Annotated in this window: 53 protein-coding genes and 1 riboswitch; of the genes, 14 read left to right on the top strand and 39 right to left on the bottom strand. The window is 69.7% G+C overall.

Annotation, left to right across the window (positions count from 1 at the left end; translation table 11 throughout):
• Window positions 1-321: 321 nt before the first annotated feature.
• The 10 genes from thiL to exbB form a co-directional block, all read right to left on the bottom strand.
• Window positions 322-1,314 carry a thiamine-phosphate kinase gene (gene thiL / locus YU1_RS0105435; RefSeq protein WP_029003198.1) on the bottom strand — a complete coding sequence of 331 codons (993 nt, stop codon included), beginning with the start codon at window positions 1,312-1,314 and terminating at the stop codon, window positions 322-324.
• Window positions 1,315-1,399: 85 nt separating this feature from the next.
• Window positions 1,400-1,879, bottom strand: coding sequence for a transcription antitermination factor NusB (gene nusB / locus YU1_RS0105430; RefSeq protein WP_029003197.1), 480 nt, complete (start codon window positions 1,877-1,879; stop codon window positions 1,400-1,402).
• Window positions 1,876-2,364, bottom strand: coding sequence for a 6,7-dimethyl-8-ribityllumazine synthase (ribH, locus tag YU1_RS0105425; protein ID WP_029003196.1), 489 nt, complete (start codon window positions 2,362-2,364; stop codon window positions 1,876-1,878). The genes nusB and ribH overlap by 4 nt, the downstream gene beginning before the upstream one ends.
• Window positions 2,365-2,396: 32 nt before the next feature.
• Complete coding sequence (locus YU1_RS0105420) at window positions 2,397-3,008, bottom strand: riboflavin synthase (RefSeq protein WP_029003195.1); 612 nt, start codon at window positions 3,006-3,008, stop codon at window positions 2,397-2,399.
• A 139-nt stretch (window positions 3,009-3,147) separates the two neighbouring features.
• Window positions 3,148-4,293, bottom strand: a complete 1,146-nt coding sequence (gene ribD, locus YU1_RS0105415; protein WP_029003194.1) for a bifunctional diaminohydroxyphosphoribosylaminopyrimidine deaminase/5-amino-6-(5-phosphoribosylamino)uracil reductase RibD — start codon at window positions 4,291-4,293, stop codon at window positions 3,148-3,150.
• Window positions 4,294-4,299: 6 nt separating this feature from the next.
• Window positions 4,300-4,812 carry a transcriptional regulator NrdR gene (nrdR, locus tag YU1_RS0105410; protein WP_029003193.1) on the bottom strand — a complete coding sequence of 171 codons (513 nt, stop codon included), beginning with the start codon at window positions 4,810-4,812 and terminating at the stop codon, window positions 4,300-4,302.
• Window positions 4,813-4,839: 27 nt separating this feature from the next.
• Complete coding sequence (gene glyA / locus YU1_RS0105405; protein ID WP_029003192.1) at window positions 4,840-6,153, bottom strand: serine hydroxymethyltransferase; 1,314 nt, start codon at window positions 6,151-6,153, stop codon at window positions 4,840-4,842.
• A gap of 227 nt (window positions 6,154-6,380) precedes the next feature.
• On the bottom strand, window positions 6,381-7,241 hold the full coding sequence (locus YU1_RS28115; RefSeq protein WP_051356526.1) for an energy transducer TonB family protein: 861 nt from the start codon (window positions 7,239-7,241) through the stop codon (window positions 6,381-6,383).
• Window positions 7,238-7,786, bottom strand: a complete 549-nt coding sequence (gene exbD / locus YU1_RS0105395) for a TonB system transport protein ExbD (RefSeq protein ID WP_029003191.1) — start codon at window positions 7,784-7,786, stop codon at window positions 7,238-7,240. Before exbD ends, YU1_RS28115 begins: the two co-directional genes overlap by 4 nt.
• Before the next feature lie 4 nt (window positions 7,787-7,790).
• Entirely contained in the window at window positions 7,791-8,501 is a 711-nt protein-coding gene (gene exbB / locus YU1_RS34820; protein ID WP_342446984.1) for a tonB-system energizer ExbB, read from the bottom strand.
• Between the two features lie 831 nt (window positions 8,502-9,332).
• Here exbB and YU1_RS28105 point away from each other — a divergent pair.
• Both YU1_RS28105 and YU1_RS28100 read left to right on the top strand, forming a co-directional pair.
• Window positions 9,333-9,698, top strand: coding sequence for a DUF2946 family protein (locus tag YU1_RS28105; RefSeq protein ID WP_051356524.1), 366 nt, complete (start codon window positions 9,333-9,335; stop codon window positions 9,696-9,698).
• Between the two features lie 244 nt (window positions 9,699-9,942).
• Window positions 9,943-12,012 (top strand): TonB-dependent receptor family protein, encoded by a 2,070-nt coding sequence (locus YU1_RS28100; RefSeq protein ID WP_051356523.1) that lies wholly within the window; start codon window positions 9,943-9,945, stop codon window positions 12,010-12,012.
• A gap of 56 nt (window positions 12,013-12,068) precedes the next feature.
• Here YU1_RS28100 and YU1_RS28095 read toward each other — a convergent pair whose 3' ends face one another.
• Window positions 12,069-13,604 carry a sugar porter family MFS transporter gene (locus tag YU1_RS28095; RefSeq protein ID WP_084539680.1) on the bottom strand — a complete coding sequence of 512 codons (1,536 nt, stop codon included), beginning with the start codon at window positions 13,602-13,604 and terminating at the stop codon, window positions 12,069-12,071.
• 53 nt (window positions 13,605-13,657) lie between these two features.
• Here YU1_RS28095 and rimO point away from each other — a divergent pair, with 53 nt between their 5' ends.
• Window positions 13,658-15,016 carry a 30S ribosomal protein S12 methylthiotransferase RimO gene (rimO, locus tag YU1_RS0105370; protein WP_029003190.1) on the top strand — a complete coding sequence of 453 codons (1,359 nt, stop codon included), beginning with the start codon at window positions 13,658-13,660 and terminating at the stop codon, window positions 15,014-15,016.
• Between the two features lie 275 nt (window positions 15,017-15,291).
• On the opposite strand, the gene rpoZ is transcribed toward rimO, so the two are convergent.
• Window positions 15,292-15,681: a DNA-directed RNA polymerase subunit omega gene (gene rpoZ / locus YU1_RS0105365; protein ID WP_029003189.1), complete on the bottom strand. Its 390-nt coding sequence runs from the start codon at window positions 15,679-15,681 to the stop codon at window positions 15,292-15,294.
• Between the two features lie 200 nt (window positions 15,682-15,881).
• Between rpoZ and YU1_RS0105360 the strand changes: the two genes are divergently transcribed.
• The 3 genes from YU1_RS0105360 to YU1_RS0105350 all read left to right on the top strand — a co-directional run bounded on the left by YU1_RS0105360 (window position 15,882) and on the right by YU1_RS0105350 (window position 17,751).
• Entirely contained in the window at window positions 15,882-16,487 is a 606-nt protein-coding gene (locus YU1_RS0105360; protein ID WP_029003188.1) for a LabA-like NYN domain-containing protein, read from the top strand.
• Between the two features lie 58 nt (window positions 16,488-16,545).
• Window positions 16,546-17,187 (top strand): uracil-DNA glycosylase, encoded by a 642-nt coding sequence (locus YU1_RS0105355; RefSeq protein WP_035714078.1) that lies wholly within the window; start codon window positions 16,546-16,548, stop codon window positions 17,185-17,187.
• Window positions 17,188-17,262: 75 nt separating this feature from the next.
• A complete protein-coding gene (locus YU1_RS0105350) occupies window positions 17,263-17,751 on the top strand; it encodes a c-type cytochrome (RefSeq protein WP_084539679.1) in 489 nt (162 codons plus the stop codon).
• Window positions 17,752-17,798: 47 nt separating this feature from the next.
• On the opposite strand, the gene YU1_RS0105345 is transcribed toward YU1_RS0105350, so the two are convergent.
• The 3 genes from YU1_RS0105345 to YU1_RS0105335 all read right to left on the bottom strand — a co-directional run bounded on the left by YU1_RS0105345 (window position 17,799) and on the right by YU1_RS0105335 (window position 19,766).
• Window positions 17,799-18,218, bottom strand: coding sequence for a DUF5615 family PIN-like protein (locus YU1_RS0105345; protein ID WP_029003185.1), 420 nt, complete (start codon window positions 18,216-18,218; stop codon window positions 17,799-17,801).
• Complete coding sequence (locus YU1_RS0105340; protein WP_029003184.1) at window positions 18,215-18,874, bottom strand: DUF433 domain-containing protein; 660 nt, start codon at window positions 18,872-18,874, stop codon at window positions 18,215-18,217. The genes YU1_RS0105345 and YU1_RS0105340 overlap by 4 nt, the downstream gene beginning before the upstream one ends.
• A gap of 97 nt (window positions 18,875-18,971) precedes the next feature.
• Window positions 18,972-19,766 (bottom strand): NAD(P)H-dependent oxidoreductase, encoded by a 795-nt coding sequence (locus tag YU1_RS0105335; RefSeq protein WP_029003183.1) that lies wholly within the window; start codon window positions 19,764-19,766, stop codon window positions 18,972-18,974.
• A 93-nt stretch (window positions 19,767-19,859) separates the two neighbouring features.
• Here YU1_RS0105335 and YU1_RS0105330 point away from each other — a divergent pair, with 93 nt between their 5' ends.
• Window positions 19,860-20,798, top strand: coding sequence for a LysR family transcriptional regulator (locus tag YU1_RS0105330; RefSeq protein WP_029003182.1), 939 nt, complete (start codon window positions 19,860-19,862; stop codon window positions 20,796-20,798).
• Between the two features lie 72 nt (window positions 20,799-20,870).
• Here the strand turns inward: YU1_RS0105330 and YU1_RS0105325 are convergent, their stop codons facing one another.
• Entirely contained in the window at window positions 20,871-21,458 is a 588-nt protein-coding gene (locus YU1_RS0105325) for a peroxiredoxin (RefSeq protein ID WP_051356521.1), read from the bottom strand.
• A 478-nt stretch (window positions 21,459-21,936) separates the two neighbouring features.
• Here YU1_RS0105325 and YU1_RS0105320 point away from each other — a divergent pair, with 478 nt between their 5' ends.
• Window positions 21,937-22,731, top strand: coding sequence for a DUF1217 domain-containing protein (locus YU1_RS0105320; protein WP_029003180.1), 795 nt, complete (start codon window positions 21,937-21,939; stop codon window positions 22,729-22,731).
• A gap of 97 nt (window positions 22,732-22,828) precedes the next feature.
• On the opposite strand, the gene smpB is transcribed toward YU1_RS0105320, so the two are convergent.
• A complete protein-coding gene (gene smpB, locus YU1_RS0105315) occupies window positions 22,829-23,305 on the bottom strand; it encodes an SsrA-binding protein SmpB (RefSeq protein ID WP_029003179.1) in 477 nt (158 codons plus the stop codon).
• Window positions 23,306-23,415: 110 nt separating this feature from the next.
• A complete protein-coding gene (gene dapA / locus YU1_RS0105310) occupies window positions 23,416-24,327 on the bottom strand; it encodes a 4-hydroxy-tetrahydrodipicolinate synthase (protein ID WP_029003178.1) in 912 nt (303 codons plus the stop codon).
• Window positions 24,328-24,669: 342 nt separating this feature from the next.
• Between dapA and YU1_RS28090 the strand changes: the two genes are divergently transcribed.
• Window positions 24,670-26,877, top strand: coding sequence for a lytic transglycosylase domain-containing protein (locus YU1_RS28090; RefSeq protein ID WP_051356520.1), 2,208 nt, complete (start codon window positions 24,670-24,672; stop codon window positions 26,875-26,877).
• A gap of 94 nt (window positions 26,878-26,971) precedes the next feature.
• On the opposite strand, the gene recO is transcribed toward YU1_RS28090, so the two are convergent.
• Window positions 26,972-27,715, bottom strand: a complete 744-nt coding sequence (gene recO / locus YU1_RS0105300) for a DNA repair protein RecO (protein ID WP_029003177.1) — start codon at window positions 27,713-27,715, stop codon at window positions 26,972-26,974.
• Between the two features lie 49 nt (window positions 27,716-27,764).
• Here recO and YU1_RS0105295 point away from each other — a divergent pair, with 49 nt between their 5' ends.
• Entirely contained in the window at window positions 27,765-28,226 is a 462-nt protein-coding gene (locus tag YU1_RS0105295) for a hypothetical protein (RefSeq protein WP_029003176.1), read from the top strand.
• Window positions 28,227-28,230: 4 nt separating this feature from the next.
• Here YU1_RS0105295 and era read toward each other — a convergent pair whose 3' ends face one another.
• From era to YU1_RS28085, 8 genes are all read right to left on the bottom strand, one after another.
• A complete protein-coding gene (era, locus tag YU1_RS0105290) occupies window positions 28,231-29,166 on the bottom strand; it encodes a GTPase Era (protein WP_035714000.1) in 936 nt (311 codons plus the stop codon).
• The gene (gene rnc, locus YU1_RS0105285; protein ID WP_029003174.1) at window positions 29,163-29,873 is read right to left on the bottom strand and encodes a ribonuclease III; all 711 of its coding nucleotides are present in this window, start codon (window positions 29,871-29,873) and stop codon (window positions 29,163-29,165) included. Before rnc ends, era begins: the two co-directional genes overlap by 4 nt.
• Window positions 29,870-30,622: a signal peptidase I gene (lepB, locus tag YU1_RS0105280; RefSeq protein WP_029003173.1), complete on the bottom strand. Its 753-nt coding sequence runs from the start codon at window positions 30,620-30,622 to the stop codon at window positions 29,870-29,872. Before lepB ends, rnc begins: the two co-directional genes overlap by 4 nt.
• Before the next feature lie 226 nt (window positions 30,623-30,848).
• On the bottom strand, window positions 30,849-31,259 hold the full coding sequence (gene acpS, locus YU1_RS0105275) for a holo-ACP synthase (RefSeq protein ID WP_029003172.1): 411 nt from the start codon (window positions 31,257-31,259) through the stop codon (window positions 30,849-30,851).
• Complete coding sequence (locus YU1_RS0105270) at window positions 31,256-32,023, bottom strand: pyridoxine 5'-phosphate synthase (RefSeq protein WP_029003171.1); 768 nt, start codon at window positions 32,021-32,023, stop codon at window positions 31,256-31,258. Before YU1_RS0105270 ends, acpS begins: the two co-directional genes overlap by 4 nt.
• Before the next feature lie 28 nt (window positions 32,024-32,051).
• Window positions 32,052-34,268, bottom strand: a complete 2,217-nt coding sequence (locus YU1_RS0105265; RefSeq protein ID WP_029003170.1) for a RelA/SpoT family protein — start codon at window positions 34,266-34,268, stop codon at window positions 32,052-32,054.
• A gap of 154 nt (window positions 34,269-34,422) precedes the next feature.
• Window positions 34,423-35,397, bottom strand: a complete 975-nt coding sequence (locus YU1_RS0105260) for a quinone oxidoreductase family protein (protein WP_029003169.1) — start codon at window positions 35,395-35,397, stop codon at window positions 34,423-34,425.
• Between the two features lie 141 nt (window positions 35,398-35,538).
• Window positions 35,539-35,946: a hypothetical protein gene (locus YU1_RS28085; RefSeq protein WP_198018843.1), complete on the bottom strand. Its 408-nt coding sequence runs from the start codon at window positions 35,944-35,946 to the stop codon at window positions 35,539-35,541.
• A gap of 254 nt (window positions 35,947-36,200) precedes the next feature.
• Here YU1_RS28085 and YU1_RS0105250 point away from each other — a divergent pair, with 254 nt between their 5' ends.
• On the top strand, window positions 36,201-37,370 hold the full coding sequence (locus tag YU1_RS0105250) for a UbiH/UbiF family hydroxylase (protein ID WP_029003168.1): 1,170 nt from the start codon (window positions 36,201-36,203) through the stop codon (window positions 37,368-37,370).
• 16 nt (window positions 37,371-37,386) lie between these two features.
• On the opposite strand, the gene YU1_RS0105245 is transcribed toward YU1_RS0105250, so the two are convergent.
• The 10 genes from YU1_RS0105245 to YU1_RS0105195 all read right to left on the bottom strand — a co-directional run bounded on the left by YU1_RS0105245 (window position 37,387) and on the right by YU1_RS0105195 (window position 50,023).
• The gene (locus YU1_RS0105245; protein WP_029003167.1) at window positions 37,387-38,307 is read right to left on the bottom strand and encodes a homoserine O-succinyltransferase; all 921 of its coding nucleotides are present in this window, start codon (window positions 38,305-38,307) and stop codon (window positions 37,387-37,389) included.
• A 44-nt stretch (window positions 38,308-38,351) separates the two neighbouring features.
• Window positions 38,352-38,460: riboswitch (SAM-I-IV-variant riboswitch) on the bottom strand.
• 110 nt (window positions 38,461-38,570) lie between these two features.
• Window positions 38,571-39,287, bottom strand: a complete 717-nt coding sequence (locus YU1_RS34885) for a hypothetical protein (RefSeq protein WP_198018841.1) — start codon at window positions 39,285-39,287, stop codon at window positions 38,571-38,573.
• Between the two features lie 163 nt (window positions 39,288-39,450).
• Window positions 39,451-41,619, bottom strand: coding sequence for a BON domain-containing protein (locus YU1_RS28075; protein ID WP_084539677.1), 2,169 nt, complete (start codon window positions 41,617-41,619; stop codon window positions 39,451-39,453).
• Window positions 41,620-41,749: 130 nt separating this feature from the next.
• Entirely contained in the window at window positions 41,750-43,426 is a 1,677-nt protein-coding gene (locus YU1_RS0105225; protein WP_210163753.1) for a methyl-accepting chemotaxis protein, read from the bottom strand.
• Between the two features lie 573 nt (window positions 43,427-43,999).
• Complete coding sequence (locus YU1_RS28070) at window positions 44,000-45,310, bottom strand: porin (RefSeq protein WP_245263230.1); 1,311 nt, start codon at window positions 45,308-45,310, stop codon at window positions 44,000-44,002.
• Between the two features lie 301 nt (window positions 45,311-45,611).
• Entirely contained in the window at window positions 45,612-47,081 is a 1,470-nt protein-coding gene (locus tag YU1_RS28065; protein ID WP_051356517.1) for a porin, read from the bottom strand.
• Window positions 47,082-47,575: 494 nt separating this feature from the next.
• Window positions 47,576-48,064, bottom strand: a complete 489-nt coding sequence (locus YU1_RS0105210; protein ID WP_156921972.1) for a DoxX family protein — start codon at window positions 48,062-48,064, stop codon at window positions 47,576-47,578.
• Window positions 48,051-48,809 (bottom strand): HvfC/BufC N-terminal domain-containing protein, encoded by a 759-nt coding sequence (locus tag YU1_RS28060; protein ID WP_051356516.1) that lies wholly within the window; start codon window positions 48,807-48,809, stop codon window positions 48,051-48,053. Before YU1_RS28060 ends, YU1_RS0105210 begins: the two co-directional genes overlap by 14 nt.
• Before the next feature lie 3 nt (window positions 48,810-48,812).
• Window positions 48,813-49,664, bottom strand: a complete 852-nt coding sequence (gene bufB / locus YU1_RS0105200) for an MNIO family bufferin maturase (protein ID WP_029003163.1) — start codon at window positions 49,662-49,664, stop codon at window positions 48,813-48,815.
• 74 nt (window positions 49,665-49,738) lie between these two features.
• A complete protein-coding gene (locus tag YU1_RS0105195) occupies window positions 49,739-50,023 on the bottom strand; it encodes a BufA1 family periplasmic bufferin-type metallophore (RefSeq protein WP_029003162.1) in 285 nt (94 codons plus the stop codon).
• A 201-nt stretch (window positions 50,024-50,224) separates the two neighbouring features.
• Between YU1_RS0105195 and YU1_RS0105190 the strand changes: the two genes are divergently transcribed.
• Window positions 50,225-50,773: a sigma-70 family RNA polymerase sigma factor gene (locus YU1_RS0105190; protein WP_029003161.1), complete on the top strand. Its 549-nt coding sequence runs from the start codon at window positions 50,225-50,227 to the stop codon at window positions 50,771-50,773.
• Window positions 50,774-50,788: 15 nt separating this feature from the next.
• Window positions 50,789-51,424: an NrsF family protein gene (locus tag YU1_RS0105185; RefSeq protein WP_029003160.1), complete on the top strand. Its 636-nt coding sequence runs from the start codon at window positions 50,789-50,791 to the stop codon at window positions 51,422-51,424.
• A gap of 10 nt (window positions 51,425-51,434) precedes the next feature.
• Here YU1_RS0105185 and YU1_RS28055 read toward each other — a convergent pair whose 3' ends face one another.
• Window positions 51,435-53,486, bottom strand: coding sequence for a methyl-accepting chemotaxis protein (locus YU1_RS28055; protein WP_198018839.1), 2,052 nt, complete (start codon window positions 53,484-53,486; stop codon window positions 51,435-51,437).
• A gap of 727 nt (window positions 53,487-54,213) precedes the next feature.
• Window positions 54,214-54,960 carry a hypothetical protein gene (locus YU1_RS33370; RefSeq protein WP_156921971.1) on the bottom strand — a complete coding sequence of 249 codons (747 nt, stop codon included), beginning with the start codon at window positions 54,958-54,960 and terminating at the stop codon, window positions 54,214-54,216.
• Between YU1_RS33370 and YU1_RS0105165 the strand changes: the two genes are divergently transcribed.
• Window positions 54,959-55,189, top strand: a 231-nt coding sequence (locus YU1_RS0105165; protein ID WP_051356556.1) for a helix-turn-helix domain-containing protein, incomplete at its 3' end; no start/stop codon positions are given. The two genes, YU1_RS33370 and YU1_RS0105165, sit on opposite strands and share 2 nt — an antisense overlap.

Raw genomic sequence — 55,189 nt, 5'->3', positions numbered from 1 at the left:
GACTACTGTGTTTGGGAAAGCGGCAGGACGATACCGAGCCTATGGCTCGAACCGTCTCCGCTGCTTAGGAGGCTGACGCTAAAGCGAGTCTGGCGTCGCCGTCAAACACAGATTTGGGGGCTCCAGGGCCGGTTCGCCTACTAAATATAGTGCGCACGACCCTGTTAATAAACCCCTAACAGCCCTTCAGCCGCCGCCCTTTGCGGCGGTTTCGGGGCTGTGGACAGCCGGCTCCGGAAGCCGGCTGGGAGCCCGTCCTTATGCACATCATCCACAAGCGCATGTGGGTTTCATGACAGATGCGGCCGCCGGCGGACACGCTCAGAAGTGGCTGAAACTGCCGCGCGACAATTGGAGCGGCTGGCCATCCAGACCCACTAGATCTAGCCCCTGCCCCCCGTGTGTCTCACCAATGACGCACATGGGCACGCCGAGGGCCGCAGCCTCGGCCCGGAACACCGGCACCGCATCGAGCGGCACCGTGGCGGCGATCTCGTAATCGTCGCCACCGCCGAGCACCGTGGCCAGAAGGGCCGGCTCGGCGGTGATCGCGGCGCGGGCGGCGTCCGACAGCGGCACCTGTCCCGCCCGCAGCAGACCGCCGCAGCCGGATGCCGCCAGCATCTTGGTGACGTCGCCCACGAGACCGTCGGAAATGTCCATGGCGCAGGCGGCATGGGCGCGCAGCGCCTCCGCCAGCGCCAGCCGCGGCTGGGGGTGCAGATAGCGGTCGGCCAGATGCTCCCGTTCGCCCCCGGACAGGCCGGCGAATCCGGCGCGCGCGGGATCGAGCCGCGCCTGGAGGCCGAGCGCCGCGTCGCCGATGGTGCCGGAGACCAGGATGGCATGGCCGGGCGCAGCGCCCGTGCGCGGCACGAAGGTGCCGGACGGCACCGCCCCGAGGGCGGTGATGGACAAGGTCACCGGGCCGGGCGTGCCCACGGTGTCGCCACCGAGAATCGGACAGCCGAACCGCTCCGCGTCAGCGCCCAGGCCGGCAGCGAACGCTTCCAGCCAGCTTTCATCCAGCGGCCGGGGCAGCGCCAGCGCCAGCAGCGCGCCCAATGGCCGCGCGCCCTTGGCGGCGAGATCGGAGAGGTTCACCCGCAGCGCCTTGCGCGCGACGCTGTCCGGCGGATCGTCCGGGAAGAAATGGACGCCGGCCACCAGCGCATCCTTGGTCAGCACGAGGTCGCAGCCGGGCGGCGGTGTGAGCAAGGCGGCATCATCGAACAGGCCGCGCGCGGCCGGGTTCGTGGCGATGGGCCGGAAGAAACGGGCGATGATGTCGTCTTCGCCGCTTCCGGCCGTCATGTCGCGTCCTTCCTTGCGAGAAGCGTCGAGACCGCGCGGCATCCGGGCGAAGCCCTCCGCGTGGTCCCGGAGCGGGCCGGAGGTCTCAGACCGCGCCCTTGGCGAACTCCTCGGCACGCAGCTTGCGGGCGAGGGAATCCAGCACGGCATTGACCATGCCCGTCTCGTCGCGGTCGAGGAATGCCGCCGCCACGTTCACATATTCGGCGATCACCACCCGGGCGGGCACCTCGGGCTTGCCGATCAGTTCGAACGCGCCCGCGCGCAGCACGGCGCGCAGCACCAGTTCCACCCGGCGCAGCGGCCAGCCGGCGGTCAGCGCCTCGTCCACCATGGGGTCGATGGTGCGCTGCTCGGCCAGCACGCCCTGCACCACGGTGCGGAACAGGCTGCGGTCGGCCTCCGGATATTGCGTGCCCTCCACCTCCTGGCCGAGCCAGTGGCTCTCGAACTGGGCCAGGATCTCGTTCACCGGCGTGGCGGCGACGTCCATCTGGTAGAGCGCCTGCACGGCGCCGAGACGCGCCGCGCTCTTGCGCATGGGTTTGGAGGCCTGGTCGCTCATGCCGCGCCCCGGCGCTTGAGGCGCAGCAGGGTCAGGGCCGCCTCGGCGGCGCCGCCGCCCTTGTTGCCCTCGCTCACCCGCGCCCGCTCCCAGGCCTGCGCCTCGGTGTCCACGGTGAGGATGCCGTTGCCCAGCGGCAGCGCGTGCGCCAGCGCCAGATCCATCAGGCCGCGGGCGGATTCCCCCGCCACGATCTCGAAATGATAGGTTTCGCCGCGGATCACGCAGCCGAGCGCCACCACGGCCTCATAGGGCTCGTCATCCTCGTCGGAGGCTTCGAGGGCGATCTCGGCGGCGATCGGCACTTCCAGGGCGCCGGGCACCGTCACCACGTCCACCACGGCGCCGGCCGCTTCCAGCGCGGCGCGGGCGCCGGCCAGGAGCTCGTCCGCCAGCGCCTCGTAATAGCGCCCTTCCACGATCAGCACACGGGCGCCCGTCACGGGCTCCCCGGTGCGCGCGCTCTCATTGCGCGTGCTTACCATGTCGTCTTTTCTCCGCGTTGGCCCGTGGCGTACTAGGCCGGCTCGAACTGCGCAAGCCGCGCCGCATAGCGGGCCATCAGGTCCACTTCGAGATTGACCTGCGAATCCTTGGTCACGCCGCCCCAGGTGGTGACGGCCAGCGTGTGGGGAATGAGCAGGCAGGAGAAGCGGTTGCCCTTCACCGTGTTGACGGTGAGCGAGGTGCCGTCGAGGCAGACCGAGCCCTTCACCGCGATGAAGCGGGCGAGCGGCTCCGGCACCTCGAAGGTGAAGCGGCTGGTCTCCTCGAAATCCTCCCGCGCCGCGACGCGGGCGATGCCGTCCACATGGCCGGTGACGATATGGCCGCCCAGTTCCCCGCCTAGCGTCAGCGAGCGCTCCAGATTGATCCGGTGGCCTTCCCGCCAGTCGGACACGGTGGTGATGGCCAGCGTCTCGGGCGCTGCGTCCACATGGAACACCGCGCGCTTGGGGCCGCGCTTCTTCACCTTGGTGACGGTCAGGCAGACGCCCGAGCAGGCGATGGATGCGCCGATGTCGATGGAGGACGCCTTGTAGTCCGTGGCGATGGCGAAGCTGCGCACCTCATTGTGCATCTCCACATCGACGATCTCGCCAAGGTCCGTGACGATGCCTGTGAACATGATTCAGTCCGCGCGGCCCGGGCCGCAGTGAAAATGACGGCGAACCTTCGGGGCGCGCGAGGCGCCGGCGAGCCTCACCGGAACGGAAGCATGTTCTCTAGCACCGGACGCGGATCGCGACAGCAAAAAGCCGCGCGCCTCAACGCCGCCGGAGACGGAGCAGGGTGTCGCGTCCCAGCGTCGCCCGCTCCACCACGGCAAAGCCCACCGGCTCCAGCAGCCGGGCCAACGGTTGCCCGGCGAGCGCATCGATGGCATGCGGTCCGAGCGGATCGGGGCTGCGCAATACGGCCACCTCGTCCACCAGGCCCGCGTCCAGCAGGGCCGCGGCCACCTGCGGACCGCCTTCCACCATCAGGCGCGTGACGCCCAACAGGCCCAGCAGCTTGAGCACGGCGGCAAGGTCCAGCCGCCCGGAAGCCGCGCGCGGGGCGCGCAGCACTTGGACGCCGAGGTCCACCAGCGCCTTCTCCTCAGCGGCGCCCGCATCTTCGGCGGCGACGACCCACACCGGCACCTCACCCGCCGTGCGCACCAGGACGGAGGTGAGCGGCAGGCGCAGGTCGCTGTCCAGCACCACCCGCAGCGGCGAGCGGTCTTCCAGCCCCGGCAGGCGCGTGGTCAGGCGCGGGTCGTCCGCCAGCACCGTTCCGATGCCCACCAGGATGGCGTCCGCGCGGGCGCGCATCTGGTGCACCCGCACGCGGGCGTCCTCGCCCGTCACCGCGACGGGGCGCGGGCCGGCGAGGCCGGCCTTGCCGTCCGCCGACACGGCCATCTTCAGCAGCACATGGGGCCGCCCGCGCGTGACGCGGCTGATATGGCCGGCATGATCCTCCAGAGCCCGCTCGGCCCCGACACCGACGGTGACCCAGAGCCCGGCGGCACGCATGCGCGCGACGCCCCTGCCCCGCACCCTGGGGTCCGGGTCCTCGATGGCCGCCACCACGCGGGTAATGCCGGCGGCGATCACCGCATCGGCGCAGGGCGGCGTGCGGCCGTAATGGGAACAGGGCTCCAGCGTGACATAGAGCGTGGCACCGCGCGCCGCGTCGCCCGCCTGGGCCAGCGCCAGCGGCTCGGCATGGGGGCGCCCGGCGGGCGCGGTGCCGGCGCGGCCGAGGATCTGCGGGCCACCGGATGTGGAACGCACCACCACCGCCCCCACGGAGGGGTTGGGCCAGGTCCGCCCGAGCCCGATCTGGCCGACGGCCAGGGCCTCGGCCATCAGGGCCTCGTCTTCCTCGGGAGAACTGACAGCGGCCGCTGGCGGCAGGACGCTCATGGACCGCTACTCCGGCTCGCGGGGCTCGCCGCGCTTCAGCTTGGCCAGCGCTTCCGCCTGCTTGCCGTCGCCGAGATGGAGCTCGCCGAGCAGGCTCTCGAAATCCTTCGCCTCGCGGAAATTGCGATAGACGGAGGCGAAGCGCACATAGGCGACGTCGTCGATCTGCTTCAGGCCTTCCATGACCATCTCGCCGATGGTCTCGGACGAAATCTCGGTATCGCCGAGGCTTTCGAGCTGGCGCACCAGACCGGACAGCATGCGCTCCACGCGTTCGGTCTCCACCGGGCGCTTGCGCAGGGCGATTTCCACCGAGCGGGCGAGCTTGTCGCGGTCGAACGGCACCCGCCGGCCGGAACGCTTGGCCACCATGAGCTCGCGCAGTTGCACACGCTCGAATGTGGTGAACCGTCCGCCGCAGTCGGGGCAGACCCGGCGGCGGCGGATGGCGGTGTTGTCCTCGGTGGGTCGGCTGTCCTTCACCTGGGTATCCAGGCTGCCGCAATAGGGGCACCGCATGCTTGAAACGCCCCTTCCCGTCTGGGATCAGTTGTAGATCGGGAAACGGTCCAGCAGGCTCTTCACCTTGCCGCGGACCGCCTCTTCCACCAGCGAATCTTCCGAGACGCCCTTCTGCGAGAGGACGTCCAGCACCTCAGCGATCATATCGCCAATGAGCTGGAATTCCGCCACGCCAAATCCGCGGGTGGTGCCCGCCGGGGTCCCCAGACGCACGCCGGAGGTGATGGCCGGCTTCTCGGGATCGAACGGGATGCCGTTCTTGTTGCAGGTGATGTGGGCGCGGCCGAGGGCCGTCTCCGACACCTTGCCGTTCAGCCGCTTGGGCCGCAGGTCCACCAGCATGAGGTGGGTATCGGTGCCGTCGGAGACGATGTCGAAGCCGTGGCCGCGCAGGTTTTCGGCCAGCGCGCGGGCGTTCTCCACCACGTTCTTCGCGTAGACCTTGAATTCCGGCCGAAGCGCCTCGCCAAAGGCCACCGCCTTGGCGGCGATCACATGCATCAGCGGGCCACCCTGGATGCCGGGGAAGATGGCGGAGTTGAGCTTCTTCGCCAGTTCTTCGTCATTGGTCAGGATCATGCCGCCGCGCGGGCCGCGCAGGGTCTTGTGGGTGGTGGTGGTCACCACATGGGCGTGCGGGAACGGGCTCGGGTGGGCGCCGCCGGCCACGAGGCCGGCGAAATGCGCCATGTCCACCATCAGCTTGGCGTCCACGCTGTCGGCGATCTGCCGCATGCGGGCGAAGTCGATCAGGCGCGGATAGGCGGAGCCGCCGGCCACGATCACCTTGGGCTTGTGCTGGTCGGCAAGACGCGCGACCTCGTCGTAATCGATGCGCTGGTCGTCCTGGCGCACGCCATAGGGCACGGCGTTGAACCACTTGCCGGACATGTTCACCGGCGAACCGTGGGTCAAATGCCCGCCGGCCGCCAGATTGAGGCCGAGGAAGGTCTCGCCCGGCTTCATCAGCGTGAAGAACACCGCCTGGTTCGCCTGGCTGCCGGAGTTCGGCTGCACATTGGCGAAGCCGCAGCCGAACAGCTTCTTGGCCCGGTCGATGGCAAGATTCTCCGCCACGTCCACGAACTGGCAGCCGCCATAGTAGCGCTTGCCCGGATAGCCCTCGGCATACTTGTTGGTCAGCACCGAGCCCTGCGCTTCCAGCACCGCGCGGGAGACGATGTTCTCCGAGGCGATGAGCTCGATTTCCTCGCGCTGGCGACCCAGTTCCGCCGTCACGGCAGCAGCGATTTCCGGATCCGACTCGGCGAGCGAGGCGGAGAAGAAGCGGTTCAGGTCCGCCGAGGCGGATGCGCTGTTCGCAGCGGGCGAAGCCATGGGTAATCTCCGAAACATTCGGCGCGGCGAGCGCGCGGGAGCTGTGGCCGGCAGGAGCGCCCGCTTATCACAGCGCGCCGCTCAAGTCCAAAGCACCGGCGCGCGGCAGCCCTGCGCGCCGCGCCGCCCTTTTGCGGCAGCTTTCGCGCCGCGCGGCCCAGCCACGGCCATCGCATGGATGACATGCGCACAGCCCGGCGCGGCAATGTGCGCCGGGCTGTGCGCACCTAACGGACGTTGAAGTCGATCGGCACCGTGAACGTCACCGTCGGACCGGCCACCTCCGGCGGAGGCGCCGGGAAGGGGGAAGCGCGGTGCACCATGTCCAGCGTCTCGCTGTCGAGCGCGGCATGGCCGGAGGAGCCCACGAGGCTCGCCGCCACCACCCGCCCGGAGCGGTCGATGGTGAAGCGCAGGCGGGACACGCCTTCCTCGCGGCGGGAGCGCGACTCGGCCGGATAGCGCTTGTTCCGGTTCAGATGCCCCATGATCATGCTGCGCCAGGTGGCGGGCGCGACCGAGCGCGAGGCGGACTCGCCCGAGGACGGCGCAGCCATGGTGTTCGCCGTCGGCGCGTCGGACTTGGGAGCGGCGCTGGTGACGGGCGCCGCCGGGCGGCGGCTCGCCTTCTTCTCCTTCTTCTCGTCCGGCTTCTTCTTCTCCGGCGGCGGCGGCTCCTGCACGACGGGGCGGGGCGCGGGCAGCACGGCTTCCGCGATCGGCGGGGGCGGCGGCAGGTCCGGCATCTTCTCCACCGGCTGCTCGACCACTTCCGGGGTCGGCGGCGGCACCGATTCCTCCAGCGTATCGGGCGCGTCGGGCACAGGATCCGGGGCCTGGACCATCTGCGGTCCCGGCGCCACGTCCTCCGCCTCGGACGGCGGCGCCACCGGCAATGGGGCGAGATCGATCATGACGGCGGCGGCGGGCGGCTCGCTGGCATATTCGGGACGGTGCCAGTTCAGGGCTACGTAGACCGCCGCCGCATGGGCGGAAAACACCAGGACACCGGCCAGCACCCACCACCCGGCGATGGAGGCCAGGCGATGGTCATGATGGTGGTGATCGTGGAAGTGAGCCGTGGTCACCGCGCCGGCCCCTGGCTGGGTGCGGCCGGGATGGCGGCAGGAGCGGGAGCGGGGACCGTCGGAGCACTGCCGACGGGAGCGGCCGCGGCGGCGGAAGCCCCCGCGAGGGGCGGCGCCGGACCGCCCGCGGCGGCCGTCTCCAGCCCCACCAGGCCGATCTTCAGATAGCCGGCGTCGCGCAGCAGGTTCATCACCTCCATCACGTCGCCATAGGGCACCGCTTTGTCGGCGCGCACGAACACCCGCTGCTGCTTGTCGCCGTGGGTCACGTTGTCCAGCGCCGGCGCCAGCGCGTTGCGCGGCACCACATCGTCACCCACCGACAGGGCAAGGTCGCTCTGCACCGTGAGAAACAGCGGCTTGTCCGGGCGCGGCTGGGGCTGGGCATTGGCGGTGGGCAGGTCCACCTGCACATCCACCGTGGCCAGCGGCGCCGCCACCATGAAGATGATGAGCAGCACCAGGATCACGTCGATGAACGGCGTGACGTTGATCTCGTGGTTTTCGACGAGGTCGTCCCCGCCGAGGTCGAGCTTGGCGGCCATCGCTCTACTCCGCCGCGGCGCGCAGCCGGGGCGCGCCGGCTTCCTCGCGGTCGAGGTCGCGCGAGAGGTGGCGCATCACCTCCGACGAGGTGTCGGAGAGGCTCGCCTTGTAGTTGGAGATGGCGCGGGCGAACACGTTGTAGATGATCACCGCCGGGATCGCCGCCACCAGGCCGATGGCGGTGGCCAGCAGCGCCTCGGCGATGCCCGGCGCCACCACCGCCAGATTGGTGGTCTGCGACTTCGAGATGCCGATGAAGCTGTTCATGATGCCCCAGACGGTGCCGAACAGGCCGACGAACGGGGCCGTGGAGCCGATCGTCGCCAGCAGGCCGGTCCCCAGCGACATGCGCCGGCCCGCCGCCGCCTCGATGCGGTTGAGCGAGATCGCCACGCGCTCCTTGATGCCCTCGGACGGAAGGGCGCGGGAGACTTCCAGCTCCCCGAGCGTCGCCTGGACCATGCGGCCGGCGGCACCGCCCTTGCGCGGCAGGGCGCGGGCACAGGCCATCAGCGTCGGCGACTGGCGCAGCAGGTGCAAGGCATTGCGCACCTGGCGGTTGGCGGAAATGAGCTCGATCACCTTCACCAGCCAGATGGTCCAGGTGACGACGGAGGCGAACGCCAGCCCCAGCATCACCGCCTTCACCACCATGTCGGCGGCCATGAACATGCCCCAGGGCGACAGGTCGTGCGGCAGCTCGAACTTCGTCACGGGAGGCGGCGCGGCGGCGGCCGGGGACGCGGGCGCCTGCGCCACAGGCTGGGACGCGGTCCCCGCTGCGTCCGGAGCGGACACGGAGTTGCCTGGCGCGGGGGGCACAGCCGGCACCGGCGCGGCTGCCGGAGCGGTCGGGGCCTGAGTCTGGGCCGTCGCGGAGGCCGGCGGCGTCTGGGCCAGAGGGGCGCTGCCATAGGGCGAAGGGGCCGGAGCCGCCGCGGCGGGATGCGCGGCCGGCGTCGGGGTCACCGCCGGAGCGGGAGAAGTAGGAACGGACGTGGCCGGCGTCGCCTGGGCGACACGGGGCCTATCCTGAGCTTGTGCCCCAAAAGAAAGCAGAGCCACCAGGGACAGCGCGGCAGCTGTTGCCATTGCCCGCCGCACACGCGCCACGGGCGTGCAAGAACCATCGCGTTTCGTCATCGCGCCACCAGCAATCGATATCCATCGTGTCGGTTGGCTGGCGATCCCCAACTGGGAATTGGCTGGCTGCTGCATTTATAGCCCCAACACACCGCAATGCGGAAATGAAAATTGACGAGGCGGGCGCTTGCGTTACCGTGACGCACGCCAATTCCGTTGCGGGATCCGCCGCAAAGGTGGCAGCTTTCCAGCGATTTTACGGCGCGTCGGCGGCCGCGCGCAATGGCGTCACGCCCTGGCCGCGCGGTCATTTCCGACGCACCAACGATCCCAGTCCGAATTCAACTGCCCCGCTTTCGAACCCGAGCCACCGAGAGGCGCTCAGCGGTGTTCCGCCCGCAACCCCGTCCGCCATCGCCGCTTCCGCGCCCCGTGAGGGCCGGGGGCCGGGAGAGCCGTGGCTTGCGGGCCGCCGTGCTGCTGGGACGATGGCTGGCGATCTATCTGGTGGTGTTGCAGGCCCTCCTGACCGGCCTTGCCGCCGGGGCGATGGCCGCGCCTGCCGGGTCCGACCCATTCCTGCTGTGCCTCTCCGGCACCGACGACGGTGGCGCCGGCCATGGCGACGGACCGCCGGGGCATGTCCAGCACGACTGCACCGCCTGCCCGCTGGCCGGCGGCGCGTCGGTGCTGCCGCCCGTGGTGCTGGCCGGGCTGCCGCTGTCCTTCACGGTGCTGGCGCTGGCCGCGCCCGGCGCCGCTCAGCCGCCTCCCCGCACCCTCTTTTCTCCCAGCGCCCGCCCCCGCGCGCCGCCCGCCCGCGCCTGACGTCTCGGTGCCGGAGCGGGGCCGGCCGGATCGCGTGATCCCGGCTGCCCGGCCCATCGCCCGTTGAAGCAGGGGACGGTGTTTCCCCATGGCTGGCTGCCGGTTGGCGAGCCGTCCCTGCCTCGGCGTCGCGCGGGCCTCCTCTCCTCTTTCTGATTCTCACAGGCCCGGCCGCGGATCGCGCGCCGGACGCCCGGATTTTGCCATGCCCCCTTTCATACCCCACCGCCCCTGGGGACGCCGGATGCTGCGCCCGGCCCTGCTCGCGGCCTCCGCGCTTCTGCCGGTTCCCGCCCTGCTCCCCCTCCCCGCCCTCGCCCAGGACGCGGGCGTGGAGTTGCCCACGGTCAACGTCCAGGCCACGTCCGGCGGCTCGCTGACCGTGCCCTCGGAAAGCGCCGCACGGGCCGCCATCAACCTCACCCCTGGCGGCGCCGAGGTGGTGGGCGACACGGCCTGGGCCAACACCCCGGCCACCACCGTGAAGGACATGCTGGACTTCGTGCCCGGCGTGTTCGCCCAGCCGAAATGGGGCGAGGACACCCGCCTCTCCATCCGGGGCTCCGGCGTCTCGCGCAGCTCGCACCTGCGCGGCATCCAGCTGTTCCAGGACGGCATTCCGCTCTCGTCCGTGGACGGCGGCGGCGACTTCCAGGAGATCGATCCCACCGCCTTCCAATATGTGGAGGTGTTCAAGGGCGCCAACGGCTACCAGTTCGGCGCCAACGCGCTCGGCGGGGCGATCAATTTCGTCACCTTCACCGGCCGTGATGCCAGCCCGTTCGAGGGGCGGGTGGATGTGGGCTCGTTCGGCTTCTACCGGCTCCAGGCCAGCACCGGCGGCGCGCAAGGGGCGTTCGACGGCTTCGTCACCGGCTCCTGGCTGACCCAGGACGGATTCCGCGACCATTCCGCCGGCGAAAACACCCGCGGCAGCGCCAATTTCGGCATCCAGCTCAACGAGAGCCTGGAAACGCGCTTCTATCTCAACGCCACCAACGTCAACCAGCAGATCCCCGGGTCGGTTTCGAAGACCGTGGCGCTGAACTCGCCGCAATCGGCCAATCCCACCAACGTGCTGCTGAACTATCAGCGCAACATCGAGTCCGTGCGGCTCGCCAACAAGACCACCGCCATCCTCTCCGACACCACCAAGATCGAGGGCGGCGTCTTCTACACCAACAAGGACCTCAACCACCCCATCTTCCAGGTGCTGAACTACAATTACGAGGAGTACGGCGCCTTCACCCGGCTGGTGGACGAGCGCAGCATCGGCGGCTTCAACAACCGCCTGGTGGCCGGCATCAATTACGGCACCGGCACCACCGATGCGCAGCGCTATGTGAACACCGCCGGCATCGCCGGAAAGCTGGCCTATTGGTCGAACGACGACGCAACCACCACCACCTACTACATGGAGGACCATTTCTACCTGACGCCGGCCTTCGCGCTGGTGGGGGCATTCCAGTATCTCTCGGCCAGCCTTGACCGCACCGCCATCTACAACGCCACCTCCGGCGGCAATGACTACGGCCTGTTCCTGCCCAAGGGCGGCTTCGTGTTCGAGGTGGCGCCGGGGGCGCAGGTCTATGGCAACGTCTCGCGCTCCGGCGAGGTGCCGACCTTCTCGGAACTGACCAATTTCGTCGATCCGATCATCGGCAACCTCCAGGCCCAGACCGCGACCACCATCGAGGTGGGCACGCGCGGCAAGGCGCCGACCTACAGCTGGGACGTGTCGCTGTACCGCTCCTGGGTGGAGAACGAGCTGCAATGCCAGGACCCCGGCAACACCCTGGGCCTGACCTGCACGGTGGTGAATCTGGGCAGCACCATCCATCAGGGGCTGGAGGCCGGCTTCGGGGTGCAGGTGCTCAAGGACCTGTTCACGCCCGGCCCGATCACGGACTCCGTCTGGCTGAACGTCGCCTATACCTACAGCGACTTCTATTTCAACAACGACCCGGTGTGGGGCAACAACCGGCTGCCCGGCATCCCGCCGCATTACCTGCGGGCGGAACTGCTCTACAAGCATCCCAGCGGCTTCTATGCCGGGCCGAACGTGGAATGGGTGCCGGTCGCCTATTATGTGGACGACGCCAACACGCTCGATACCTCGCCCTACGCCTTGCTGAACTTCCGGCTGGGCTATGACAACGGCAAGGGGCCGTCCTTCTACATGGACGCCCGCAACCTGCTGGATGTGAACTATATCGCCAGCGTTAGCGTCACCGGCCGGGCCAGCGCCAACCAGGCGCTGTTCGAGCCCGGCAACGGGCGCTCCGTGACGGTGGGCACCCGCTTCACCTTCTGAAGCAAGCGCCCGCCCAAACAAGCGCCCGGCCGCTCCCGGCGGCCGGGCGGCATCTCTCAGGCCGGGTTCGCCGCCCGCGCCGCCAGCGCGCTGAACGGCTTGCCGGCCTTCAGGTGGCGCTCGATCTCTTCCAGCGAGATCTGGCTGGTCTCCGGCACGAGGCGGGCGGTGAACAGCAGGCCGCCCACGCACACCAGCGCATAGATGCCGAACACGCCGGCCAGCCCGATGGCGTTCACCAGCACCGGGAAGGTGAGCACGACGATGAAGTTGAACACCCAGTTGGTGATGGAGGCGATGCTCATGCCCGGCCCGCGCAAATGCAGCGGGAAGATTTCCGACATCATCACCCAGGGCAGCGGCCCGATGCTGACCGCGAACGAGGCGATGTAGAGCACCAGCCCCACCAGCGCGAGCGCCTGGAGGTCGCTGGAGCCGGTGCCCGCCGCCACGGCGATGAGGCCGAGGCTGAAGGCGGCGCCGGCGAAGCCGATGAACATGAGGCGGCGCCGGCCGATGCGGTCGATCAGGCCCATGGCCACCACCGTCATCAGCACGTTGACGATGCCGATGCCCACGGTGGCGAGCATCTGGGTGGAGGTGTTGTCGAAGCCCGAGAGGCGGAACACGGTGGGGGCGAAATAGATCACCGCGTTGATGCCGCTGAGCTGCTGGAGCAGGAACAGCCCCATGCCGACGATCAGCGCCGGGCGCACGGTCGGTCCCAGCAGCTCGCGCCAGCCGCCCTGGCTCCTGTCCTCCTGCGCCGCCGCCTCGATGGCGGCCAGCTCCGCGCTCACCTCGCCATCCTCGATGGCGAGGCCCTGGTTCTTGGCGATGACGCTGCGCGCCTCCTCCCGCCGCCCGCGCAGCACCAGCCAGCGCGGCGTATCGGACAGGATGGCGACGCCGATCAGCAGGATCAGGCCCGGCACCATGCCGGTGGCGAACATGGTGCGCCAGCTCTCGGAGAAGGCATAACCGACGAGGTAAGCCCCGAGAATGCCGAGCGTAATCGCCAATTGGTAGATGGAGACCAGCATGCCGCGGATGCGCGCCGGCGCGGTCTCGGAGATGTAGAGCGGGGCCACCATGGCGGCGACGCCGATGGCGATGCCCAGCAGCAGCCGGGCGATGCACACCGTGACCAGGCTGCCGGCCAGGGAGGACAGCAGCGCACCGACCACGAACAGGGCCGCCGCGCCCAGCAGCAGGGTCCGCCGCCCCAGCGGCCCGGCGAGCCAGCCGGCGATGAGCGCCCCGCCCACGGCGCCGAACGGCACGGTGGCGGTCATGATGCCTTCCGCCAAAGGCGAAATGCCGAATTCCGCCCGCAGCAGATGCAGCGCGCCGGCGATCACTCCCTCGTCGAAGCCGAACAGCAGGCCGGCGATGCCGGCGATGGATGCGATGAGATACACCATGCGACTATCCCCTCCCGCAGGCGCCGCCGCAGGACGCGCCTGCTTTGCTGTAGCGCTTCCGATTGGGCATGGAAAGGCGGGCGGGGGCGCCCCGCGCCGGTATGCGCATGCCCGCCCTGCGCCGCGCGAAGCCTGGAACGGCTCCAATGGGATTGACGGGGGCGCCATCCTCCCGTAACGCCTCGGGCTTCTCGCACAACAATGGACCTGCGCGCCGCGCCATGGCCGAACTCGCGCCCACCAGCACGCCCACCCCCGCGCCCGCCGGCGCGCCCCGCATCTCGTTCGTCTCGCTCGGCTGCCCCAAGGCGCTGGTGGACAGCGAGCGCATCGTCACGCGGCTGCGGGCGGAAGGCTACGAGCTGACGCGCAACCATGACGGCGCCGACCTCGTCATCGTCAACACCTGCGGCTTCCTCGACAGCGCCAAGGCGGAAAGCCTCTCGGCCATCGGCGAAGCCTTGGCGGAGAACGGCCGGGTGGTGGTCACCGGCTGCATGGGCGCAGAGCCCGAGCAGATCCGCGCGGTGCATCCGAGCGTGCTCGCCATCACCGGCCCGCAGCAATATGAGAGCGTGCTCGCCGCGGTGCATGACGCAGTGCCGCCCAAGCACGACCCCTTCCTGGATCTCGTGCCGGAACAAGGGGTCAAGCTCACCCCCCGGCACTATGCCTATCTGAAGATCTCGGAAGGCTGCAACAACCGCTGCACCTTCTGCATCATCCCCAAGCTGCGCGGCGATCTGGTCTCCCGGCCTCTGAACGAGGTCATGCGCGAGGCGGAAAAGCTTGTGAACGCAGGGGTTCGCGAGCTTCTCGTGATCTCGCAGGACACCTCGGCCTATGGCGTCGACCTGAAGTATGCCGAGAGCCGCTGGAAGGACCGCGACTGGTCCACCCGCTTCTTCGACCTGGCCGAGGCGCTGGGCGAGCTGGGCGCCTGGGTGCGGCTGCATTACGTCTATCCCTACCCCCATGTGGACCGGGTGATGGAGCTGATGGCCGCCGGCAAGGTGTTGCCCTATCTCGATATTCCGTTCCAGCATGCCAGCCCGAGCGTGCTGCGGCGGATGAAGCGGCCGGCGGCGCAGGAGAAGACCCTGGCCCGCGTGCTGGCCTGGCGCGCGGCGGTGCCGGAGCTGACCCTGCGCTCCACCTTCATCGTCGGCTTCCCCGGCGAGACCGAGGAAGAATTCCAGGAACTGCTTGATTTTCTTGAGGAAGGCCAGCTCGACCGGGTGGGCTGCTTCAAGTTCGAGCCGGTGGCCGGCGCGCCCGCCAACGCCCTGGACAACGCCGTCCCGGACGAGGTGAAGGCCGAGCGCTACCAGCGCTTCATGCTGAAGCAGCAGGCGATTTCCGCCCGCCGGCTGAAGCGCAAGGTGGGCAGCCGGCAGCAGGTCATCATCGACAGCCTGACGCCCGGCGGCGCGGTCGGCCGCACCAAGGGCGACGCCCCGGAGATCGACGGCAGCGTGCGCATCAGCGCCCGCCGGCCGCTGCGGGTGGGCGAGTTCGCCACGGTCAAGATCGAGGGCTCGGACGCCTACGACCTGATGGGCACCGCCGTCGGCTTCTGACCGCGGACGGTCCGTGTATCACCCACGGACTTTCCCGCGATTCCGCACCGAATTCCGCGTCATTCCGCACGACTTTCCCACTTGCGACACCGTGTGCCGCAAGATGGCGGCTTCGCGGCCGCGAAAAGGCACGGCCGGGGGTTTGTCTCGACGCGCGATCCATGCAATTTTGACGGCGAAACAGACTTTAGGTATGCATTGAACGCAATGCGCCGGTGACCACCTTTTTGGCAATCACCGGCGCAAATACAACCACAGGATGTCGGGGGCGGGAATCAGCCCTCGTCGTCGTCCGTCTGCTCCGGGGGCACCAGGCCCTGGAGGCCGGCGAGCAGTTCCTCCTCCGTCATCCGGTCCAGCACGATGTCCGTATCATCACCGGAGCCGCTCTCGCCGCTGGCGATCATCGGCACCATCTCGGGCTCCGGCTCGTCCACTTCGGTGTACTTCTGGAGCGAATGGATGAGGTCTTCCTTCAGATCCTCGGGGCTGACCGTCTCGTCGGCGATCTCGCGCAGGGCCACGACCGGATTCTTGTCGTTGTCGCGATCGATGGTGATCGGCGAGCCGGACGAGATCATGCGGGCGCGGTGGCCGGCCAGGAGAACCAGTTCGAAGCGGTTATCGACCTTGTCGATGCAGTCTTCAACGGTGACACGGGCCATGGACTCGGCACTCCTTCGTGCGCGCAACAGCGGTGCAGGGCATGGGAAAGATTGGCCCTATATCCGATCCGGCAGGTTGCGGCAAGCCAATGGTGCGTTTTTCGCTTGCACTCGCCCGCGGAGTGACCGAGAACTGTGCCGTTGGCTCTAGCTTAAAATCGCTCCAAAATAGCCACTAGTTTTTTATCAGCAGGGTTCCGATGCAAGGTATGGAAAAAATCGCGCTGTTCATCGACGGCGCCAATTTGTACTCCGCGACCAAAGCGCTCGGATTCGATATCGATTACAAACGCCTGCTGAAGGAGTTCCAGGGGCGCGGCTATCTGCTGCGGGCCTTTTATTATACGACCCTGGTTGAAGACCAGGAATACTCCTCCATCCGGCCACTGCTGGATTGGCTGGATTACAATGGCTATTCCGTCGTCACCAAGCTGGCGCGGGAGTTCACCGACAGCCAGGGCCGCCGCCGGGTGCGCGGCAACATGGACATCGAGATCGCCGTCGACGCCATGGAGTTGGCCGGCAGCGTCGACCATATCGTGCTGTTCTCCGGCGACGGCGACTTCCGCTCGCTGGTGGAGGCGCTCCAGCGCAAGGGGCTGCGGGTGAGCGTGGTGTCCACCATCTCCACCCAGCCGCCGCTGATCGCCGACGACCTGCGCCGGCAGGCCGACGTCTTCATCGATCTGGTTGACCTTCAGTCGAAAATCGGTCGGGATCCCGCCGAGCGCGCCAACCGCATGCAGGAAACGCCCCGATTCCTGGAGCGGCGCGGCGCCCCCATGGCGGACCCCAGCGAGACCTGACCGATTGATCGCCCAGACCCCAGCGAGCACCCGCGCCCCATCGCGCCCCCGAGACCCGCTGATCGCCCAGGAGCCCGGGCATGACTGCCCGCTCTGCCCCCGCCTCGCGGCCTTCCGCGCCCAGTGGCGGGCGGCCGAGCCGTCCTGGTTCAACGGCCCCGTGCCGGGCTTCGGCCCGGCCGATGCGCGGCTGCTCATCGTCGGCCTCGCCCCCGGCGTGCGCGGCGCCAACCGCACCGGGCGCCCGTTCACCGGCGACTATGCCGGCGACCTGCTCTACGGGACGCTGATCGACTTCGGCTTCGCCAGCGGCACCTATCGCGCCGACCCGCGGGACGGCCTGCAATTGCACGACGCCCGCATCGTCAACGCGGTGCGCTGCGTGCCGCCGGAGAACAAGCCGACCACCGAGGAAATCCGCACCTGCCGGCCGTTCCTCGCAGCCACCATCGCCGCCATGCCGCGCCTCGCCGCCATCGTCGCGCTGGGCAAGATCGCCCATGATTCGGTGGTGGTGACGCTGGGCGAGAAGATGTCCCGCGCCCGCTTCGGCCACGGCGCGCGGCGCGAGATCGGCGGGCTGACGCTGTTCGGCAGCTATCACTGCTCGCGCTACAACACCAATACCGGCGTGCTGACCCCGGCCATGTTCCAGGCGGTGTTCCGCGACGTGCGGGCCTTCCTCGACGCGGCCGCCTGAGGCGCATCGCGGCGACCATGAGCCCGCGCCCGAAGAACCCGCGTCCAGGGTATCCACGTCCATGAACCCACCCCCATGAACCCGCGTCTCGTCCTGCTCGCGGTCGCGGCGGCGGCGCTCCTGGCCACCGCCGTCCTGGTGGGCGGCGCCTATTGGAGCCTGTCCGCCCCCGCCTCCCATTGGGCGAGCCTGCCGGTGCCGGCCAACGCCACGGTGGCGGACCTGCTGCCCCGCGCGGACCCGGCCGCCGGCGCCCGCCTGTTCCGCCGCTGCGCCGCCTGCCACACGCTCAGCGCCGGCGGGCAGAATCTCAACGGCCCCAACCTCCATGGCGTCATGGGCGCAGCCGTCGGCCGCGCCAATCCCCGCTTCGGCTATTCCGCCGCGCTCCAGGCGGCGGGCGGCCGCTGGGACGCGGCGCGCATGGACGCCTGGCTCACCTCACCGCAGGGCTTCGCCCCGGGCACCACCATGGGCTTCCCCGGCCTGCCCGCCGCCACCGACCGGGCCGACCTCATCGCCTATCTCATCGCCGAGAGCGCAGCACCGGCCGAAGCCCGGTAAGGGCGTCGGCACGCCTGCTCCATGCCCGAGACCGAAGCGACCTGAGATCACAAGGCGTCCGGCGGAAGCCGGTAGCGCAGGACGTGCAAGGCATCGTCCTGCCAAGTGATGTCCAGAACCTGATTGATGAGATCAGGCGCGGCGACCAATTCCTCCAGCGCCTGGGCAAACAGCTCGCACTGCATGGACAGCGTCAGGCCCGGCGGCCCGTTGAGGCATACGAGGCCAGCATGAAGCGCCACACCGGCATACTGCCCCTTGCTGCCCGGCGCCGACGCCGGCCCGCGGAAGTCGATCGCATTTCGGGTGACGAAGGTCCAGTCCCCCGCGAGGATGCGGGGCTTGAGGTCCCAGTCCTTGAGGCCCGCCCACCCCTGCCAGACCACATGGGAAGCTTCCATATGCCCGCGCGCGTGCGCGAGCCTAACGAGTTCGGGACTGAGGCACTCGTCGACGAGGAATTTCATCCCACCGCCCTGCGGCGCGGCACCCGGCGCTCGCCGGTCACGACCGCGCCGGCCGGCGGCTCGGCCTTTCGCGGACGCCCGCGCACGGGATTGGCCTCCGCATAAAGCGCGGCCAGGCGCACCTGCCTCTCATTGAGCGAGGGATAAGCGGACAGAAGCTGCGCCATGGGCACGCCCTCCGCCACCGAAGCGGCCACATCATAGGCCGGCACGCGCGTGCCCCGGATGACGGGCGCTCCCCCCAATATCTCGGGGTCGCGCACCACCAGCGCGCGCGCGGCGGCAAGCTGCGCCATGCGCTCGTCGGCGCGCCGGATGAAGGGGGCGAGATCGATGGTCAGGAAATCATCCCGCAGAATCCAGTCGCCGGCGTCCGGCGCTGCCGCGCCGGCACGGCGCAGGCGACCCGCCGCCTCGCGAATGGCGGCCCGCCGCCATTCCGCCGTCAGGCTCCCGGCGCTGCCGAAATAGAAGGCGATGAGGCCGCAGGCGGACGCGAGGACATGGCGCCCGTCCGTCGCGCTCCACAGCGTGTCCGGCAGGATGTGCTCGTCGATGACCCGATGCACGTCGCCCACGGCCACATGCGCCACCAGCGCGGCCTCCGCAGGCTTCAGCATGTCCTCGCCCGTTGCCACCGCAGACCTCAAAATCATTCCGATACTTCGGAATATATATCCGAAACCCGCGATTTCAAGCACGGGCGGGCGCGCCGCCCGCCCGTGCCTTGCCGCCCCTGCCGCGCCGCGCGCCCTACCCCGCCCCGCCCGCGTCGCGGTGCAAGGCGAAGCCGGTGGCGCCGGGGTCGCCCAGGCCGGGGCGCAGTTCCATGCTGGGGATCAGATAGTCGCCGCCATTCTGCCGCCGGTAGGGAATGGGCGGCGTGGTGGCCAGCGTGCGCATCCGCTCGCGCAGGCGCTCGGCCTCCCGCGCGAAGCCGGCCGCGTCGAGCCGGCGCACCTGGTGGGAGACGAAGGGCGGCAGCACCTGATAGCCGGGATAGAACAGGATGCCGTGGTTGATGGGGAACAGCAGGTCCTCCATCGGCCCGTTGATGCCGCGGGCGGAATAATGCGCCTCCCAGCCGCCGGTGGTCACCACCAGCATGGCCCGCTTGCCGGCAAAGACGCCCTCGCCATAGCGGTCGCCCCAGCGCCGATCGCTATGCTCGCCCACGCCATAGGCGAAGCCATAGGCATAGACCCGGTCCACCCAGCCCTTGAGGATGGCCGGCATGGTGAACCACCACAGCGGGAACTGGAGGATGAGCACGTCCGCCCACAAGAGCTTCTCCTGCTCGGCCTTCGCGTCGTCGGTGAGCGTGCCGGCGGCGAAGGCGGCGGCGGAGGCCGCGCCGGGGTCGAAGCGCGCGTCCGGCGCCAAAGCGGGGAAATCGGCGCGGTCGATCTGCGATTTCCAGCCCTGGGCATAGAGATCGGACACCTTTACCTGATGGCCCTGCGCCTCCAGTTCCTGGACGGCGACATCGCGCAAGGCGCCGTTGAGCGAGCGCGGCTCGGGATGGGCGAAGACAAGCAGCACATTCATGATCGGACCTCCGGTCAGCGGGACATGTGCCTTAGCTAGCCAATGGGCGGCCGATCCACTACGTCTGAGCAATACATATGATTGTGCCGGATTATGGATAGATCAGACATCACCCTGGAGCGCATGCGCACCTTCGTCCGCGTGGCGGAGCGGGGCAGCCTGTCGGCGGTGGCGCGCGAGCTCGCCATCGGCCAGTCCACCGTCACCCGGCAGCTCAAGGAGCTGGAGGCGGCCCTCGGCGTGCCGCTGCTGAGCCGCACCACGCGGCGCGTCACCCTGACCGATGAGGGCCGCCGCTATCACGCGGACTGCGTGCAGGTCCTGCGCCTCGTGGAACAGGCGGGCGAGGAGGCGCGGGGCACGCGCGGCGCGGCGGCGGGCACCCTGCGCGTGACCTCGACCGCCGCCTTGGGCGTGCGGCACATCACCCCGCTGATCTTCGCCTTCCAGGACCTCTATCCCGACATCGCGATCGATCTCAGCCTCAGCGACGAACGGGTGGACCTGGTGCGCGAAGGCGTCGATATCGCGCTGCGCCTCGCGCCGCTCGCCGACAGCTCCCTGAAGCTGCGCCCGCTCGGCATGAGCCACCGCCTGCTGGTGGCCGCCCCCGCCTATCTGGCGGCGCGCGGCCGCCCCGCCGCGCCGCGCGACCTCGCCGGCCACGAGGGCGTGCGCATGACCAATGTGGCGGGCAGCGACATGCTGGTGCTGGAGGGGCCGGACGGGGCGCGCCATCAGGTGCCGTTCGGCGGCCGGCTCAAGGTGGACCACGGGCTGGCGGCGCGCGCGGCGCTGCTGGCCGGGCGCGGCTTCGCCCCGGCGCACCACTGGCTGGTGGACGATTTGCTGGCCGACGGCCGGCTGGAGGTGATGCTGCCCGATTACGCGCTGTCGCCGGCGCCGCTGAGCCTGCTCATGGTGCCCGAGCGCGCCGGCATCGCCCGGGTGCGGCTGCTGGCGGATTTCCTCTCCGCCCGCATCGGCGGCGTGCCGGGCATCGTGCCGTCGCGGCCGCAGTCCGGGGCGTGACCCAAGGCCCCGCAGGGCGGCTTTCCCCCGCAGGGTGGCACTCCCCCGCCGGGCGGCCCGCCCCGGCGGCGCTCAACGGGCGGCGTCGTGGGCGCGCAGGAAATCCACCACCTGCCGCGCGCTCTCCTGCGGCGGGAACACCGGATAGAAGACGTGGGCGATGGCGCCGTCCTCGATCACCATGGTCAGGCGCTTCAGCAGCGTCAGCTCGCCCATGGTGAAGGTGGGCAGGCGGATGGCGCGGGTGAATTCCATCCGGTGGTCGGACAAAAGCGGGAACGGCAACGCCAGCCGCTCGGCCGCCTCGCGCTGGTATTCGGTCTCCTGCGCCGACAGGCCGAACACATGGTGGATGCCGACGCTGCGCAGGTCGTCCAGGCTGTCGCGGAAGGCGCAGGACTGCGGCGTGCAGCCGCGCGCGCCGGGGATCTCGTCCCAGCCCTCCGGCGAGGGCTCGCCCGGCCGCCCGGTGCGCGGATAGGCATAGACCACCACGCGGCCGGACAGATCGGACAGGTCCACCGGATGGCCGTGCGTGCCCATGAGGCGGACGATGGGCAGTTCCAGGCCCGGCAGGTGCGCCGCGGCCCCGTCGTCCGCCGGCACGGGGAGATCGAGTGGCAGGGCCTCGGTGTCGGACGGGGCCTCGGTGTCGGACATGGCGTTTCCCTTGAAATGACGCGCGCGCTGGCGCGGGCTTCCGCGCCCGCCATCTTAGCCCAGACCGCGGCCGCCGCCAGCGGGGACGGCGCCGGCAAGGGGGCGGGCCGGGAGGCTGAGCAGGAGGCTGGGCAGGGAAAATCCCAGGCTATCAAGTCACGACAGGCTTGCACAGGGCTTGCACCGCGCAAGCGAGCGTCTAGCGCACCCTATCTCCAGTTCATCCTGGAACATCCACGACGCCCGGGGACAAGAGCGTCCTGTCGCCGATGAACTGAAGCAACATCCCGCCGGCCTCCGGGGCGGAACGACTTCATGGGAGGCAGGTTCTACCTGCGGGGCGGCGATGGATTTCCATCGCAAAAACGGCTATGGTGCCGGGATGTCCGTGCCGCATGCTGGCCGCGCGGCGCCATGCGCGCCGTGGGGAAAGACCGCTGCATCGGGCCGCAACGCAGACGGTGGGGACTGTCAGCACATGAGCATCTATTTCGGGTCGACGTTCGCGACCTACAATTACTATGACAAGAACGCAGCCAAGGCGCTGACCACCAAGGCGGCGGAACCGGCGGTCAAGAACGACATCGCCTACTTCAAGGCGAACATCGGCAAGGTGAAGTCGGTGGACGACTTCGTGAACAACTACCGTTTGTTCAACTTCGCCATGACCGCCTACGGCCTCAGCGACATGGCCCATGCCAAGGCCTACATGAAGAAGGTGCTGAACAGCGACCTGTCCGACAAGACCAGCTTCGCCATGAAGCTGACGGACTCGAAGTTCGTCACCTTCGCCAAGGCCTTCAGCAACCTCAACCCGACCAATTCGCTGCTCTACACGCCGGCGACCACCGACCAGGTGACCAACAATTACCTCGCCCAGTCGCTGGAGGCCGAGCTCGGCCAGCAGGACCAGGGCGTGCAGCTTGCGCTCTATTTCCGCCGTAACGCCGCCAGCGTCACCTCCGCCTACGGCCTGCTGGGCGACGCGGCGCTCTACAAGGTGGTGTCCACGGTGTTCAACCTGCCCGACAGCATGGGCAAGGTGGACGTGACGCAGCAGAAGAAGATCATCGACTCCAAGCTCAACATCAAGGATCTGCAGGATCCGGTGAAGGTCAACCACCTGCTGCAGCGCTTCTCGGCCGTGTGGGACGCCACCAACAACACCGCGTCCAACAATCCGGTGCTGGCGCTGTTCAACATCGACAGCTCCGGCAGCACGGTGAGCAGCAGCGTCTCGTCCTCGCTGATCAACCTGAAGTACGGCGGCTGACGCCACCGAAGACGGGCGGCGCGGCCGCCCGTCCGCCAAGCCCGGCGATGCGCGGGCGGGGTTCAGCCCCGTCCGGGCGTCAGGCCGGGCGCCGGGCTCAGCCCCGGTCGCGCATCAGGCGGGCCTTGTCGCGGTTCCAGTCGCGCTCCTTCACCGCCTCGCGCTTGTCGTGCGCCTTGCGGCCCTTGCCGAGCGCCACTTCCACCTTGGCCCGGCCCTGCTCGTTGAAATAGACCTTCATGGCCACGATGGTCATGCCCTCGCGCTCCACCGCCACGGTCAGCTTGTGGATCTGGCGCTTGTGCATCAAGAGCTTGCGCGGCCGGCGCGGCTCGTGGTTGAAGCGGTTGGCTTCCAGATATTCCGGGATATAGGAATTATAGAGCCACAGCTCGCCGTTCTTGCCGGCGGCATAGCTCTCATGGATGGTGGCCTTGCCGGTGCGCAGGGCTTTCACCTCCGTCCCGGTCAAGGCGATGCCCGCTTCGAGCACCTCGCCGATCTCATAGTCGAACCGCGCCCGCCGGTTGTCGGCGACCACTTTGCGGGGCAGTTCTTTCTTCTTCTCAGCCATCGAACTCTCGAAACGGGGCGCGCCGGCAAGATACCCGCCGGCAAGGCACGCCCCCGCACGGCGCCGGGCGTCCGCCCCCGGCCAGATCGGGCCGGGGGGCGGCGCGGCGCCTAATTGATGATGCCGGCATGCACCATGGCGCTGCGCACCACCGCGCGGGTGGTGTCGGAGACCGGCACCATGGGCAGGCGCACGTCCTCGGCCATCTTGCCGAGGAGCGACAGGGCATATTTGGTGGGCGAGGGGTTGGTTTCAATGAACAGGGCGGTGTGCAGCGGCAGCAGCTTGTCCTGGATCGCCAGCGCCGTCTTGAAGTCGCCGGCGAGGCATGCCGCCTGGAACTCGGCGCACAGGCGCGGGGCGACGTTGGAGGTCACCGAGATGCAGCCCGCCCCGCCATGGGCCATGAAGCCGAGCGCGGTGATGTCCTCGCCGGAGAGCTGGATGAAGTCCGGCCCCAGCGTCTGGCGCTGCAGCGACACCCGCGCCATGCTGGCGGTGGCGTCCTTCACGCCGACGATGTTCGGCAGTTCGTAGAGACGCGCCATGGTCTCCACGCTCATGTCGATCACCGAGCGGCCGGGGATATTGTAGATGAAGATCGGCAGGTCCACCGCCCCGGCGATGGCGGCGAAATGCTGGTACAGGCCCTCCTGCGAGGGCTTGTTGTAATAAGGCGTGACCACCAGCAGGCCCTGCGCGCCGGCCTTCTGGGCGTGCTGCGAGAACTCGATGGCGGTGGCGGTGTCGTTGGAGCCGGCGCCGGCCATCACCGGCACCCGGCCGGCGGCCTGCTCCACCGCCCAGTCGATCACGCGCTTGTGCTCGGCATGGCTCAGCGTCGGGCTCTCGCCGGTGGTGCCCACGGGCACGAGGCCGTTGGTGCCTTCCGCGATCTGCCAGTCCACCAGGCCCCGGAAGGCTTTTTCATCGAGCGCACCATCGCGGAACGGCGTGACCAGGGCGGTGAAGGACCCACGGAACTGTGCGGCAAACGATGCGGACGACGTGACGGACGACATGGCTGAAGCCTTGTTTTCAAGTGTCGATGCGCCGGCCCCTTGGCGAGGGCACGGCGGACCGCTTCAGATACAGTGTTGTGTCCGGAACGGAAAGGGCATGGCGCGCGATGCCCGCCGCTCCCGCCCCGCCCGCGCCTTGCAGGCCCTGGGCAAGCCCTGCGCGGGATGGTTGATCCGCGCGCGGCTTCGCCTCAAGATGGCAGCGCCCTGCTTCCGCCCGCATTGCCATGAAGGGTGCCCGGCGTCCGGTGGTTAGCGTTTCGTCAACGCTGGTCGAACAAGATAGAGGTCGAACACGATCGGCCGCGTCCCCGCTTCGGCGCTGCGCCGCGAGGATACATCATGTCGTCTGCCCGCCTCCTGCTCTCCTGCACCGCCATGGTCCTGGCTTTGGCCATGGCCGCGCCGGCTTCCGCGGCGCAGAGCGACACATCGGCAACCTCCGACGGCGGGTCCGGTTCCAAGAAGGCGGACGCGAAGAAGGCGGACGCCAAGAAGACCGACACCAAGAAGACCGACGCGAAGAAGCCCGATTCCAAGAAGCCGGACGCCAAGAAGGACGCCAAAGCCGGCACGCACGCCAAGTCCCCCGCCAAGACGGCCGGCCTGCCGGCGCGCCCCGCGCCGAAGGCGGCGCCGCTCACCCTGGCCGCCACCGCCGCCCTCCCCACCGGCGAGCTGGGCGAATTGCGCAGCGCGGTCGCCCTCGCCAAGGCCGGCAAGGGCACCGAGGCGCTCGCCGCCGCCCGGCAGATGGACGATCCGGTGGCGCGCACGCTCGTCACCTGGCTGGTGATCCGCCACGCGCCCAACGACTACGGCTTCGACAACATCTCCGCCTTCCTGCGCGACAAGCCGGGCTGGCCGACGCCGGGCACGCTGCGCCGCCGCGCCGAGCGCGTGCTGCTGGCGGAGAATCGCGACCCCGGCACCGTGCGCGCCTTCTTCTCCGACCAGGACCCGCTCTCCGGCGAGGGCAAGATCGCGCTGGCCCGCGCCTTCGCCGCCTCCGGCGACCGCAACACCGCCGCCGCTTTGGTGCGCGACGCCTGGCGCAGCGACGAGCTGTCGGAGAGCGTCGAGAACCAGGTGCTCGGCGAGTTCGGCGTGCTGCTGACCCGCGCCGACCACAAGGCGCGCGCCGACCGCTACAGCTACAAGCCCGACCAGGCCCGCGCCCTGCGCGCCGCCGCCCGCGCCGGCTCCGACGTGGTGCTGCTCACCCAGGCCCGGCTCGCCATCGCCAAGAAGGCGCCGGAAGGCGCGCGCCTGCTGTCCCAGGTGCCGTTCAGCCTCGCCGCCGACCCGGCCTACCTGTTCGCCAAGTCCCAGCTCGCCCGCCGGGCGGGCAAGGACCAGGAGGCCGCCGCCGCGCTGCTCCAGGGCGCCGGCAACCCGGACGCCGTGGTCGATCCGGACGAATGGTGGATCGAGCGCCGCCTCGTCTCGCGCGAGCTGCTGGACGCCGGCGATCCCAAGACCGCCTATCGCGTGGCCGCCACCGGCGCCGCGCCGGTGGCGGACAATTACCGCGCCGAGCAGCAGTTCACCGCCGGCTGGATCGCCCTCGCCTTCCTGAAGGACCCGCGCACGGCGCAGGCGCATTTCTCCCGCATCGCCCACGGCCAGAGCAATCCCATCACCCTGTCGCGCGCCTTCTTCTGGCAGGGCCGCGCGGCGGAGGCGGCCGGCGACACCGGCACCGCCCGCGCCCATTACGAGCATGCGGCGCAATACAGCACGAGCTATTACGGCCAGCTCGCCCGCCAGCGGCTGGGCCAGAGCGCGGTGGCGCTGCGCCGCGCGCCGGAGGGCGGCGCCCGCTCCACCTTCGACCGCATCGAGCCGGTCAAGGCGGTGCGCCTGCTCTATGCGCTGGGCGAGCGCGACATCGCCATGACCATCCTCTACGACCTCGCCTGGCGCATGGAGGACAGTTCGCACCTGCAGATGCTCTACCAACTGGCGCAGGAGAACAACGACCCGCGCGGCGCGCTGGTGGTGGGCAAGGAGAGCCTCGCCGAGGGCCATCCGCTGGACGCGGCCGCCTTCCCCACCTTCGGCATCCCCGCCTACACCTCCATCGGCAATCCGGTGGAGAAGGCCATGGTCTATGCGGTGGCCCGGCAGGAAAGCCAGTTCAACCCGCGCACCCTCTCCAGCGCCAAGGCCATGGGCCTGATGCAGGTGACGCCGGAAGCCGGCCGCGAGGTGACCAAGAAGACCGGCGTGCCCTTCTCCGAGGAGCGCCTGATGAGCGACCAGTCCTACAACGTGCAGTTCGGCGCCGCCGAGCTGGGCGAGCTGATGGAGAATTACGGCGGCAACACCGTGCTGGTGTTCGCGGCCTACAATGCCGGGCGCGGCTCGGTGCGCAAATGGATCGACCGCTACGGCGACCCGCGCTCGCCGGACGTGGACCCGGTGGATTGGGTGGAGCTGATCCCCTATTCCGAGACCCGCAACTATGTGCAGCGGGTGATGGAGAATTACCTCGCCTACCGCGCCCGCTTCGGCACCGACCGCTCCCAGCCCATCGCCGCCCGCTGAGGACGATGGCGGGACGGGCCCGGATCGGGCCTGACACCTGCCGCCCGCGCGCCGCGCGGCCCTCTCCCGCATCGCGGGTAAAGGAACGGGCCGCTCAGCGCGCGCCGGCCCCCGGCGCCATCTCGCGGCGCAGCGCGGCGAGGAAGCCGGCGCGGGCGTCCGGCACGGACAGGCCGCGCGGCTCCAGCACCCGCGTGGCGAGAAAATGCCCAGTCATGCGCAGCGCATCCTCCATGTCCGCCAGGCTCGGCGGCACGATGCCGCCGATCAGGAAGGTGGGCAGCGGGAACAGCTTGTCCGCATAGGGATCGCCGGCGGCGCGGGAGACCGCGCGCCCACTCTTCGGCGAGACGAAGGCGAGGTCGTTGTTGCCCCCCGTGGCGGCGCAGCGCGTCAGGTCGAGCCCGAAGCCCAGTTCCGCCAGCAGCGCCACCTCGAACCGCGCCAGCAGCTCGCCGGCGGCGGCGGGGGCCTCGAAGGCGTCGAGAATGGCATCCAGCGTGGCGAACAGGCCGGGGTGGGGATCGCGCTCCGGCAGCAGGCGCAGTAAAGTGGTGAGATAGGTCACGCCGAAGCTGCCGTGGGCGCTGCGCATGAGGCCGTCGGAGCGCAGCGTCACCGGCTCCACCACCATGAGGCCCAGCTGGCTCTCGATCCGCGCCCGCCACACCGCATGCAGCGTGTTGCCGGGCTGGAGCAGGGCCGCGAGGCGCCGGGACGCGCCGCCGCGCACCAGCCCCGCATGGCGCCCGCGCGCGCGCGTCATCAGCTCGACGATGGCCCCGCTCTCTCCGTGGCGCCGAACGCCGAGAACGATCCCCTCGTCGGTCCATTCCACGGTCTAGCGATACCTGTTAAACTGGAGGTTGAAGGCGCAAGGAAGAGCCATGTCCGGCAGTTTGACCATCCGGCTTCCAGAATGGGTGGGCACGGTCGCCCTGCCGATCGCAACCGCGCTCATGGGCTTGTCCTTCCCTCTTCTTATCAGCCTCTCCCATGACCTTGGGCGTCTTGAGGAAAAAATATCATCCGCCAACGAGAAGTGGACGGAAAAGTTCGACACATTTTCCAAGCAGTCGGACGCTGCGGCGGAGAAACTGGACACAGTCCTGCGGGAAGTCCGCAGGCTGAACGAGCGCTTCGCGGAACGGGACAGCGATCCCATCCAGTTGCTCTCCAAGCTTGGCGTCAAGGCCCAGGGCAACATCGTCTCCGCCATCATCGACGGACGGGTCTATCTGTTCCCGAAGGATGCGGCGGCCAACAGCCTGCTCGCCGCATCCGGCTTTGCCCTCAGGCAGATCAGCCCGGCCGTCATCGGCTTCGAGGTTCCCAAGGTCACGCCGTGAGGCGTCAGTCTCCGCGCGGGAATTCGAGGCCCATCTCGCGATAGCGCTCCGGGTCGTCGGCCCAGTTCTCGCGCACCTTCACGAACAGGAACAGGTGCACCGGCTGCTCGATGATCTCGGCGATCTCGGCCCGCGATTCGGACGAGATGGCCTTGATGGTCGCCCCCGCCTTGCCGAGCACGATCTTCCTTTGGCTCTCGCGCTCCACGAAGATGGTCTGCTCAATGCGCACCGACTTGTCCTTCAGCTCCTTCCAGCTCTCGGTCTCGACCGTGGAGCGGTAGGGCAGCTCGTCGTGCAGGCGCAGGAACAGCTTCTCGCGGGTGATCTCGGCCGCCAGCATGCGCATGGGCGCGTCCGAGATCTGGTCCTCGGGATAGAGCCACGGGCCGGCCGGCACCTTGCCCGCGAACCATTTGCGCACGTCGTCCACGCCGTCGCCATTGAGCGCGGAGACCATGAACACCTGCTCGAACGGCAGCCGCTCGGTGAGGCTCTGGGCCAGCGCCAGCAGCGTGTCGCGGCGGATCAGGTCGATCTTGTTGAGGATCAGCGCGCGCGGGCGCTTCACCTCGGACAAAGGCTTGAGGATGGCCTCGATATGCTCGTCCACGCCCCGGTTGGCATCCACCAGCAGGGCCACGAGGTCGGCGTCTGAGGCGCTGGTCCAGGCGGTGGAGACCATGGCCCGCTCCAGCCGCCGCTTGGGCGAGAAGATGCCGGGGGTGTCCACCAGGATGACCTGGGACGAGCCGTCGATGGCGATGCCGCGCACGATGGCGCGGGTGGTCTGCACCTTATGGGAGACGATGGACACCTTGGTGCCCACCAACTGGTTGGTCAGCGTGGACTTGCCCGCATTGGGGGCGCCCAGCAAGGCCACGAAGCCGCACCGCGTCGGCTCCGCGCCCTCTGCTTCCGCCCGCACCAATTGGTTCATGCACCACTCTCCGTCACAACGCCCTCGCGGGCAAGAAAGGCAGACGCCGCCGCCTTCTGCGCCGCCTGCTTCGAATTGCCGTCGGCCTCAGCCGCGGCGAGCCCCGGAAGCTCCACCGCGACGCGGAAGCTCGGGGCATGGTCCGGCCCGGTGCGGGCCACGTCGCGATAGGCCGGCGGCGGCAGGCCGCGGCCCTGCGCCCATTCCTGGAGCACCGTCTTGGGGTCCCGCAGGGGGCGCCGGGGCGCCTCCAGCCGGGAGCGCCAGAAGCGCTCCACCACGCCGCTGGCGGCCGTGTAGCCGCCGTCCAGATAGACCGCCGCCACCACCGCCTCGGCCACGTCGGCGAGGATCGCCCGGCGCTGGCGCGCGCCGGACTGGCTCTCGCCCGGCCCGAGCCGCAGGTGGTCGCCCAGGCCCATGTCCTGCGCCACCTCGGCGCAGGCCTCCTCGCGCACCAGTTCCGCGAGGCGGCGGGACAATTCGCCCTCCTCCGCGTTCGGGAAGGTGGCGTACAGCATATGCGAAACCACGCTGCCGAGCACGTGGTCGCCGAGGAATTCCAGCCGCTGGTAGGACCGCACGCGCGGCCCCGCGCCCTTCACCGCGCTGATATGGGTGAGGGCGAGGGCGAGCATGTCCTGATCGGCGAAGCGGTGGCCGATGCGCGCTTCCAGGGCCGTCAGGTCCGGCGCGTGCCCGCTCATCGAACCATGCTGAAGATGCGCGACCAGCGCACGGCCCACGGCCAGGTCCAGACCTGCCAGGCGGCGGCATGCTCGTCGATGGAGAAGAAGATCATCTGCGCCTTCCCCACCAAATTCTCGAACGGCACGTAGCCCACCTGGCTCAGCACCCGGCTGTCGGCCGAATTGTCCCGGTTGTCGCCCATCATGAAGAAGTGGCCGGCGGGGACGTGGTAGACCTGGGTGTTGTCGTAGAAGCCGTTGTCGACGATATCCAGCGTCTCGAACGACACGCCGTTGGGCAGCGTCTCGCGCCAGCGCTTCACCGGCACCATGCGGCCGCTGCCGTCATCCTCGGTGACGTCGGTGAGGCGCTCGCGCTTCACCGGCACGCCGTTGATGTTGAGGACGCCGTTGATCATCTGGATGTCGTCGCCGGGCAGGCCGACCACGCGCTTGATGTAGTCGGTCTCGTTGTCCTTGGGCAGCTTGAACACCACCACGTCGCCGCGCGCCGGCTGCTGGCCCCAGATCCGGCCGGAGAACAGCGGCGGCGAGAACGGGATCGAGAAGCGGGAATAACCGTAGCTGTACTTGGAGACGAACAGGTAATCGCCGATCAGCAGCGTGTCCTTCATCGATCCCGAGGGGATGTTGAAGGGCTGGAACAGCAGGGTGCGGATCACCAGTGCGATCAGCAGCGCGTGGACGATAACGCGGACGGTTTCGAGAAACCCGCCGTCCTTCTTGGAGTCACTGGTCGCGGTCATAGAGGGTCCGGTGCAATAAGGTCCGCGCCAGTGTGCAGCAAACTGCGCCGAAAAACGGGTCGAATTCCCCTATCCTAGCGTCAGCACCGTCCCACCTGCGGATGCTGCTGCTATAGACGTTTCACCGCCCTGCGGCAACGCGCGCCCCAAGGGGAGGCGATCGGGAACCGGGCCTTTTCAGCATATCGTGTCCGGCGGCGCGTCCCGCCGGCCCCGGCGCCCGCCGTCAGCCCGGCGTGCCGGCCGGTTCCGCGCTGATGATCACATGGGCCGCCGACAGCGGTCCCTCGTCGGTCAGCGACAAGGCGATGCGCGGCTCGTAGCCGGGCGGCACCATCTGCGCGAGGCGCGCCGCCGCCCCGCCGGTGAGCGCCAGGGTGGGCTGGCCGGAGGGCAGGTTGACGACGCCGATGTCGCGCCAGAACACGCCGCGGGCGATGCCGGTGCCCAGCGCCTTGGCGCAGGCCTCCTTGGCAGCGAATCGCTTGGCATAGGTCTCCGCCGGGCGCGCGCGCCGGTCGGCCTTGGCCCGCTCGACCGGGGTGAACACCCGCTCCAGGAAGCGGGCGCCGAAGCGCGCGATCGATTTCTCGACGCGCCGGGCGTCGCAGAAGTCCGAGCCGATGCCGAGGATCATGCCGCCAGCCCTCCCGCCGCGCGACCGCGTTCCATCGCCTCGCGCATCTGCCGCACCACCCCGTCCAGGCCCTCGAAGATGGCCTCGCCGATCATGAAGTGGCCGATGTTCAGTTCGGCGATCTCCGGCAGGCGGGCCATGCGCTCGGCGGTGTCATAGTCGAGCCCGTGGCCGGCATGCACCTCCAGGCCCAGCGCCGCCGCCTCGCGGGCGCCGGCGGTCAGGCGGGCGAACTCGGCCTCCGCCTCCGCCGCGCGGCCGGCGGCGAGCGCCTCGCACCACGCGCCGGTGTGCAGCTCGATCACCGCCGCCTTGAGCGCGCGGGCGGCGGCGATCTGCGCCGGGTCGGGGGCGATGAACAGCGAGACGCGGATGCCGGCGGCGTTCAGCGCCGCGATCCTGGGCTTGAGGTCGGCCGCCTGCCCGGCGGCGTCGAGCCCGCCCTCGGTGGTGCGCTCCTCGCGCCGCTCGGGCACCAGGCAGCAGGCGTGCGGCTTGGTGGCCAGCGCGAGCGCCACCATCTCGTCGGTGGCGGCCATCTCGAAATTCAGCGGCAGCGCTACCTCGGCCCTGATGCGGGCGATGTCGGCGTCGCGGATGTGGCGGCGGTCCTCGCGCAGATGGGCGGTGATGCCGTCGACGCCCGCCGCCGCCGCCAGCAGCGCCGCGCGCACCGGATCGGGATGGGCGCCGCCGCGGGCGTTCCGCACCGTCGCCACATGGTCCACGTTCAGGCCGAGCCGGATCGGGGCGGGAAACGTCATGGGCTCACTCTCCTTCAGGCGGCGCGGATCATCCGTTCACCCGCTCCACGCTGGAAATCACCGGCCGCGCCCGCAGGTCCGTGAGGATGCTGTTGAGGTGCCGCAGGTCGAACACTTCGAGGTCGATCACCATCTCGGTGAAGTCCGGCGAGCGCGAGCGCATCTCCAGGCCCTGGATGTTGCCGTTGCGCTCGCCGATCACGGTCGCCACCTGCCCGAGCGTGCCCGGCTCGTTGAGGGCGGTGACCAGGATGCGGGCGGGAAAGCGCCCGTCGGACAATTCGTCCACATCCCAGCGCACGTCGAGCCAGCGCTCGGGGGCGTCTTCGAAATGCTGCAGGGCACGGGACTGGATGGGATAGATGGTGATCCCCTCCCCCGGCGCCAGGATGCCGACGATGCGGTCGCCCGGCACCGCCCCGCCCTCGGGCGCGAAGCGCACCGGCAGGTCGGAATTGATGCCGCGGATCGGGATGGCGGCGGCGGTGGACGCCTCCTCCCCGCCCTCGGGGATCTTGAACTTGAGGTTGTGGCCCTTCTTCAGCTCGAACCAGCCCTCGCCATGGGCGCGGCTGCCGGCGGCGCGCTCCTCGGGGCGCTGGGCGATCCACTCGGGATAGACGGCGCGGATCAAATCGTCGGTCTTGATCTCGCCGCGCCCGACCGCCGCGAACACGTCCTCCACCGCGGTGCGGGCGAGGCGCGGCATACCCTTGGCCACCGCCTCGTCGGAGAAGGCCTTACCGGCGCGGGCGAAGGCGCGCTCGGCGATCTTGCGGCCGAGGCCGGCATATTGCGCGCGCACCGCCGTCCGCGTCGCCCGCCGCACGGCGGCGCGGGCCTTGCCGGTGACCGCGATGGTCTCCCAGGCGCCGGGCGGGGTCTGCGCCTTGGAGGTGATGATCTCCACCTCGTCGCCATTCTTCAGCTCGGAGACCAGCGGGGCGATGTTGCCGTTGATCTTGCAGCCCACCGCCGTATTGCCCACGTCGGTGTGCACCGCATAGGCGAAGTCGATCGGCGTCGCCTTGCGCGGCAAAGCGATGAGGCGGCCCTTCGGGGTGAAGCAGAACACCTGGTCGTGGAACAGTTCGAGCTTGGTGTGCTCCAGGAACTCTTCCGGCGACAGGCCCTGCGCCAAATTCTCGATGGTCTTGCGCAGCCAGGCATAGGCCCGGCTCTCATTGGAGAGCATGACGCCCGGCGCGCCGCTGTCGTCCTTGTAGAGGGCGTGGGCGGCGATGCCGTATTCGGCGATCTCGTCCATGTCGCGGGTGCGGATCTGCAACTCGACGCGCTGCCGGCGCGGGCCGATCACCGTGGTGTGCAGCGAGCGGTAGTCGTTGGGCTTGGGCGTGGAGATATAGTCCTTGAAGCGGCCCGGCACGATCGGCCACTTGGTGTGCACCAGCCCCAGCGCGCGGTAGCAATCCTCGACGCTGCTGACGATCACCCGGAAGCCGTAGAGGTCGGAGAGCTGCTCGAACGAGATCGCCTTGCGCTCCATCTTGCCCCAGATGGAATGCGGCCGTTTCTCGCGCCCCTTCACCTCGGCCTTCATGTCGCGGCGTTCGAGCTCCTCGCGCAGCTCGCGCTCGATCTCCTGCACCAGCGGGCCGTTGCGCTCGCGCAGCTCCTCCACGCGGGAGGTGATGGAGGCGTAGGCTTCCGGCATCAGCTGGCGGAAGGACAGGTCCTCCAGCTCCTCGCGCATGTCCTGCATGCCCATGCGCGCGGCGAGCGGGGCGTAGATGTCCAGCGTTTCCTGGGCGACGCGGTCGCGCTTCTCCTGCGGCACGTATTTCAGCGTGCGCATGTTGTGCAGGCGGTCGGCCAGCTTCACCAACAGCACGCGCACGTCGTCGGCGATGGCGAGGAGCAGCTTGCGCAGGTTTTCCGCCTGCTTGGCCTGCTTGGACACGAGGTCCAGCTTCTTGATCTTGGTGAGGCCCTCCACCAATTGCGCGATCTGCGCGCCGAACAGGCGCTCGATCTCGGCCTTGGTGGCCCCGGTGTCCTCGATCGTGTCGTGCAGCAGCGCCGCGACGATGGTGGCATCGTCCAGCTTGAGATCGGTCAGGATCGCCGCGACTTCGAGCGGATGGGAGAAATAGGGGTCGCCGGAGGCGCGCACCTGCGTGCCGTGCGCCCGCATGGCGTAGACATAGGCGCGGTCGAGCAGCGCCTCGTCGGTGTTGGGATTATACCGTCGAACGCGCTCGACGAGCTCGTATTGGCGCATCATGGCCGGCACGGTCCGTCGCAGCACAGGCGGGCCGGACCCGGCCGCCGTGTCATTATTTAAGCTCGGCACATATCATGCAGTATGCCCTGCCGCGCAAGTCGCGCAGCGCATTTTTGCGAATGAATTGCACGGCTTCGCCGCCGGTGGCGCGGGATCAGGGCAGCAGCAGGGTGGAGCCGGTGGTGGCGCGGCTCTCCAGGTCATGGTGGGCCTTGCGCACCTCTTTCAGGGGATAGCTCTGGTGCACCGGCACCTTGATGGCCCCGGTCAGCACCGCCTCGAACAGGTCGTTGGCGGTGGCCACCAGCGCCGCGCGGGTGGCCACATGGGTGCCGAGCGTCGGCCGCGTGGCATAGAGCGAGCCCTTCTGCGACAAGGCCAGCAGGTCGAAATTCCGGATCGCGCCGGAGGCGTTGCCGAAGCTCACCCACAGGCCGAACGGCTTCAGGCAGTCGAGCGAGGCGGGATAGGTGGCCTGCCCCACGCCGTCATAGACCACGTCGCACATCTTGCCGTTGGTGATCTCCTTCACCCGGTGCACGAAATCCTCGTCGCGATAGAGGATGGCGTGGTCGGTGCCGCTGGCCAGCGCCAGTTCGGCCTTTTCCTTCGAGCCCACGGTGCCGATCACGGTGGCGCCGAGCGCATTGGCCCATTGGGCGAGAATCAGCCCCACCCCGCCGGCGGCGGCCTGGATCAGCACCACGTCGCCCGGCTTCACCGCATAGGTGTGCTTCACCAGATACTGCGCCGTCATGCCCTTCAGCATCATGGCGGCGGCGGTGCGGTCGTCGATGGCGGCCGGCAGATGGACCAGCGCGCTGGCCGGAATGTTGCGCACCTGGGCATAGGCGCCCATGGCGGTGGCATAGGCCACCCGGTCGCCCACATGGAAATCGGTGACGTGCTCGCCCACCGCCTCCACCTCGCCGGCGCCCTCGCTGCCGGGAATGAACGGCAGGGCCGGCGCCTTGTAGAGGCCGGAGCGGAAATAGGTATCGACGAAATTGAGCCCGATGGCGGTCTGGCGCAGGCGCACCTCGCCGGGGCCGGGCGGCGGCAGCTCCATGGTCTCCAGGGTCAGCACCTCGGGCCCGCCCACCTGATGCACCCGAACTGCCGCGACCATCGTTCGTCCCCCGAGCCAATCCTGCCGGGGCGGATCATAGGTGCTGCGCGACGGCGCGCAAGGATGCGGTCCGCGCCGAAGCGGGCGGACGGCGCCTCCGGCGTGCGCGGGCGCAGCCGCCCGCCGGAGGCACCGGGCCGGTCAGTCCTCCTTGACCCCGCCGGTGGTCTCGGCGGCGGCCAGGGCCTCGTCCTTGGCGGTGGACGGCGTCGAATAATAATTGTTCAGGCACGAGCTGGTGACCGGGAGCAGGACCGAAAAATTCTTCAGATACAATGAGATCACCACGCCCTGGGGGGAGTCGTCCGGCATGTAGTTGCACTGCTTGCCGGAGCGCGAATAGGTCTGGCCGTTCATGGTGAAGGTGATCGACCAGAGGTCGTTGGAGCCGGACTGGGAATTCAGGCTGGTCGCCACCGCCTGCCCCGGCGCAAGGCTGCCCGCCGTCGCGCTGTTGGTGAAGCTGCCGCAGGTGTGGACGACGGAGACGTTGGAAATGGTGTTGTTGGTGCAATTCACGACGGTGAAGGTGCCGTTGTAGGTGGCCATGAAACCCTCCCTTGGTGCCGCCGGCACCCGCCAGCCGGGCGCCCTGCGCACGCCGCTATCATAGGTGGCGGCGAAAGGATTATACAACTTATAAGGGAATAGACGGAGGCAGAATCTCGCCCCGGTTGCAGACCAACGCCCGCTCCCGGCCAGCGGGTGGGCAGGTGCCGGCCGGCTGGGACGAAGCGCCCGCGCGACGGGCGATGCCGCGCGCGCTAGACTGCGGCCGATCATCGGTAGACGGAGGCTCGGTCATGGCAGGCGCAACGCAAGGGGAGATCGCCGTCGTCGGCGCGGGACCGGCGGGCCTTGCCGCCGCCATCGGCCTTGCCGCCACGGGCCGCGCCACGGTGCTCGTCACCGGCCCGGAACGCGCCGCCGACCACCGCACCACCGCTTTGCTCGGCAGCTCCATCCCCATCCTGGAGCGATTCGGCGTGTGGGAGCGCCTCGCCCCGCACACCGCGCCGCTGCGCGACATGCGCATCGTCGACGGCACCCGCCGCCTCATCCGCGCGCCGGAGGTCACCTTCAAGGCCAGCGAGATCGGCCTGGAGGCGTTCGGCTACAATATCGAGAACGATCCGCTGCGCCGCGAGCTGGCCGCCGCCGCCGAGGACACGCCCGGCCTCACCGTGGTGCGCGCCTCGCTGACCGGCCTGTCGGTGGACGACGACCGCGCCCGCCTCGCCCTCGACAGCGGCGACACGGTGGAGGCGCGCCTCGTGGTGGCCGCCGACGGGCGCCAGTCGCGGGTCCGCGAGGCCTGCGGCATCGACATGAAGAAGCGCGACTATCCGCAGGTGGCGGTGACCGCCACCGTGCGCCACACCCGGCCGCACTGGGACATCTCCACCGAATTCCACACCGAGACCGGCCCGTTCACGCTGGTGCCGCTGCCCGGCGACCGCTCCAGCATCGTCTGCGTGGTGGACGACAAGGAGGCGGTCCGCCTGCTCGGCCTCTCCCCCGAGGCGCTGGCCCGCGAGTTCGAGCGCCGCGCCGCCTCCATCCTCGGCGCCTTCGAGGTGGAGACGGGCCGCGCCGCCTTCCCGCTGGTGGCCGAGACCGCCCGCGCGCTCACCGCGCCGCGCGTGGCGCTGATGGCGGAGGCGGCCCATGTGATGCCGCCCATCGGCGCCCAGGGCCTCAACCTCGGCCTGCGCGACGCGGCGGCCCTGGTGGACCTCGCCGGAGAGCACGAGCTGGAGGTCGGCGGCGCGGAGATGCTGAAGCGCTACGCCGCCAACCGCGACCGCGACATCCACGGCCGCATGGCGGCGGTGGACGTGCTCAACCGCTCGCTCCTGTCCGACCTCGTGCCGGTGCAGGGCGCGCGCGGCTTCGGCCTCTATCTGCTCGACCGCGTCGGCCCGCTGCGCCGCACGGTGATGCGCCTCGGCCTCGGCAACCGGGCGGCGTGAGAGCCTCCCGCCGGCCTCAGTTGCGGCCGATCGCGGCCGGATCGAACGGCGTGGTCTGGTAGATCTGGTTGATCCAGTTGCCGAACAAGAGGTGCGCGTGGCTGCGCCAGTGGTTGCGCGGCGGGCGGGCCGGGTCGTCGTCGGGGAAGTAGTTGGCCGGCTTGCCCGCCGGCAGGCCCGCCGCCACGTCGCGGAAATACTCGTCCGCCAGCGAGCCGGACTCGTATTCGATGTGGTTGAACATGTGCAGCGCCCGGTGCGCCGGGTCGTGCAGCAGGCCGAGGCCGCCCTCGTCCGACTCCATCAGCACCTCCAGCCCGCTGTTCGCGGCGATGTCGGCGCGCCGGATCTCGGTCCAGCGCGACACCGGGATCGCGACATCGTCCGAGAAGCCGCGCAGGAAGGGCGAGGCCGGGGCGAGGTTGCGGTGGCTGAACACCCCGAACGCCTTCTCCGCCAGCAGATGCTTGGGCAGGCCGTGGAAATGGTGCGCCGCCGCCTGCGCGCCCCAGCAGATGGTGAAGCTGCCGTGCACATTGGTCTGCGACCAGTCGAAGATGCGGCGCAGCTCGTCCCAGTAGGTCACCGCCTCGAACGCCAGCGTCTCCACCGGCGCGCCGGTGACGACGAGGCCGTCGAAGCGCTCGGACCGCACGTCCTCCCAGTCGCGGTAGAAGGCGGCGATGTGGCCGCTGTCGGTGTTGCGGGCCACGTGGTTGGTGATCTTGACCAGGGTCAGTTCCACCTGGAGCGGGCTCGCCCCCAGCAGCCGGGCGAACTGGGTCTCGGTGCGCACCTTGTTGGGCATCAGGTTCAGCAAGGCGATGCGCAGCGGCCGGATGTCCTGGCGCACCGCGTCGGTCTCGCGCAGCACCATCACGCCCTCGGCCTCCAGGGTCGAGCGGGCCGGCAGGTCGTCGGGAATCTTGATGGGCATGTGCGTCGCGTCCTCCACGTCGGGAGCTGGACAGACGCACGTGGCATGACCCGTTTAGTTGCCGGTTCGGCCACATCCTCCCGGTGAGGGGAGCGCCACCTTGCTCGGGAGCAGGTTGGCGTTGGGCGTCGGGCCCAACTCTTGATGTACCGCCGTGTCTAAGCCCGCCGCGGGCGAAGCGCAAGAGCCGGATGCGTGGGCCGGATGCGTGGCCCGATGCAAGGGCCGGATGCGGGCTGCGAGGACCGGGACCGCCGCCGGGCTCAGGCCGCCGGGCCGCCGTCCCCATCGTCCGCCGCGCCGGGCGCGCCGTCCGGCCCTGTCCCGCCGGCCAGCAGGGCCCTCGCCTGCCCGACCCAGCCCTCGCGCTCGATGCGGCCGGGAAAGGCCAGCGTCGCCCCCACCCAGCGCACCTCCTCCGGCGTCCAGGCGGCGATCTGGCGGAAATGGAAGATGCCGAGCGCGTTCAGCCGCCGCTCGTTCTGCGGGCCGATGCCCTTCAGCCGCTTGAGGTCGTCCGCCGCGCCCTCGGGCGCGGCCAGCAGCGGCGGCGCCGTGCCGTGGGCGGGAGGCACCGGCTCGGGCCGCTTCGCCGCCTCCTTCGGCGGCTTGATGCGCCGGCCGCGCGCCAAAGCGTGCGGCGCCAGCGAGGGCGGCAGGGCGGCGGGCAGGTCGAGCGGCAGCTCGGGATCCTCGGGCGCCAGCGGCACATGCTCGGGCGGCGGCGCCATATGCGGCGTCTCGCCGTGGGGAGGTTCGCCGTGGGGAGATTCGCCGTGCGGCGGCTCGGACGGCCGCACGGCGCGGACGAAATGGGCTTCCGCGGCCGCGCCCTTGGGATCGATGGCGGTCAGGGTCGCCCGGGCGAGCGCCTCCAGCCCCCGCCGCCGGGCCCGGAGGCGGAGCAGATAGGCGAGCGCCCCGCCAAGGGCGAAGGCCAGCAGCAGAAGCACCACCACGTCCACGTCGAACCCCATCATGACCGGGACCCGGACGCGCGAGAGCTGGACGGCCGGAAGGCGCCGTAGACGGTGGCGAAGCCGAGGCCGAACGCCGCCAGTTCATAGGGCCACAAGCTCACCGCCAGATACATCATGCGCCTTTTTCCTTCCCGGCGGGCGCACCCGTCCGCGCCGGCCTGCCTTACGGTGCCGCGCGCACGATGATCCGCACGCCCGCCACGGTGAGCGCCGGATCGCCGGGCACCGGCTCCGGCGCGTCGGGCGCCCAGATGACATGGTGGTCGGGAACGCCGGCCGCCACAAGATGGGCCTTCAGCGCCGCCCCCCGCGCCGCCACGGCGGCGGACGGGATGGTGGTTCCCGGCGCCGGCTGGAGCAGCAGGACCGGGCAGCGCAGCGCCGCCGCCGCCATGCGGTCCAGCGTCGGCAGGCTGTCGCCCGCCGGCCGTCCGGCGGCGTCGAAGGACAGGCCGCGCGCCGCCGCGTCGCCGAGCAGGCGGACGCATTCCGCCGCCCCCACCGGCAGGCCGGGCGCCGGGGCGTCCACGCTCACCTCGGCGGCGAAACCCGGCGGCAGCGCCGCCTTGAGCTCGGCCGCCGCCAGCGCCCCGGCGGCCGGGTAGCGCCCGGTGCCGGCGAGCATCACCTGCCCGTCGCCGAACCGCAGGTCGCCGGCCTCCAGCCGCGCCAGCGGGCCGAGCGCCGCCTCCACCGCCTCGGCGAAATGGGCCGGGGCGCCCGCCCCCACCGCCGCCACGTCGGTAAGCCGGGCGGCGGGGAACAGCCGCGCCACCGCCGCCTTCACCCGGGCATGGGTGTCGGCATCGGGAAAGAAGCCGGAAAGGGTGACGCCGGTCTCGTCGCTGCGGGCGGCGAAGACATAAGGCGAGATCACCGGCGGCAGCACGCGGGCGGCCTCCAGCCTCACCCCCGGCGGCGGCGCCTTCAGCGCCTCGGCGAGATTGGCGTAGCTGGCGCTGTCGGTGGCCTCGCCGGAGAGGGTCAGGGTATTGTCCAGCAGCGTCGCCTCGCCCGCGCCCATGCGGCTCACCTGGGCGAGCGCATAGGTGGCAGCGGCGGTCCAGGCATCGGAGGGCGGGCCGCCGGAGGCGAGCCGCACCTGGTCGCTCACCTGCCCGCCGGGAAACAGCGCCTTGACCGCATCTCCCATGACGCGGCGGGCCTCCTCACCCGGGGCGTAGCCGGACAGGCGCACCTGCGGCCCCTGCCGCCAGATGCGCCAGACGAAGGGCACGGCGGGCGGCGGCTCGATGGCGAAGCGGGCGATCTGGAAGCCCTCCGGCGGGGCGCGGCGCGCCGCCACCAGCGCGTCATAGACCGCGAAGCTGCCGGCCGCCCCTTCGAGCGTGATCGCCATGTCCGACAGGCCCACCTGGCCGCGCGGCAGGATGGCGAGCTGGGCGGCGGCGAAGCGCACGGCGCGCAGCCAGAGGTCGGTGGCGGGGGCGCCGTCGCCCAGCACCGTGCCGTCGGCCACGCCCGCGTCCGGCATGGTGTCGTGCAGCGCCTTGACCACCTCCTGCCGCGCCGCCTCGGAGGGCACGTAGCCCTTCAGGTGCACGGTGTCGCCGTCACGCGCGGCGGACCAGACATAAGGCGAGACCACCGGCGGGCGCAGCGCGAAGCGGGCCAGCCGGAAATCCTGCGGCAGCGGCTCGTGCAGCACGCGCTGGAGCGCGTCATAGGTGGCAAGGTCCGGCGCCCGGCCCTCGATGGCGAAGCTGTCGTCGGACAGCGTCACCCGCCCGGCGGGTAACTGGGCCAGCAGCTTGAGGGCGAAGGCCACCACGGCGGCGAAATCGCCCGCCGGCGCGCCGCGCGCCCGCACCAGCCGGTCGAGCCCGCGCACGGTGAGGCCCGGCGGCAGCGCCTTGACCGCCTCGGCGATGCCCATCAGGGCATATTGCGAGGGCACGTAGCCCTCGATCTGCAAGGTGGCGCCGCTGCGCACCACGGAGAAGGTGAAGGGCCGGCGCTCCGGCAGCAGGGTGGTGGCGTCCTCCACCGCGCGCACGCCGGACACGCCTTCCACGGCGGCGCGCACCTTGTCGCGCGCCTCCTGCGCCAGCGCCTCGCCGAACAGAGTGGCGTCGCGCCCGGAGAAGCGGGCCACCGCCCAGGATTCGCCGGTGGCCTCCAACTGCTCGGCGGCGCGCTGGGTCAGGTCGGCCTCGACGTCCGGCCGGCTGTCCACGACGGCGAAGACCGCCAGGGCGCAGAACAGCAGCGCGCCGAGCCCGAGCACCCGGACATCCCAGCGCCACGCGCCGCCGGCCCGCGTTCCGTCCATCGTGCCGGCCCGGCGCCCCGGACCCGACCTCGCATGCATGCGCCTCTCCCGCCTTCCGCCGGCGCGCGGCCGGGGACGCGGCACATTAGAGCAGGTTGGCGGCCGATGGCATGGGCCGCGCGGGACAAATGCGACGGGCCGCCCCGGGGCGGCCCGTCCGACCGCCGCCTCAGGCGGCGTTGAGGTCGCGCACGAAGGTCTCCACCACGTTGCGCAGGTCGGTGGCCTGGCCCGACAGCCCCTGCGACAGGGTCAGCAGTTGCGAGGACGCCGCGCCGGTCATCTCGGCGGCGCGGCCGACGCCGCCGATATTCTGCGTCACCTGCTGCGTGCCGGTGGCCGCTTGCTGGCAGTTCTGCGCGATCTCGCCGGTGGCCGCGCCCTGCTCCTCCACCGCCCCGGCGATGGCCGAGGAGATCTGCTTGATGTCGCTGACCACGCGCACGATCTCGGTCATGGAGGCGACCGTGCCGTGGGTGGCCTGCTGGATCTCGTTGACCTTGCTGGAAATGTCCGCCGTGGCCTTGGCCGTCTGGTCGGCGAGCTGCTTCACCTCGGCGGCCACCACGGCGAAGCCCTTGCCCATCTCGCCGGCGCGCGCCGCCTCGATGGTGGCATTGAGCGCCAAGAGGTTGGTCTGGTCGGCGATGCCCTTGATCAGGTTGATGACGTCGCCGATGGCGGCGGCGGCCGCCGACAGGTCGCCAATCCGCGCATTGGAGGCTTCCGCCTCGTTGAAGGCGATGTCGGCCACGTCGGCGGAATGGCTGACCTGGCCGGTGATCTCGCGCACCGAGGCCGCCAGTTCCTCGGACGAGGCGGCCACCGTCTGCACGTTGGTGGCGGCCTCCTCGGCGGCGGACGCCACCGCCTGGGCCTGGCGGGAGGTCTCGTCGGCGGTCTCGGACAGGTTGCGGGCCGATTCGGCCACCTCGCCCGAGGACTGGGCGAAGCCGCTGGCGAGGTCGCGCATGCGGCCCACGAACGCCTCGCTGAGCGCCGAGCGCCGGGCGAGCACCTGGCGCTCCTGCTCCTCGCGCGCCGCCTGCTGCTGGCGGGCGACCTCGGCCTCGCCCAATTGCTCGCGCAGCAGCTCCAGCGTGTTCGACATGGCGCCGATCTCGTCGGCGCGCTCGGTGCCCTCGACCGCGCGGCCGAGGTCGCCGCGGCCCATGGCCTCCATCACCCCCATCATGCCGCGCAGCGGGGCGACGATGCCCCCGCGCACCAGCACCACGGCGACGCCGATGACCGCCAGGGTGGCGATGGCGATGGCCGCGAGCGTCATGTGTCCGGCACGGACCGAGGCGTCGGTGCCGGCATCGTTCAGCACCTTCAGTTCCGCCTTGACCGTGTTGCCGAGGGTGGCGCCGGCGCTGATGACGGCGTTGATCGCCGGCTCACAAACGGTCAGCATGGACTGGCTGGCCCGGCTCATGGCTTCGGGATCGGACGCGTCACTGGCCAGCTTGACGGTGGCGGCGCAGGTGGTCTCCACCGCCCGGTGGAAATCCTTGATCAGCCCGGCCACCTTGTCGGCATAGGCCGGCGTGGCGCCCCGCGCCTCCTCGGCGCTGCTGTCATATTCCCGCACCGCGGTGGCCAGGGCCTGCGAGGCGGCGACATTGTCCGCCGGGGTGACGGCGGCGATGTTGCGATACACCGCGACGCTGGCCGCCGTCGCCATGCGGTTGGCGCGCGCGAGCATGGACAGGGTGACTTCCGGCCCGTCGAGGATCTGCGTGTACATGCGGTCGAGATCGGCCATCTTCAGCGTCGCGTAATAGGCGCCGCCGATGCTCGTGAGGCCGAGCACCATGAGCAGGCTGACGACTTTCCAGATCATAGGCCAATTCTTGTAGGACATACGCCATCTCCAGCAGGGCAATGCGGGGTCTCGAGGCGTGACGCGCGCGAGGGGCGGGACACGAGCATCATCCCTTAGGCGCCTTATCTTGCATCAGGATTGCGCTACCACCGCATTACTTAAGGTGATCGCCGCAATACATGCCTACCATGCCGTGTATTTGCGGATACCACATCCGCGCGGCCGGACCGCAGCCGGCGCGTCGAGGCACGTGCTCCATCGTCAAGTGAGAGGGCGATTCACCGATCGGATCGCGCTCCGGCCCGGCAAGGCGGCGGCCGATGGCGCGGGACAGGAACGCCGCCCCACGCCCGCCGCAGCCACAGGCCATGGCGCCCCGGCCGCGCGGAGGCATCGCCGCGCCGTCAACCTGCGCGCGATACCGGCATGGCTCTTGCGCCGCGCCGGAAGCGCTCTGGCGCGGCTGGCGCGTGGCGTGGGAAGACGCTTGCGCGGGGCGCCGGGACAGCGCTCGCGCACGGCGCGGCGCTTACGGCCGGGGCGCCGCCTCCACCCGGCGCGCGGGCGGAGATGTCCGGACGGGACGCGCCCTCAGAAGTCGCGTTCCAGATAGAGCAGGCCGCGATGGGCGTTCACGGTCTGGATCGGCAGGCCGTAGTCGGTCTGGACATAGTTGCTGGCCGAATAGCGGGTGAAGTCGTACTGCACGCCGATGATCAGGTTGGCCACCGGGGTCCACACCAGATTGGCGCCCACATTGGCGTTGCGCCCACCGGTGGCGCCATAGGCGGCCTGGGCGACGGCATTGTTGATCTCCCACTCAGCATAGCCGGCGAACACGGCGCTGTTCCACTTCTCCGACCAGTTGTGCAGATACTGCCCGGTGACGTTCCAGCCGCTCACCAGGGAGAGGCCGGAGCCGGTGAGATAGGCGTCCGGCGCGGCGAAATCACCCGACGGATTCTGCAGGCCCAGATAGGACGTGGCGCCGTTGGCATAAGCGGTCTGGAGGTAGAGGGTATCGCCCTCGGCCACCATGGGCAGGTTGAACATGATGCCGGCCTGGAGGGCGTAGCCCCAGGTGTCGGTGGCGGCGAACTGGTCGTTCAGGTCGAGGCTGCGCACCTGGTGCAGCGCGCCGGAGAGCTGGAACGTGCCCCACTTGCCGTCATTGCGGATGTTGGCGACGAATTCCGGCACCTGCACCCCGGCCTGGTAATCGCCCAGCGTGTCAGGCAGCGCGGGGTCGAAGCTGTTCACGCCCGACGTGCGCTGGTTGGCGTCTTCCAGCGACAGGGTGGCGCTGAAGCCGTTGGCGAATTCGGCGGTGTAGGCGATCAGGTTGATTTTGGTGTCGTCGCCGATGGTGGCGGGGTCGGTGCCCAGCACGTTGGCGTTGGCATAATAAGAGAAGAAGGATTCCGCGTGGCCGAAGGTGAAGCCGGCGAACTGGATGAAGCCCTTGTAGAAATCCGCCTCGGCCTGGTTCGGGCCATCCGACCAGGGATCGGAGGAGCGCCAGCGCAGCCGCATCTCGATATAGGAGCGCAGCGTGCCGTAATCGGTGGCGGTGCGCGCATCGAGGATGAGGCCGCCGGTGGAGACGGAATAGGTCTTGTTGTTCTGGAGCGGATAGTTGGAATAGGTGTTGTAATAGCCTTCCGCATACAGGTAGCCGCCGACGCGCAGGCAGGTGTCGGTGCCCGGCACATAATAGAAACCGGCGCCCTCCGCGGTGCATTGCCGCACGTAATTGACGCCCACGGCCTTGGCCGGCAGGTCCGCGGCCTGCGCGGCGCCGGTGGCCATGCCGAGGCCGGCGGCAGCCATGCCCAGGCCGGCCACAGCCACGGCGGCGCCCAGCAGCGCGCGCGGCAACCCAGCGGTTCGAAATGCGGTCATCCGACTCCCCCGATCCTATCGCCCACCGCTTGGGTCACTATGCTTCAGCGCGCATCGGAAGAATAGAGCGCCGGCATTTTCTTGGAGCGATTCCAGAGCTTCATACAGATAGCTAGAAAAGGACTGCACGGAACATGCGATTGAACATCGCACCGGCCCGGATCCACGCGCGTTACATCAGTAACACTCACGCAACACGCCGCACACCAGCCTGACACGCCGTGCCCACCAAACACGTCTGCAAAAAAGAAAACCCCGGCGGTTGCCCGCCGGGGTCTTCCAAAACCGCTGATCGGAAGGATCAGAAGTTGCGCTGAGCGCGGATGCCGCCCGACCACACGTCGGTGGAGCCGCCAACCGTGGAGCAGTTGGTGGTGACGGTGCCGCAAGCCGCGCCAGTCGTGTTGTTGTAGTTGCCGAGCGTGCCGAGGCCGCCGTCAACCTTCGAGTAGAGCACTTCGACGCCGAGGTCGAGGTTCTTGACCGGCGACCAGATGGTGTTGACGCCAACCTGCCAGATGTTCACGTCGACAGCGCCGACGGTGTTCTGGGGCACGTTGACCTCGGTGTAACCACCGAACACCGCGGAGCGAACGCCGGGGGTCCAGAAGTGACGGTACTGAGCCTGAACGGCCCAGCCGGTCTCGGTCGAGTAGGACAGCGAGCTGCCGTTCCACACCGCGTCGGCGATGGGATAGAAGGCGCCGCTCGAGGTCAGCAGGGTGGTGTTGGCGTCGATCGAGCCGAGGCCAGAAGCGCGGCCCTGGCTGGTGCCCGACAGGCCGAGGTAGCTGAGCGCGCCGTCAGCATAGTTGGCCTGGATGTACAGGCTGTCGCCGGGCGAGATCATCGGGAGCTTGATCTCGACCACGCCACCGAGGGCCCAGCCCCAGGTGTCGGACGAGTTCTGGCCGAGGAAGGTCGTGCCCGTGGCCGAGCTGACCGGGGTCAGAGCCTGGACCTGATGGCCAGCCGCGGAGAGCTGCACCGAACCCCAAGCCTGGTCGACGCGCAGGTTGCCGACGATGTCGGGGAACTGCTGGCCAGCCTGGTAGTTGGAGTAGCCGAGGCCCGTGCCGCCGGCGGCGTACAGACCCGAGGAGGCCGCCTGAACGCCGGTGGTGCGGTTCACGGCGTCTTCGAGGGCGAGGGTCGCCGAGAAGCCGTTGCCGAACTGGGCGGTGTAGGCCAGGGCGGTGGTCCACTGGTTCGAACCGGCATACAGCGTGGTGTACGCGTAGCTGGTGCCCGTGTCGAAGAACGACTGGGTGTAACCGAAGGTGAAGCCAGCGAACTGGATGAACGCGCGCTCGAAGTACAGGCCGATGCCCGAACCAGCGTTGCCACCCGTCTGGGAATCCCAGTTCATGCCGAAGCGGATGTACGAACGCAGGGTGCCGTAATCGGTCTGCGTACGGGCATCCATGCCCATGACGGCGCGAGCGCGGGTCAGGTAGTCGTTGTCGTCAGCGTCCGAATAGGGATAGCCGCCGACGCCGGCGCCGACGCCGTTGAAGGCCGTGCCAGCAACGCTGGAGATATTCGGGTTGAACGTGCCAACCGCGTTCACGTAGGTGTCGAAGCGGGCGTAGCCGTCGATCTTCAGGCAGGTGTCCGTGCCGGGGATGTAATAGTAGCCCGCGCCGTAGGCGGAGCACACCTTCACATACTCCACAGCCTTCGCCTTCACGGGAAGGTCGGCAGCCTGGGCGCCGGCGACGGCGGCGAGACCCGCGACGCTACCGAGCAGAAGGCTCTTCACCATCTTCATTGTGACCTCCAAAATTTTGTTCCGAGGGAGCGAGCGCCGCATCGACGGTGCTGTCGCACCCCGAGAAGGTCTTGCCCCGATTCCCCCACCGCACGCGCCCGGCTGGGACACACACAGGAAGGGGCGACCGGGGACTGCCCCCCTTCGTCGCAATGTCACCTTACAAAAGCCCGCCCCCGGATCAACGTGGACCTGCTCCAAAACGCCCTGTGGCAGGGTCTTTTCCAGGGAGTGTTGCAGGAACAACACGCTGGTGTGATGCCCATCATGCTACCGCACAACCCGCCGCAAAGCCTTCGTTTACCTTAGCTTGCGATCTTTTGCGCCGCGCCGGCCGGTGCCGCACCGCGGTATAGGCGCCCCTGGGGAAGGCTCGGCCGGTCCCGGCGAAAAGCTGGACAAAGTGTGGCGAGAGACGGGACGGCTCGAATCATGGCCGGCCCGGCCCGGCAACCCATGGCTGCGCCGGGGCTTTTTACCCTATCGTGGCGGGCTCAGGCGCGCCGTCCCCGGGCCATCCGGCGGGCGATCAGCGCGTCCAGCGAGAGCACGCCCGGCCCGCGGGCGATCAGCAGCAGGAAGCAGGTGGCCCACACCCCGTGCAGCGGCCAGGCGTCGGGATAGACGAAGACCTCGATCACCGCCGTCATGCCCAGCAGGGCGAGCGCCGACAGCCGGGTGGCGAGGCCCAGTACCAGCAGCACCGGGAAGGCGTGCTCGGCGAAGGCGGCGAGATGCGCCGCGAGCCAGGGGTCCACCAGCGGCAGGCGGTATTCCTCCTGGAACAGCGCCACCGCGCCCTCGGTCACCCGCCAGCCCTCCACCTTGGTCTCGCCCGACTGCCAGAACACCGCCGCCGGGAATACCCGCGCGCAGAGCGTGACCAGCGACAGGGGAATGGCATCGAGCGCCGCGCGGACCCGCTCCACGGCCGGGACCAGGCCGGCGCGGCGGGAGGCGGTCGCACTCTCAAGCGTCATCATCGTGCGTCTCCGGAAGATGGATGCGGCAGGCAAGGCCGCTGCCGATCAGCTCGGCCAAAGCGGCGGCGGGATCGAAGCGGGGGTCGGCCGCGCCGGCGGCGGCGGCGCCCAGCGGCGCGCCCGCCCCCAGGGCGGCGAGGAAGGCATGGGCTCCTGGCGGCAGAAGCCGCACGGTCACGTCATGGGCCGGCCGGTCCACCAGCGTGTGCTGCGGCAGCCAGGGGTCGATGGGTCCCGCCGGCTCCAGCCCCAGGGCCATGCGGAAGATGGTGCAGGCGGGATGCGCCGCCGCGACCAGTTCCACCGCCGGGTTGAGGTCGAGCCGCAGTCCCGCCACGGCCGTGGGGTCGATGCCGGCGAACGCCGCCGGGCCGAGGCGCGGCGCGTCGGCCGCGTGATAGGCGCGGGTGCGGGCGGCCTCGATGCGGGCCACATCCGCCAGATAGGGCAGGTCCGCGGCCGGCGGAAAGGCCGCGATGAAGTCCGGAAGGGCATCGCCATAGACCATCAGCACCGGCGAGGCCGGCGGGTGGCTAAGGGTGAAATCCCGCGCCATGGCCCGGAAGAACTCCTCCCCCACCAGGGCGCGCACCGCCGGGAAGCGGGCCTCCAGCGCGCCGATCAGCCCGACCGCCACATTGTTGCGATAGACCGCGAACCGCCGCCCGGCCGGCCCGGCGAGACCCGGCGGCGGCTGAAGGTCGGTGGCGGTCAAAGCGGCCGCGAAGCCGGAGAGGGTGGCCATGGCTCAGGCCGCCCGCGCCGCGCCGGCGCGCGCCAGGATGGCCGCAGCCCGCTCCGCCTCGGCCCGCAGCACCGGCCAGTCCGGCACGTCATTGTCCCATTCGATCAGGCTCGGCCGGGGGCCGGCGCGGGCGATCACCTCGCCGAACAGGGTCCACACCGGATCGGCCACCGGGCTGCCGTGGGCATCGATCAGCAGCGGGGCGCCGGCGTCGTCCACGTCGGCGTCATGGCCGCCGAGATGGATCTCGCCCACCGCCTCGAACGGGAAGTCGGCGAGATAGGCGCGCGCGTCGGTGCCGTGATTGGTGGCGCAGACGAAGACGTTGTTCACGTCCAGCAGCAGGCCGCAGCCGGTGCGGCGCACCAGCTCGCGCAGGAACTCCACCTCGCCGATGCTGCTCTCCTCGAAGCGCACGTAGGTCGATGGATTCTCCAGCAGCATGCGGCGGCCGAGCCGATCCTGCACCTCGCCGATATGGTCCGCGACGCGGGCCAGGGTCGCGGGCGTGTAGGGCAGCGGCAGCAAATCGTTGAAGAAGGCCCCGCCGTGCGAGGACCAGGCCAGGTGCTCGGAGAAGCTCTCCGGCGCGTAGCGGTCGATCAGCACCTTCAGGCGGGCGAGATGGGCTCTGTCCAGCGGCCCCTCCCCGCCGATGGACAGGCCGACGCCGTGGATCGACAGCGCATAGGTCTCGCGCAGGCGCGCGAGCTGGGCATGGGGCCGGCCGCCCTCGCCCATGAAATTCTCCGCATGCACCTCGAAAAAGGCCAGCGGCGGCGCGTCGGCGGCGATGGCGGCGAAATGCTCCGGCTTGAAGCCGACGCCGGCGCCACAGGGAAGTTGCTGGGTCATGACCCTCTCCTCGAACGGGAGGGGGCGCCGTCGCCGGCGCCCCCGGCTTCACGCGGGCGGTTCACATCCGCCGGTCACATGGGGTTGAGGTGGCCCATGCCGTTCGGGGTCTTGATGGTGTCGCAGGTGCCCTTGGCCACGTACTTCCAGGCCTTGGCGTCGTAATTCACCTTGGAGGTGCCGGCGCAGGAGGTGCCGGCGCCCGCCGCGCAGTCGTTCTTGCCGGCCATCGAGATGCCGTAGCACTTGTCCATGGTCGGCTGCGGCGCGACCGGGCCGGCATAGGCGCTGGCGAGGCTCAGTGCGGTGGCGAAGGAACCGGCGAGAGCGGTGGCCGCGATGCGCGTCTTGGTCGTCATGGGAGGTCTCCGTGAAAGTCGGGCGCTGCGCCGGACCGGCCGTCGTGCCGATGCGGTGCGCCATTCCCTTCTTCGGAGGCCCCGGCCATTGCGTTACAGCGGCGGGCAAAGAAAGATGCGGAAGAATTTTTCCGGCAGCGTCCCGCCGCCGCCTGTAACGTCCGCCGCCCGCCGCGCGTACTGACCTTCGGGAACCTGTCGATGGACGAACGCGAAAGGCGGTGGACGCAGATGATGCTGGCGGCGCATGCGGGAGACCGCTCGGCCTATGAGCAGTTGCTGCGCGAGATCGCCCCGGCGGTCCGCGTCGTGGTGCGCCGGCGCTTCGCCAGCTTCGGCATGGCCACGCACGACGCCGAGGACGTGGTGCAGGACACGCTGCTGGCGGTCCACCTCAAGCGCCAGACCTGGCGCACCACCGACCCGCTCGGCCCCTGGCTGTGGACCATCGCCCGCAACAAGCTGGTGGACCACCTGCGCCGGCGCGGCCGCCGGGTCGAGGTGCCGATCGAGGATTTCGCCGAGACCCTGTCCGCCCCCGAGGAGCGCCCCGGCGCGGACGCCGCCGACGTGGAGCGCCACCTCGCCCTGCTGCCGGAAAAGCAGCGGGCCGTCCTGAAGGCGGTGGCGGTGGACGGCGCCTCCATCGGCGACACCGCCCGCCACATGGGCATGACCGCGGGCGCCGTGCGCGTGGCCCTGCACCGGGCCTTCGCCGGCCTCGCCGCGCGCCTGCGGGCGGACGATTGAGATGGAAGCTGCACCGTGAAGACCGAAGATCTCCTGCGCGGCCTTGCCGCCGACACGCGCACCGGGCCGGGGCTCGGCTCCGGCCTCGCGCTGGCGCTTTGCGCCGGCCTCGCCGGGACGGCGCTGCTGTTCGCGGCGACGCTGGCGGTGCGGGCCAATTTCGCCGCGCTGCTGCTGGACCCGCGCATCCTGCTGAAATTCGCCGTCACCCTGTCGCTGGCGGGCGCCGCCGCCGCCCTCGCCCTGCGGCTGTCGCGGCCGGGCGCTGCGGCGCGTCCGGCGGCCCGGCTGCTGCTCGTTCCGCTGCTGGTGCTGGCCATCGGGGTGGGCACCGAGCTGGCGCGCACCCCGGAACGGAGCTGGATGCCGGGGCTGGTCGGCCAGTATGCGGTCTATTGCGTGCTGCTGATCCCGCTGATGGCGGCCCCGGTGCTCGGCGCCGTGCTGCTGGCGCTGCGGCGCGGCGCGCCGGGCCATCCGGCCTGGGCGGGGGCCGCCGCCGGCCTGCTGGCGGGCGGGCTCGGGGCGGCGTGCTACGCGCTCCACTGCACCGACGATTCGCCGCTGTTCGTGCTGGCCTGGTACGGGCTCGCCATCGGCGCCGTCACCCTCGCCGGCGCCCTGCTCGGCCGCCGGCTGCTGGCCTGGTAGGCGCCGCCGCTCAGGCGGCGCTGGTCTTCTGCTCTTCCAGGGCGCGCAGGAAGTTCAGGTGGCGCGTCATGTCCGCCGAGGCGCTGTGCTGCTCGTGCACCACGCGCTGGAGATTGCCCAGCGCCTCCTGCACATGGGCGGACTGGTCGAAGATGGCTTCCACCTGGTCGATCACGCTCTTGTAGCGCAGGCCTTCGGCCGAGAACTCGTCGCGGGTGAGATCGATGATCCCGCCGAGCCGGCGCAGCGAGCCCTCGATGCCGCCGATCGCCGCCTGGGTCTGGCCCAGCGTGGTCTTGGTATCGCCCGCCAGCTTCTTGACCTCCCCCGCCACCACGGCGAAGCCGCGGCCCGCCTCGCCGGCGCGGGCGGCCTCGATGGTGGCGTTGAGCGCCAGCAGGTTGGTCTGGCCGGTGATGCTGTCGATCACCGACAGCACCTTGCGCACCGAGCCGAGCGCATCGTTCACGCTGGCGAACTCGTGCGCCAGCCGGTCCGCATTGCTGGATTGCGCACCGCCGCCCCCGCCGGCGCCGGCGGAGACCACGTCGCGGATGCCGGCCATCACCTCGCCCACGCCGGAGATGTCCTCCAGCATGTCGCCCACCTTGGAGACGAAGTTCAGCGCCTGCGAGAGCTGGTCGATCACCTGCGAGCGCATGGTGTTGAGCACGCGCGCGTTGTTCAACCGGCAGCGGGTGAAATAATTGGCGAAGTTGGCGTAGTGGATGGCGAAATTGTCGATGAACTCATCCTGGAACGGCCCGTCCGCGGCATCGAAGAAGACGATGGCGGAGAGCGTCTGGTTGATGTTGATGCCCATCAATTCGCCGAAGGTGGAGAAGCCGGCCACCGGAATGTTCCAGACATCGTCGGTCTTGCCCAGCACCGGGCCGTTCAGCAGGCGCCGCAGGATGCAGTCGTTGAGGATGGCGGTGAGCGGCTTGGGCTTGCCGCGCAGGAAGGCCTGCACGTCGCGCCGGGTCTGCTCGGCGAAATCCACGCTCTCCAGCAGGAACAGTTCGTCGCCGGGGCTGACGTCGCAATAGAAGGCGGCCGAGCCCTTCTCCAGGTCGAAGCCGGCGACCGAGCGCACGAACAGCTCGCCGTCGAGGCTGATGCCGAAGGTCTGCCCGGCCAGCGCCTTCTCCAGCCCGGCCGGCGTGGTGCGCAGCGCCGCGCACAGGGCATCGACGAACGACACCGGGGCGCCGGTGGCGCGGTCCAGCACGGCGCGCACCTTGCGGGTGTTGATGTCGGCGTCGAGCACCGCGAACGACTGTTCCTTGCGGCGGAAGTTCTGGCTTTTCAGCACGCTGTAGCGCTTGCCCGGCGCCAGCTTCACGAACGCCACTACGGCGTGGTTCTTCACCACGCTGCGGCCGTCGAACAGCTGCGTCTCCTGGAAATCGAGCTTGCCGCCCGCCGAGCCGCCCACGAACAGGCACGGGAACTTCCCGGAGCGGTACACCGCCTCCATGAAATAGTTCTCGGAATTGGACAGGCCGTCGATCAGGGTCAGGGCGAAGCTGTCTTCCGCCCGCAGCGGAAACGGCACGGAAACCTCGCGCAGCGAGGCCACGATCTTCTCCACGCGGGCATCGCGGCCGAGGCGCACGGTGCCGGAGCGGATGTCCTCGCAATGCAGCGGCACGGTGGCCACGTGGACGGTCTCGATCAGGTCCGGCGCGAAGATCTGCACCACCACATTGGTCCAGCGCCCGTCGGCGGCCTTGTAGAGCGGACCGCGCCCGGCATTGCTCAACTCGCCGGCGGTGGAGACGGCCACGACCCGGGTCGGGCCGGCCATGCGCTGGAGGCGCGAGACCACCGCCTCGAAGGAGACGTGGGGCGAGACATAGGCGAGGGCGAGGGCGGCGGGCCGCCCGGCGAAGCGGAACGCGGCCTCGTCGAGGCCGGACAGCGCCTCCCCGGTCTCGATGATGCGGACCGGCTCGGTGGCGGCGGCGCCGGGAGCGGCAAGGTCGGGACCCATGGCAAGCCGGGGGCTGGCCGCCCCGGCGGAGGGGTGGGCGGCGGCGGCGCGGGACCCGAACGACATCATTGCCTCTTATGCTTGATCTCCAATGCGGGACAGCTAGAGCAAGGGCGCCATGTCATAAATCGCGAAACACACCATTTCCGCAACCGTAAGGAAACAGAACGAATTCCCGTCCCGGACCTGCCGGGCCCTCTGCGGCGCGGCCGCGGCGGCCGGCCGCGGCGCCGCCCTGCCGCTCTCGCGCCAAGCCTCTGGACCGGCGCGGAATTTCCCGCGCACCCGCCGGCGCTCCGGCTCGGCGCCCCTGCCCCTTCGCGGATTCGCGGTGTCGGGCGGACGTTCCAGATCGGCGCATTCTTGTGACACGCAGGATCAGATGTCATCCAGGGGCACAGCCGGGATTAGGCGGGATTTGCCGGAAATGAGCGGGAAAGCCTTGCGGTGAAAGAGCTGGCCGCATTGTCGGCCGCCGGTGGCACCTTCGGCCGCCGCGCAAGATCAAATGGCACCGCGGCGCGCTTCGTCGGTTCGCGCAAGATCGAATGTCACCCGCTTACGTCCTCTCTCGTCGCCCCCCGACGAGACATATCCCCACACCGATTGCGAGTGCTGCGGCACCGGATTGCCGGCAAACCGTTGAGGCTTGAGCTTGGCCGCAACCGGAAGGTGACGGGTAAAAACATTGCTTGCATATCAGGCTCTTAGCGGCAGCCAGAGGCAAGCATGGAATGGGCGAACTCCAGCGCAGCGTCAACGATAACGCCGAGAATGGCCTTTCTCACGACCCTCAGGCCAAGCGTTTACCGTTGCCCGGCGCTTCTGCGGCAGAGCGCAAATCGGCGCGGAGTTGGGTGACCACCAATTTGATCATCGCCAAGCGTTCGTCGGCGTTTTCGGTCGCCGCCGTGATTTCCGCGTATTTGCGCCCGGTGAGCCGGCCGAGGTCGATGGCGGCCAAGCCGACCTTCTCTTCCTTGTAGAGCCGAGAGATGGCGTCGGTGATCCGCCCCATCAATTCTTCATCTACGGATGCCTGCGACTGCCCACTGATGGCGCCCGGTGGCGTCGGCCGCGGATCGCGCCCCGTATCCGCGCCCGCGATCCAATCCAGCGAGACGTCGGCGGCCTTGGCCAGCAATTGAAGGGCATAGAAGGGTGGGCGGGCGTTCCCATCTCGCCATTTAGCGATTTGCTCCGCCTTGTAACCCACAATTGTGGATGCGCCCTTCAGGCCACCAACCCGCTTGAGCACCGCTTTCAGGCGGGTTCCGAGCTCCGGCGTCCAGCCCGGAACTTTCTCACCCGCTCCGTCCGCCGGTTCCGAGCTGTCGTAACCATCGACCATTACAACGGGAATCCCGCTTTTGTGGATGCGCATCGACGCCCGCAGGTCGGAACTCCATTTTTGCGGTTGCATAACTCCACAAAAATGGACATTCTCGCGACAAGTGAACGCATTCGCGATCTCATTCGTGTGCGCAATGCCCCGAAAAAACCGGCTCTGGCAGGAGCCGGCTTCCGAGGAGTTCAACATGACCAAGTCGGCGCCTGTCGTGTGGGACAGGCACGCGATCCGGGCCGAGGTGCATCGGCGCGAGACCACTTTGACGGCAATCGCCCTCGCAGCCGGTCTCGACCAATCGGCCTGCCGCTCCGCTCTCGTCCGCCGTCACCTGGCAGGCGAGAAAGCCTTGGCCGATTTCCTCGGAATCGCTCCCGAGAAGATCTGGCCCGAGCGGTACGCCAAGCCGTCACCCTGGGCA

Origin of the sequence: Azorhizobium doebereinerae UFLA1-100, assembly GCF_000473085.1 — a bacterium.
Classification (GTDB): domain Bacteria; phylum Pseudomonadota; class Alphaproteobacteria; order Rhizobiales; family Xanthobacteraceae; genus Azorhizobium; species Azorhizobium doebereinerae.
This window is presented reverse-complemented; position numbering and strand designations above follow the sequence as displayed.

What these genes read in the sequence shown, in the direction of transcription:
- thiL (WP_029003198.1), bottom strand. Translation starts at nt 1,314, where the DNA reads ATGACGGCCGGAAGCGGCGAAGACGACATCATCGCCCGTTTCTTCCGG.
- nusB (WP_029003197.1), bottom strand. Translation starts at nt 1,879, where the DNA reads ATGAGCGACCAGGCCTCCAAACCCATGCGCAAGAGCGCGGCGCGTCTC.
- ribH (WP_029003196.1), bottom strand. Translation starts at nt 2,364, where the DNA reads ATGGTAAGCACGCGCAATGAGAGCGCGCGCACCGGGGAGCCCGTGACG.
- YU1_RS0105420 (WP_029003195.1), bottom strand. Translation starts at nt 3,008, where the DNA reads ATGTTCACAGGCATCGTCACGGACCTTGGCGAGATCGTCGATGTGGAG.
- ribD (WP_029003194.1), bottom strand. Translation starts at nt 4,293, where the DNA reads ATGAGCGTCCTGCCGCCAGCGGCCGCTGTCAGTTCTCCCGAGGAAGAC.
- nrdR (WP_029003193.1), bottom strand. Translation starts at nt 4,812, where the DNA reads ATGCGGTGCCCCTATTGCGGCAGCCTGGATACCCAGGTGAAGGACAGC.
- glyA (WP_029003192.1), bottom strand. Translation starts at nt 6,153, where the DNA reads ATGGCTTCGCCCGCTGCGAACAGCGCATCCGCCTCGGCGGACCTGAAC.
- exbD (WP_029003191.1), bottom strand. Translation starts at nt 7,786, where the DNA reads ATGGCCGCCAAGCTCGACCTCGGCGGGGACGACCTCGTCGAAAACCAC.
- YU1_RS28100 (WP_051356523.1), top strand. Translation starts at nt 9,943, where the DNA reads ATGCTGCGCCCGGCCCTGCTCGCGGCCTCCGCGCTTCTGCCGGTTCCC.
- YU1_RS28095 (WP_084539680.1), bottom strand. Translation starts at nt 13,604, where the DNA reads ATGGCGCCCCCGTCAATCCCATTGGAGCCGTTCCAGGCTTCGCGCGGC.
- rimO (WP_029003190.1), top strand. Translation starts at nt 13,658, where the DNA reads ATGGCCGAACTCGCGCCCACCAGCACGCCCACCCCCGCGCCCGCCGGC.
- rpoZ (WP_029003189.1), bottom strand. Translation starts at nt 15,681, where the DNA reads ATGGCCCGTGTCACCGTTGAAGACTGCATCGACAAGGTCGATAACCGC.
- YU1_RS0105360 (WP_029003188.1), top strand. Translation starts at nt 15,882, where the DNA reads ATGCAAGGTATGGAAAAAATCGCGCTGTTCATCGACGGCGCCAATTTG.
- YU1_RS0105350 (WP_084539679.1), top strand. Translation starts at nt 17,263, where the DNA reads ATGAACCCGCGTCTCGTCCTGCTCGCGGTCGCGGCGGCGGCGCTCCTG.
- YU1_RS0105345 (WP_029003185.1), bottom strand. Translation starts at nt 18,218, where the DNA reads ATGAAATTCCTCGTCGACGAGTGCCTCAGTCCCGAACTCGTTAGGCTC.
- YU1_RS0105340 (WP_029003184.1), bottom strand. Translation starts at nt 18,874, where the DNA reads ATGATTTTGAGGTCTGCGGTGGCAACGGGCGAGGACATGCTGAAGCCT.
- YU1_RS0105335 (WP_029003183.1), bottom strand. Translation starts at nt 19,766, where the DNA reads ATGAATGTGCTGCTTGTCTTCGCCCATCCCGAGCCGCGCTCGCTCAAC.
- YU1_RS0105330 (WP_029003182.1), top strand. Translation starts at nt 19,860, where the DNA reads ATGGATAGATCAGACATCACCCTGGAGCGCATGCGCACCTTCGTCCGC.
- YU1_RS0105325 (WP_051356521.1), bottom strand. Translation starts at nt 21,458, where the DNA reads ATGTCCGACACCGAGGCCCCGTCCGACACCGAGGCCCTGCCACTCGAT.
- YU1_RS0105320 (WP_029003180.1), top strand. Translation starts at nt 21,937, where the DNA reads ATGAGCATCTATTTCGGGTCGACGTTCGCGACCTACAATTACTATGAC.
- smpB (WP_029003179.1), bottom strand. Translation starts at nt 23,305, where the DNA reads ATGGCTGAGAAGAAGAAAGAACTGCCCCGCAAAGTGGTCGCCGACAAC.
- dapA (WP_029003178.1), bottom strand. Translation starts at nt 24,327, where the DNA reads ATGTCGTCCGTCACGTCGTCCGCATCGTTTGCCGCACAGTTCCGTGGG.
- YU1_RS28090 (WP_051356520.1), top strand. Translation starts at nt 24,670, where the DNA reads ATGTCGTCTGCCCGCCTCCTGCTCTCCTGCACCGCCATGGTCCTGGCT.
- YU1_RS0105295 (WP_029003176.1), top strand. Translation starts at nt 27,765, where the DNA reads ATGTCCGGCAGTTTGACCATCCGGCTTCCAGAATGGGTGGGCACGGTC.
- era (WP_035714000.1), bottom strand. Translation starts at nt 29,166, where the DNA reads ATGAACCAATTGGTGCGGGCGGAAGCAGAGGGCGCGGAGCCGACGCGG.
- rnc (WP_029003174.1), bottom strand. Translation starts at nt 29,873, where the DNA reads ATGAGCGGGCACGCGCCGGACCTGACGGCCCTGGAAGCGCGCATCGGC.
- lepB (WP_029003173.1), bottom strand. Translation starts at nt 30,622, where the DNA reads ATGACCGCGACCAGTGACTCCAAGAAGGACGGCGGGTTTCTCGAAACC.
- acpS (WP_029003172.1), bottom strand. Translation starts at nt 31,259, where the DNA reads ATGATCCTCGGCATCGGCTCGGACTTCTGCGACGCCCGGCGCGTCGAG.
- YU1_RS0105270 (WP_029003171.1), bottom strand. Translation starts at nt 32,023, where the DNA reads ATGACGTTTCCCGCCCCGATCCGGCTCGGCCTGAACGTGGACCATGTG.
- YU1_RS0105265 (WP_029003170.1), bottom strand. Translation starts at nt 34,268, where the DNA reads ATGATGCGCCAATACGAGCTCGTCGAGCGCGTTCGACGGTATAATCCC.
- YU1_RS0105260 (WP_029003169.1), bottom strand. Translation starts at nt 35,397, where the DNA reads ATGGTCGCGGCAGTTCGGGTGCATCAGGTGGGCGGGCCCGAGGTGCTG.
- YU1_RS28085 (WP_198018843.1), bottom strand. Translation starts at nt 35,946, where the DNA reads ATGGCCACCTACAACGGCACCTTCACCGTCGTGAATTGCACCAACAAC.
- YU1_RS0105250 (WP_029003168.1), top strand. Translation starts at nt 36,201, where the DNA reads ATGGCAGGCGCAACGCAAGGGGAGATCGCCGTCGTCGGCGCGGGACCG.
- YU1_RS0105245 (WP_029003167.1), bottom strand. Translation starts at nt 38,307, where the DNA reads ATGCCCATCAAGATTCCCGACGACCTGCCGGCCCGCTCGACCCTGGAG.
- YU1_RS34885 (WP_198018841.1), bottom strand. Translation starts at nt 39,287, where the DNA reads ATGATGGGGTTCGACGTGGACGTGGTGGTGCTTCTGCTGCTGGCCTTC.
- YU1_RS28075 (WP_084539677.1), bottom strand. Translation starts at nt 41,619, where the DNA reads ATGCATGCGAGGTCGGGTCCGGGGCGCCGGGCCGGCACGATGGACGGA.
- YU1_RS0105225 (WP_210163753.1), bottom strand. Translation starts at nt 43,426, where the DNA reads ATGATCTGGAAAGTCGTCAGCCTGCTCATGGTGCTCGGCCTCACGAGC.
- YU1_RS28070 (WP_245263230.1), bottom strand. Translation starts at nt 45,310, where the DNA reads ATGACCGCATTTCGAACCGCTGGGTTGCCGCGCGCGCTGCTGGGCGCC.
- YU1_RS28065 (WP_051356517.1), bottom strand. Translation starts at nt 47,081, where the DNA reads ATGAAGATGGTGAAGAGCCTTCTGCTCGGTAGCGTCGCGGGTCTCGCC.
- YU1_RS0105210 (WP_156921972.1), bottom strand. Translation starts at nt 48,064, where the DNA reads ATGATGACGCTTGAGAGTGCGACCGCCTCCCGCCGCGCCGGCCTGGTC.
- YU1_RS28060 (WP_051356516.1), bottom strand. Translation starts at nt 48,809, where the DNA reads ATGGCCACCCTCTCCGGCTTCGCGGCCGCTTTGACCGCCACCGACCTT.
- bufB (WP_029003163.1), bottom strand. Translation starts at nt 49,664, where the DNA reads ATGACCCAGCAACTTCCCTGTGGCGCCGGCGTCGGCTTCAAGCCGGAG.
- YU1_RS0105195 (WP_029003162.1), bottom strand. Translation starts at nt 50,023, where the DNA reads ATGACGACCAAGACGCGCATCGCGGCCACCGCTCTCGCCGGTTCCTTC.
- YU1_RS0105190 (WP_029003161.1), top strand. Translation starts at nt 50,225, where the DNA reads ATGGACGAACGCGAAAGGCGGTGGACGCAGATGATGCTGGCGGCGCAT.
- YU1_RS28055 (WP_198018839.1), bottom strand. Translation starts at nt 53,486, where the DNA reads ATGTCGTTCGGGTCCCGCGCCGCCGCCGCCCACCCCTCCGCCGGGGCG.
- YU1_RS33370 (WP_156921971.1), bottom strand. Translation starts at nt 54,960, where the DNA reads ATGTTGAACTCCTCGGAAGCCGGCTCCTGCCAGAGCCGGTTTTTTCGG.